The sequence below is a fragment of the Undibacterium sp. TJN25 genome (genome assembly GCF_049339885.1).
Classification (GTDB): domain Bacteria; phylum Pseudomonadota; class Gammaproteobacteria; order Burkholderiales; family Burkholderiaceae_D; genus Undibacterium.
In genome coordinates, this window is record NZ_JBMPPM010000009.1 from 57,253 (window position 1) to 114,000 (window position 56,748).

Genomic DNA, 56,748 nt, shown 5'->3' on the forward strand with positions numbered 1-56,748 from the left:
CCTTCGACCGTCTGTCATCGGTATTCATCTCCAATACTAACCATGCGGAAGACCAGCCCATCCACCTGACGCTAAAAGACCCAAGCGTGCCGGTGGGTATCAACCTGGAACAGTATGCCGGCCCGGAATCACGCTACTGCCCCGCCGGTGTGTATGAATTTGTGAAAACGGATGCAGGCGCGGACCGCCTGCAGATCAATGCACAAAACTGCGTGCACTGCAAAACCTGCGACATCAAGGACCCTACGCAGAATATCGTGTGGGTAACGCCGGAAGGCGGCGGTGGGCCAAACTATCCGAATATGTAAGCGAATAGTCGTCTTCGCTTATCCTGCACTGCATGCAAAAAAGCCGCTTCATAGCGGCTTTTTTTCGTCTTGCCATTCTGCGTAGCAATGCTAGCGGACGGCTTCACGATCGAAATGCGGGTTTTCGATCAGCCCGAGCACGTTGCCAAACGGGTCTTTGAGTTCCGCCACGCGGATATCTTCGCCTACATCCTGAACAGCCTCATGTAGCGTTGCGCCCAGCCCGACGATCCGGCTTACCTCATCGTCCAGGCTTTCCACCCCCCAGTACGCGCTGCAGCCCTGCACACCGGGTTCGCCATCCGGCACCAGCCCCAGTTCAAAACCGCCAATTACAAAACCTACATAATATGGCGCATCAAAATAAGGGGTGCAGCCGAATACCTCGCTATACCAAGCCTTGGCCTGCGCCAGGTCGGCAACTGGATACTTCACTGTACGTAGTCCGAGTATCATGAATAATTCCTTTCAATGGAAGAGTCTGTGATATTGCCAGTGTCCGGCCGTGCTGTATTGTAAAAATGGAAGGCATCAGGTGCGATCAGGTGCGGATTGACAATTCCGCAGCAAAAGCATCGGGTGAACTGCCGGAAAATGCACGGAACTCATGGATCAAGTGAGGCTGGTCGAAATATCCACGATCCAGCGCCAGCTGTGCCCAGTCAATTTTCCGTGCCGGCGCATGAGTAGCACGGATATCTTCCATCGTGCGGCGGAAGCGGCAGATGCGGGCAAAGGTCTTGGCGGGAATACCGACGCGCGCACGGAACTGTGTTGCCAGATGCTGACGCGATACGCCGACGGCATCCGCCAGCGACTCTATCTTCAGCAAGCCGCCAGCGGATTCTATCTGCGCAACGGCATGCGCCACCAACCCGCGCGCTTGCGGTTTCCCCGATATGGCGAGGCGCTGTAATAAATGGTGCTCAATGACGTCCAGTTGTTCACGGATCGTGATGGGGCGAGCCCACAGCGCATCGGCTATCTGCCGATCCAGCCCCCGGTCCCAGAGGTTGCCTATATCGGCGCGTTCATCGGTCAGCTCGCTAAGCGGGGCAAGAAAGAAATACGCCGCGCATCCTGGCTTGAAGCGAACAGCTATCGTCCTGAGTGGTGATTCCATGGTAACCACGCTGGAAGACGTCATCATACCGACTGCAAAGCCGCCCGGATTGCAGTCCTGCCACAGGATATCAATGCCGTTATCGGGCAGCACCTTGTGTGAGCAGGCTGGCATGTCTTTGCCCACACTGCATGTCCACAGACACTCGACGAAGGCACTCAAGGCCGGCCGGGGAGAATATTCCTGATACAGAATCATGGCGATTTACAGTGAGGATGTGTTGCGATACAGAGATTTTACCGCAAGCCGCTCCATGAAAAAGCATGCTTCCGCAGCGGCCTGCGCGGCGGAAAGGAACGTGAATTTTCCGAAGGGTAGGACTCTGCAGATGAGGACAGGCGCTAACAGCCTGCTACCACTTGCCGTCCAGGATTTTTTCCAGCCAGAAGCTGCCGATAACGGTTTTTACGTCGGTGATCTTGCCGCTCTTTACCCATTCCAGCAAATCGGCTACGGGTGCTTTGAAGGTTTCCAGGAATTCACCGTCGTCCAGTTCAGCCTGCCCTGCCGTCAGGCCGCGCGCCAGGAAAATATCCAGGTGCTCATCCGAATAGGCAATCGCATTATGAATGGTGCATAGATAGCGCCAGTCGGTCGCCGTGTAGCCGGTCTCCTCCAGCAGTTCACGCTTGGCGGTAGCCAATGCTTCTTCGCCCTGATCAATTTTACCGGCCGGGAATTCGATGAATACCTGGTCCAGAGGATAACGGTACTGGCGCTCCATCAACACGGTGCCGTCGTCAAACACCGGCAGGATGACGACCGCTCCGGGGTGCTTGATATATTCCCGCAGCGTGGACTTGCCATCCGGCAGTAGCACGCTGTCCTGCTGCATTTTCAGGAACTTGCCGCTATACACCAGCTTGCCGTCCTGACGCATTTCCGCCAAATGAGGATTTGCAGAAGCACTCAGGTCCAGCTTATCCATGGTGTTTTTTCAGGTAGCGGACGACAAAACCGGGGAAGGACAGCACGATGAACAGGCAGCCGGTGATTGCATAGAATTCCCAGCCCTGTTCGAAACGGTTACCCGCGCTGGCTTCCAGTGCGAACGCTATGGCCCCGACGATGAAGTACAGCACGATCAGTTCAATCAGCCTCATCCACAGTGGCTTGTCCCCGGCAAACTTGCTGACCGGGGCTAGCGCGAACAGGCGTTCATTGAAGAAAGGAAGATTGGCGGCCAGCACCGCCAACAGTATGACCAGCCAGCTGGAAAGCGAGACATCCACAGAGAATCAGGACGCCAGGGTTTTGATGATGGCTTGCGAACAAGCGGCAATCAGCGAGCCTGGCATCAGGCCCAGCACCAGTACGGCGAGGCCATTGATGCTCAGCACCACGCGCATATCGCCGTGGGCGGTGATAGGCGAGGTATCCGTCGGCTCGTCGAAGTACATCATCTTGACGACACGGATGTAGTAGAACGCGCCGATCAGCGACAACAGCACGGCCACCACCGCCAGCCATACCTGGCCGGTTGCAACCACGGCCTGCAGCACAGCGAGCTTGGCCCAGAAACCGACGAATGGCGGAATACCTGCGAGCGAGAACATCATCAGCAGCATCAGGAACGCGAACCATGGACTGCGCTTGTTCAGGCCCTTCAGGTCTTCCAGGTTCTCGGCTTCAAAACCGGAGCGAGCCAGCAGCAGGATCATGCCGAAGGTACCTAGCGTCGTGGTGACATAGCTCACCGTGTAGAACATCGATGCGCCATACGCGGCCGCGGCATGGCTGGTATCGCCATTAAACACACCCGACAGTAAGCCCAGCAGCATGAAGCCCATCTGCGAAATCGTTGAATAGGCGAGCATGCGCTTCAGATTGGTTTGCGCGATCGCCGTGATATTGCCGATGGCAATCGACAGCACCGCCAAGACGGTGAGCATCTGCTGCCATTCGATGGCCAGCGAGAACAGGCCCTCCACCAGCAGCCTGAAAGTCATCGCGAACGCCGCCAGTTTCGGCGCGCCGCCTAGCAGCAGGGTTACGGAGGTTGGCGCGCCCTGATAGACGTCAGGCACCCACATGTGAAAAGGTACCGCGCCCAGTTTAAACGCCAGGCCAGCCACCAGGAATACGACACCGAACACCAGGATGGTTTTATTCACCGCCGGCGATGCAGCCGCCCTTGCCACTTCTGTCAGGTCCAGCGAGCCGGTAGCGCCGTACAGCATGGAAATACCATACAGCAGGAAACCTGAAGCCAGCGCGCCCAGCACGAAATACTTCATCGCCGCCTCGGTCGAAACAGTGTGGTCGCGGCGCAAGGCCACCAGTGCATACAGCGCCAGCGACATCAGTTCCAGGCCAAGGTAGATCACCAGGAAATTATTGCCCGAGATCATCACCATCTGGCCGAGCAACGTGAACAGCGCCAGCGAGTAGAATTCGCCACCCAAGTGGTTATTCGTCATTTCCCTGTCCGTCACATACTGGCGGGAATACACCAGCGTGACGCCGACTGCGATATACGAAAATATCTTCAGCAGGTCGGACATGGGGTCGGCAACAAACATGTTATTCGCCAGATACACCGAATGGCCGTCATTGAAATTGACCACGGTCAGTATGCCGCAGATCGCCAGCGCGCCCAGCGACATGACATAGGTAATGTGGCGCTTGCTGTCTGCCAGGAACATGTCGATCAGCAAGATCGCGCAAATGGCAAGCAACAAGAAAATCTCAGGATAGAGTGGTATCAGGTTCATATTATTCATTTGTACTACCGTTTATCTGCATCCACGCATTCAACCAAAATGCGGCAAGCTAAAATCTTCGTGCCCCGAAATCAGTATCGATTCAAGGTGCTATTTTGGAGACTGCTACGTGCTTCAACAAATCGCTGACTGTCACCTGCATGGCATCAGTGATTGGCGCTGGGTACAGACCCATTGCCAGCACGATGACAGCGAGCAGTCCCAGCATGAAAAATTCACGCTTGTTCAGGTCTTTCAGCTTGGCGACGTGGTCGTGCGTCATCGCACCGAAAATCACGCGCTTGGTCATCCACAGCGAATATGCCGCGCCGAGGATCAGCGCCGTTGCTGCCAGCATGCCTATCCAGAAATTGAACTTGACTGCACCCAGGATCACCATGAACTCGCCGACGAAGCCGGAAGTGGCAGGCAAGCCGCAGTTAGCCATCGAAAACAGCACGAACAGCGCCGCAAACTTCGGCATCGTGTTGACGACACCGCCGTAATCGACGATCTGGCGTGAGTGCACGCGGTCGTACAGTACGCCTATGCACAGGAACATCGCGCCGGAAATGAAACCGTGCGAAATCATCTGCACGATACCGCCCTGCATCGCCATGTCGTTAAACACGAAGAAACCCAGTGTCACGAAGCCCATGTGCGCAATCGAAGAATACGCAACCAGTTTTTTCATGTCGGCCTGCACCATCGCCACCAGGCCGATGTAGATCACCGCAATCAGCGACAGCGTGATCATGAAGCCGGACAGGTAGTGGCTGGCATCCGGAGCGATAGGCAGCGAGAAGCGCAGGAAACCATAAGCACCAAGCTTCAGCATGATGGCCGCCAGCACCACGGAACCGCCGGTAGGCGCTTCCACGTGGGCATCCGGCAGCCAGGTATGTACCGGCCACATCGGCACCTTGACGGCAAACGCCATCAGGAACGCCAGGAACAGCAGGATCTGCGCATGCATCGGCAACGCCAGGTGGTGCCATGTCAGGATGTCGAAAGAATTGCCGGACTTGAAGTACAGATAGATGATCGCAACCAGCGTCAGCAGCGAACCCATCAGCGTGTACAGGAAGAACTTGAACGCCGCATACACGCGGTTCGGGCCGCCCCAGACGCCGACGATGATGTACATCGGAATCAGCGTCGCTTCAAAGAACACATAGAACAGCAAGCCGTCCATTGCGCAGAACACGCCTATCATCAGGCCAGACAGAATCAGGAAAGCACCCATGTATTGCGCAACCTGCTTTTCGATCACTTCCCATGCAGCGATCACGACGATGACGGTGATAAACGCCGTCAGCAGGATGAGCCACAGCGAAATGCCGTCTATCCCCAGCGAATAAAAGATGTTGAAGCGCTCTATCCATGCGTTTTTTTCGACGAACTGCATGCCGTGCGCGGAATTATTGAAATCCCGCAGCAGCGGCAAAGTCACGATAAAGCTGATCAGGGAACCGATCAGGGATGTCCAGCGCACCAGGCCCGGGTTGTCGTCGCGACCGAAGACCAGCACGAGAACGCCGAACGCAATAGGGCACCAGATTGCGAGGCTTAACAGGATAGAAGTTGACTGCATCATGATTACTTTTTTATGAATTGCTTATTTGGCTAAAGGGAACATGAAAGGAAACATGATATAGGCAAGGAAGCCCATTACCCCAAGAATCATTACAAACGCATAGTGATACAGATAACCGGTCTGGAACAGGCGGGTCAGGCGCGAGAACCAGCCCACTACCTTGGCGCTGCCATTGACGACCAAGCCGTCGATCAGCCCCTTGTCGCCGATATTCCACAAGCCGCCGCCCAGCAGGCGGGCACCGCCGGCGAACACGACCTCGTTGAATTTATCCATGTAATATTTATTGTCCAGCAGCGTGTAGATCGCATGCGCATGCTTCTTGATCGCGGTCGGAATAGACGGCTTGATCATGTAGAAGTAGTAAGACAGTGCCACGCCTGCAATCGCCAGCCACAATGGCGCAGTCTTCAGCGCATGGATAGACATTGCGACCGGACCTTGGAATTCATGGGTCAGTTCTTCCATCGCATGATGCGCCTCATCGACAAAAATCACGCCTTTGAAGAAATTGCCGAACAGCATAGGCTCTATCGCAAAGAAACCGATGATCACCGAGGGGATCGCCAGCAGCACCAGCGGCAGCCAGACTACCATAGGGGATTCATGCGGCTTCTGGCCAGGCGCCAGGCCGTGGTGATGCGCATCATGGTCATCACCCTCTTCTTCAGCAAGATGGTCATCATGCGCATGATCGTCATGGTGATGTGCATGGCCGAAATTCTCCTTGCCGTGGAACACCAGGAAATACATGCGGAACGAATAGAAAGCCGTAACGAACACGCCTGCCAGTACCGCAAACTGCGCAAAACCGGAACCGGGAAGATGCGATGCCTGCACTGCCTCAATAATGCTGTCCTTCGAATAAAAACCGGAGAAGAACGGCGTGCCTATCAGCGCCAGCGAACCCAGCAAGGATGTGATCCAGGTAATCGGCATGTATTTGCGCAGGCCGCCCATGTTGCGGATGTCCTGATCATGGTGCATGCCGATGATGACGGAACCGGCGCCGAGGAACAGCAGCGCTTTAAAGAATGCGTGGGTCATCAGATGGAATACTGCGACCGAGTAGGCCGAAGCACCCAGTGCGACCGTCATGTAGCCCAATTGCGACAGCGTGGAGTAAGCAACCACGCGCTTGATATCGTTCTGAATAATGCCCAGGAAACCCATGAACAGCGCAGTAATGGAACCGATGACCAGGATGAAGGACAGGGCCGTGTCGGACAGTTCAAACAGCGGCGACATGCGTGTCACCATGAAGATGCCGGCAGTCACCATCGTCGCGGCATGGATCAGCGCGGAAATAGGCGTAGGGCCTTCCATCGAATCCGGCAACCACACGTGCAGCGGGAATTGCGCCGACTTACCCATCGCGCCGATGAACAGGCAGATACAGGCCACGGTGATCAGCATCCAGTCGGTCCCCGGCAGCATCAGGTGAGCCAACTCTTCCTTCTTGGCGAATACTTCGGAATAGTTCATTGTGCCGGTGTAGGCCAGCAACAGGCCGATGCCGAGGATGAAGCCGAAGTCGCCGACGCGGTTGACCAGGAAGGCTTTCATGTTGGCGTAGATGGCAGTCGGACGTGTGTACCAGAAACCGATCAGCAGGTAAGACACCAGGCCCACGGCTTCCCAGCCGAAAAACAGCTGCAGGAAATTGTTGCTCATGACGAGCATCAGCATCGAGAAAGTAAACAGCGAGATGTAAGAGAAGAAGCGGTTATAGCCTTCGTCATCTTTCATATAGCCTATCGTGTAGATATGCACCATCAGCGACACAAAGGTCACGACGCACATCATCATCGCCGTCAGGCTGTCGATCAGGAAGCCGACTTCCAGCTTCAGGCCGCCGACATTCATCCACTGGTACAGAGTACCGTTGTAGGTCGCCCCGTCCACTACTGCCGACAGCGTCATGCAGGAGATGATGAAGGCGATCAGCACACCGCCGATGGTGACCGTATGCGATGTGGCGCGACCGACCTTGTTACCAAAAAATTTGGTTCCCAGCAAGCCCGCAATTGCGGAGCCGGCCAGTGGTGCAAGTGGTACAGCCAGTAATAGAAGTGGGTTAAGTTGCCCCGCCATGATGACCCTTGTTGTTATCTCGTTACTCTTGAGCTTGCCGTCTGCACGCAGGCGGCAAGTATCTCTTTATTCAATTTCTTGGTGCTGCCGGACTGCCAGCCTTAGCCTTTCAGCGCATCCAGGTCTTCCACATTGATCGTGTCCAGGTTACGGAACAGCACGACCAGGATAGCCAGGCCGATCGCCGATTCTGCGGCGGCTACGGTCAGGATGAAGAAGACAAAAATCTGCCCGGCGGCGTCGCCGAGATAATGCGAGAAAGCGATAAAGTTGATATTCACCGCCAGCAGCATCAATTCGATTGCCATCAGCAACAGGATGATGTTTTTGCGGTTCAGGAAAATGCCGACGATGGAAATCGCAAACAGGATTGCGCCCAGGATCAGGTAATGTGTCAGGGTCAGAATCATTTAGGCTCCCTTCTTTTCTTCTTTGCCTTCGGTAGCAGGCGTAGCTGCTGCCGACGGGTTGGCGCGCTCGGATTCCGCTTTCATGCTGACAATGCGGATACGGTCGGAGGCCTTGATCTTGACAGCTTTCGCAGGATCGAAATATTTGGTGTCCTTGCGGCGGCGCAGTGTCAATGCCACGGCAGCGACAATTGCCAGCAGCAGGATGGCGGCGGCAATCTCAAACGGGAAAGAATAATGCGTATAGATTGCCATACCCAGCGATTTGGTATTGCCGATGGTGTCGGCTGCCGCAGGCACCTTGTTGTCCGGACGCAGGAAACCGCGCCACAGCACTGCAGACATTTCCAGCACGATCACTACACCTACGGTTGCCGCCAGTGGAAAATGGTTCCAGAAACCTTCGCGCAGCTTCTCGATATCGATATCCAGCATCATCACGACAAACAGGAACAGCACCATCACCGCACCAACGTAGACCAGCACCAGCACGATAGCCAGGAATTCCGCCTTCAGCAGCAGCCAGATGCCGGCGGCAGTGAAAAAGGACAGGACCAGGAACAAGGCGGCATGCACCGGATTGCGCGCAGTAATGACCTGGGTCGCGGCGAAAATCAGGATCGCCGAGAATACATAAAATATTACTGTTATAAATTCCATATCAAGCCAAAATCCGGTTAATTAGATCAGTCATTGCAGCTTGCATTAACGATATGCAGCATCGGTTGCACGGGCTGCTGCAATTTCCGTTTCATACCGATCGCCTACTGCCAGCAACATCTCTTTGGTGAAGTACAGATCACCGCGTTTTTCGCCATGGTATTCAAGCACATGAGTCTCAACGATGGAATCGACCGGGCAGGATTCTTCGCAGAAACCGCAGAAAATGCACTTGGTCAGATCGATATCGTAGCGTGTCGTACGGCGGGTGCCATCAGCGCGCTGGTCGGACTCAATCGTAATTGCCATTGCCGGACATACTGCCTCGCACAGTTTGCAGGCGATGCAGCGCTCTTCCCCGTTGGGGTAGCGACGCAATGCATGCAGGCCGCGAAAACGCGGCGATTGCGGCGTTTTTTCTTCCGGGAACTGCACCGTAATCTTTCGGGCAAACATATAGCGACCTGTCAGGGCCAGGCCCTTGATCAGTTCGCGCAGCATCAGGCTGCTAAAGAAATCTCGTATGGCTTCCATTTTTTCAGCCTCTTACTTCCAAATATTCCACGGCGTTTGTATCCACGCAGCGACAATTACCAAATACCCCAAAGTCAGCGGGATAAACACTTTCCAGCCCAGACGCATGATCTGGTCATAGCGGTAGCGCGGGAAAGAAGCGCGGGCCCAGATAAACATCGACACTACAACAAAGGTCTTCATGCCCAGCCAGATCCAGCCCGGGATGAAATCCAGGAAACTGAAAGGTGCGAGCCAGCCGCCCAGGAACATCAGCGATGCCATGGCGGAGATAAAGATCATGTTGGCGTATTCCGCCAGGAAGAACATCGCGAACGACATGCCGGAGTATTCCACCATGTGGCCGGCAACGATCTCGGATTCGCCTTCGACCACGTCAAACGGGTGACGGTTGGTTTCGGCAATGCCGGAAATCACATACACGACGAATACGGGCAACAGCGGCAGCCAGTTCCAGGACAGGATGTTCACGCCAACGCCTGCAGCCATGCCCTTGGCCTGTCCATTGACGATTTCAGTCAGGTTCAGGCTGCCGGAAACCATCAGTACGATGACCAGCACGAAACCCATTGCGATTTCGTAAGAGATCATTTGCGCGGAAGCACGCATGGCGCCGAGGAACGCATACTTGGAATTGGACGCCCAGCCGGCGATGATGACGCCATACACTCCCATCGACGTGATTGCCATGACCAGCAGCAAGCCTGCATTCACATCGGCCAGCACGATCTCAGGACCGAACGGAAACACCGACCATGCGGCCAGCGCAGGCATGATGGTCATCACGGGAGCCAGCACAAACAAGACCTTGCTGGCCTTGGTCGGGACAACGATTTCTTTCAGCAGCAGCTTCAAGGCATCGGCGATAGGTTGCAGCAAACCTGCAGGGCCTACGCGGTTAGGTCCAAGACGGATATGCATCCAGCCTATCATCTTGCGTTCCCACAAGGTCAGATAAGCGACCAGGCCCATGACCGGCAATACGATGCAGACGATCTTGATCACGGTCCACACCAGCGGCCACACCGGCCCCAGAATACTCAGGCCGAAGTTTTCTATAGTCATCAGCACACTCATTATGCACGCTCCACTGTGACGGAACCGAACATCGCGCCCAGGGCCTTGGTTGCAGCATGGCCTGCGGCAACGCGCACAACATTGTCAGGCAGCGACTTGTCCAGTGCAGCCGGCAGCGCTACCGCGCCATTGCTTTGCACCAGCTTGACCTGATCGCCGTCGTTGATGCCGAGCCTGGCAAACTGCGCTGTGCTCAGCCATGCTTTCGGCGCTTTGGCGTCCGCTGTTTTTTGCAGCGATTCCGCCCTGCGCACGATAGCATCGGTGCTGTAGATAGGCACGTCGGACACACGTTCCAGACCGTTCGCTACGTCTGCTGCCACGGCGGCAGGCGCCGCAGGAACAGCGTCGGCGATATTGTTCAAGCTTGCAGCTAGACCGGACTTATCCAGGCCCAGCACTTCGTCGCGCACGGCTTCCGCTGTGTCGAATTCAAAATTGGACAGGCCCAGCAGGTTACCCAATACGCGCAACACCTTCCATGCCGGACGCGTATCGCCTAAAGGCTTGACTACGCCGTGGAAACTTTGCGCGCGGCCTTCGCAATTGACGAAGGTGCCGGAAGTTTCGGTAAATGGCGATACCGGCAGCAGCACGTCGGCGTAATCCGCGCCATGCTTGAATGCCGACATGACGACTACCATCTCAGCCTGTTCCAGCGCTGCTTTTGCCTGTTGCGGATTGGCGTAATCGAGCTCCGGTTCTGCATGCAGCAGTACATAGGCTTTTTTAGGCTGAGCAAACAATTGCGCAGCCGTCTCGGCGGACGCCGGCAATGCGTTTGCCAGGTAACCGCCTACAGTATTGGCCGCTTCCGTCAGGTAACCGAAACCGGCGCCTGCGTTTTGTGCAATCCATTGTGCCAGTGCGTGGATTTTGGCCGCATCCGGATGCTGGGCAGCGGTGTTGCCGATGAAGACGCCACTATTGCCGGCCAGCAGGCTGGCGGCGATTGCTTCCGCCGAAGCGGAGGCTTGTACCGCGTCAAAGCCGGCAGGCTTGGCGATTTCTTTTTTGGCGGCGACTGCGACAGCCACTTCCGCCAGGAAGCCCAGCCACGCCGATGGTGCCAGCACGGCTTTATTGGCCAGTTTGATCAGCAGTTCATCATCGGTTGCATGAAGACTGCTCAGCTTGGCACCCATTTTGACAGACTGGCGCAGGCGCGCCGCCAGCAAAGGATGGTCCTTGCGCAGGAAAGAGCCGATCACAAAAACATTTTTCAATTGGCTGAAGTCCACGATGGACATGCCCAGCCATGGCCTGACTTTGCCGCCCAGAGAAAAGTCGGACTGGCGCAGGCGGAAATCGACACTATCGGAACCGAGGCCGCGCACTACGCGCTGCAGCAATGTCAACTCTTCCAGCGTGGAGCTTGGTGTTGCCACTCCAGCGATGGATGCAGCGCCATGTTCATGCTTGATGTTTTTCAGGCCGTGCGCGATATATTCCAGCGCAGTCTGCCAGTCGGCTTCCTGCCACTGGCCGCCCTGCTTGATCATCGGCTTGGTCAGACGCTCTTCGCTGTTCACGCCTTCATAGGCGAAACGGTCCTTGTCGGAAATCCAGCATTCGTTGACTGCTTCGTTTTCCAGCGGAACAACGCGCATGACCTTGTTGTTCTTGACCTGCACGATCAGGTTGGCGCCGAGGCCGTCGTGCGCGCTGACGGATTTGCGGCGTGACAATTCCCAGGTACGGGCGGAATAGCGGAAAGGCTTGGACGTCAGGGCGCCGACCGGGCAGATATCGATCATGTTGCCGGACAGCTCGGAATCCACTGTCTTGCCGACAAAAGAAGTGATCTCGGAATGCTCGCCGCGGCCCAGCATGCCCAGCTCCATCACGCCGGCCACTTCCTGGCCGAAGCGGACGCAACGCGTGCAGTGGATGCAGCGGCTCATCTCTTCCATCGACACCAGCGGACCTACGTCCTTATGGAAGACGACGCGCTTTTCTTCTTCGTAGCGGGAACTGCCGGCACCATAGCCTACTGCCAGATCCTGCAATTGGCATTCGCCGCCCTGGTCGCAGATAGGACAATCCAGCGGATGGTTAATCAGCAGGAACTCCATCACGCCTTTTTGGGCTTTCACGGCCTTGTCGCTATTGGACCTGACTATCATGCCGGCTGTCACTGGCGTGGCGCAAGCGGGCAAAGGCTTGGGAGCCTTTTCCACTTCCACCAGACACATGCGGCAGTTTGCCGCGATGGACAATTTCTTGTGATAGCAAAAATGCGGTATGTAAGTGCCAAGCTTGTTGGCAGCATCCATTACCATACTGCCTTCTTGCACTTCGACTTTTTTGCCGTCTATTTCTATTTCAACCATGGTCTACTCTAACTGTGCGCTAACCTAAGCTGGCTTAAATGTAAGCGGGCACCAAGCAATGCTTATGCTCGATGTGATATTCAAATTCTTCGTGGAAATTCTTGACGAAAGCACGAACCGGCATCGCCGCCGCATCGCCCAGCGCACAGATCGTGCGGCCCTGGATGTTGTCGGCAACCGAGTTCAGCAGGTCCAGATCTTCAGGACGGCCCTGCCCGTTTTCTATGCGGTTCACCATACGGTACATCCAGCCCGTGCCTTCTCGGCAAGGAGTGCACTGACCGCAGGACTCTTCAAAATAGAAGTAAGACAGGCGCAGCAGGGATTTGACCATGCAGCGAGTGTCATCCATCACGATCACGGCGCCTGAACCCAGCATGGAGCCAGCCTTGGCGATCGAATCGTAATCGAGATCGGTATTCATCATGACATCGCCGACAACGACGGGAGCAGACGAACCGCCGGGGATGACAGCCTTGATCTTTTTGCCGCCGCGCATGCCGCCTGCGAGTTCCAGCAGCGTTGCAAACGGGGTGCCCAATGGAATTTCATAATTACCGGGGCGCTCAACGTCGCCGGAAATCGAGAAAATCTTGGTGCCGCCATTATTCGGCTTGCCCATTGCGGCGTAGTTCTCGCCGCCCACCGCGAAGATGAAAGGCACGGCCGCAAAAGTTTCGGTATTGTTGATCGTGGTCGGCTTGCCGTACAGGCCAAAGCTTGCAGGGAAAGGCGGCTTGAAGCGCGGCTGCCCCTTCTTGCCTTCCAGCGATTCCAGCAACGCAGTTTCTTCGCCGCAGATATAGGCACCGTAGCCGTGATGGGCGTGCAACTGGAACGAGAATTCAGAACCGGCGATGTTATTGCCCAGCATGCCGGCGGAGCGTGCTTCTTCCAGCGCTTCTTCGAAGCGGTCGTACTCCGCGAAGATCTCGCCGTGGATATAGTTGTAGCCAACAGTAATGCCCATCGCATACGCGCCGATGGCCATGCCTTCGATCAGTGCATGCGGGTTGTAGCGGATGATGTCGCGATCCTTGAACGTACCTGGTTCGCCCTCGTCCGTATTACAGACCAGATACTTCTGGCCGGGAAACTGGCGCGGCATGAAACTCCACTTCAGGCCGGTAGGAAAACCCGCGCCGCCGCGTCCGCGCAGCGAAGCGGCCTTCAGTTCAGCGATGACCTGCTCCGGCGTGATCTTGTCGTTCAGGATGCGCTTCAGCTGCTGATAGCCGCCGCGCTTGACGTAATCGTCCAGGTGCCAGTTCTTGCCGTCCAGGCCTGCCAGGATCAGCGGTTTGATATGGCGATCATGCAAGCTCGTCATTATGCCCCCGCCGGTGTGTGTGTTTGCAGCTCGCTGACGAGCTCATCAATTTTTTCATTCGACATGAAGCTGCACATGCGCTTGTTGTTAACCAGCATGACCGGCGCGTCGCCGCAGGCGCCCATGCATTCGCCTTCCACCAGTGTGAACATGCCGTCCGCGCTGGTGTCCTTGTAGTCGATGCCGAGCTTTTGCTTCAGGTGATGCGCAGCGCGTTCACCGCCAGACAAGGCGCAAGGCAGGTTGGTGCAGACCGAAATCTTGAACTTGCCGACCGGCTTGGTGTTGTACATGTTGTAGAAAGTTGCCACTTCCTGCACCGCCACCGCCGGCATGCCGATGTAATCGGCCAGCGTCTGCATGACGTCCGGCGATACCCAGCCGGTTTCGTCCTGCGCGATAGCCAGCGCAGCCATGACGGCCGACTGTCTTTGATCTGCCGGATACTTTGCCAGTTCCCGGTCAATCTTCTTGAATGCTTGCTCTGATAACACCATAGCTAATGCCTTTAAAATCGCCGCCCAATGGGCAGTCAATCATCTATCAATTTCGCCAAACACAATATCCTGCGTACCAATGATGGTCACAGCATCCGCAATCATGTGGCCCTTGGCCATTTCGTCCAGGCCCTGCAGATGCGGGAAGCCCGGCGCGCGGATTTTCAAGCGGTAAGGCTTGTTCGCGCCGTCGGAAATCAGGTAGATACCGAATTCGCCTTTCGGATGCTCAACTGCTGCGTAAGCCTCGCCTGCCGGCACGTGGAAACCTTCGGTGAACAGCTTGAAGTGATGGATCAGTTCTTCCATGTTCGACTTCATGTTCACGCGGTGCGGCGGCGCAATCTTGTGGTTGTCGGTGATGACCGGACCCTGGTTGTTGCGCAGCCATTCAATGCACTGCTTGATGATGCGGTTGGACTGACGCATTTCTTCAACCCGCACCAGATAGCGGTCATAACTATCGCCATTAACGCCGACAGGAATATCGAAATCCAGCAGGTCGTACACTTCATACGGCTGCTTCTTGCGCAGATCCCATTCAATGCCTGAACCGCGCAGCATTGCGCCGGTAAAGCCCATGGCCTTGGCACGCTCAGGCGACACCACCCCAATACCTACCAGGCGCTGTTTCCAGATACGGTTATCGGTCAGCAGCGTTTCGTATTCGTCGACGTATTTCGGGAAACGGTTAGTGAAGTCCTCAATGAAATCCAGCAGCGAACCCTGGCGATTTTCATTCAGCAGGCGCATCGCCTTTTCATTCTTCAGCGAAGACACCTTGAACTGCGGCATTTGCTCTGGCAGATCACGGTACACGCCACCCGGACGATAATAGGCAGCATGCATGCGGGCGCCGGAAACTGCTTCATAGCAGTCCATCAGATCTTCGCGTTCGCGGAATGCATACAGGAACACCGCCATCGCGCCCACGTCCAGCGCATGTGCGCCTATCCACAGCAGATGGTTCAGGATACGGGTAATTTCGTCGAACATCACGCGGATGTACTGGGCGCGCAAGGGAACTTCCAGGCCCAGCATTTTTTCGATCGCCATCACATAGGCGTGCTCATTCGACATCATCGACACATAGTCGAGCCTGTCCATGTAAGGCACGGACTGGATAAAGGTCTTTTGTTCCGCCAGCTTTTCAGTTCCGCGATGCAACAGGCCGATATGCGGATCGGCGCGTTGAATGACTTCGCCATCCAACTCAAGCACGAGACGCAAGACGCCGTGTGCAGCGGGATGCTGCGGACCAAAGTTCAGGGTGTAATTTTTAATCTCGGCCATTATTTCATCCCGTAATGTTCTTCACGAATGACGCGCGGCGTGATCTCACGCGGCTCTACAGTCACAGGCTGATAAATGACGCGCTTCTGCTCCGGGTCGTAACGCATTTCCACATAGCCGGAAATCGGAAAATCCTTGCGGAAAGGATGGCCGATGAAGCCATAGTCGGTCAGGATGCGGCGCAAGTCATTGTGGCCGTCAAACAGGATGCCGAAGAAGTCAAAAGCTTCGCGCTCATACCAGTTGGCAGTGCTCCAGATATCGATCAGCGAAGGCAGTACCGGCATGTCGTCGTCGCTGGCGAACACGCGCACGCGCAGACGCCAGTTATGCTTGATGGACAGCAGGTGGGACACCGCTGCGAAGCGGGCGCCATCCCAGGCGCCGTCACCGTAAGTGGAATAGTCCACGCCGCACAGGTCGATCAATTCTTCAAATTGGGTATCGGCATGGTCGCGCAAATCGCGCATGGCGCCAAAGTAGGCCGTCGGACTGACAACGATCGTCAATTCGCCGAGCGCCGCAGTGAACTTCAGGAGTCTATCGCCCAAGACATTTTTTACTGCCGTCTCAAGGATTTCCAGTTTGGTAGTCATAATTTAAAAAGCCGCTCTAAGAGTCGCCGGATGCACGCACAAGCTGCGCGCGCGATTTACGCAAGCACCAGTATCAGCGCGCTATTGTATTGGTACGCTTAATCTTGTTTTGCAACTGGATAATGCCGTACAACAAAGCTTCCGCAGTCGGCGGGCAGCCAGGAACATAAATATCGACAGGTACGATGCGGTCGCATCCACGTACCACGGAATACGAATAGTGGTAGTAGCCGCCGCCGTTGGCGCATGAACCCATGGAAATCACCCAGCGTGGCTCCGCCATCTGGTCATATACCTTGCGCAAGGCCGGAGCCATTTTATTGCACAGCGTGCCGGCCACGATCATCACATCCGACTGGCGGGGCGATGGGCGAAACACCACGCCAAAACGATCCAGATCGTAACGCGACGCACCTGCATGCATCATCTCCACCGCGCAGCATGCCAGACCGAACGTCATGGGCCACATCGAACCCGTGCGTGTCCAGTTGATCAGCTTGTCTGCCGTTGTGGTGACAAAACCTTCGTTTAATACGCCTTCAATTGCCATAATAGTTTCCTTCGATCACTCCCAATCCAGGGCGCCTTTTTTCCAGATATACCAGAAGCCAACCGCGAATTCGGCAATGAAACCGAGCATGATCAGAAAACCGTACCATCCCAGGTCGCGCATTGCGACGCCCCACGGGAAGAAAAAAGCGGTTTCCAGGTCAAACAAGATAAACAGGATTGCCACCAGATAATAACGAACGTCAAACTTCATGCGCGCGTCTTCGAAAGCTTCGAAGCCGCACTCATAAGGAGACAATTTTTGGTCATCAGGCTTAAAGGGCGCAAGAACGCGACCCAGCACCTGCGGCACGACGCCAACGCCGATACCGACCAGAATAAATAAGAGAACAGGGAAATAATTTTCGAGGTTCACGTTAGGCTACCTGTAATTGAACGATACGTTGAGGGTGTTCCGCAAATCGGCTGCTTGATGCAGCCTTAAGAACACCCTTTGAATGATTCGATGAATCAAAACGACCACTTCCTCGACTATGCCAGTTGAAGAACACTGGCCATACTTTTTTATTGGTGCCGACGACGAGACTCGAACTCGTACAGCTTTCGCCACTACCCCCTCAAGATAGCGTGTCTACCAATTTCACCACGTCGGCCTAAGCCCCGTATTCTACTATGAGCAGCGTCATTGTTCAACGCACAATTGCACCAACTCAATGCTTTTTACAGAGCGAAACAAAACTATTTAGGGATCTGGTTTGCCTGGCCCGCAGCACTGGAAGGCGCAGCAACTGCAGGAGCAGCAGGCGCACTTGCGGCAGCGGCGGAAGCACCGGCAGCAGTCACCGCTTTAACGGCAGGCAGATTATCCATCACACCGGCGGAAGGTGCTGTATTGCGGTTTGCACCCATGTATGCCAGCGCCAGGGTTGCTGCGAAAAAAACTGCAGCGGCAACGCCGGTAGATTTGGACAGGAAGTTCGACGAACCGGTAGCGCCGAACAGGCTGCCGGATGCACCCGAGCCGAATGAGGCACCCATATCAGCACCCTTACCGTGCTGCAAGAGAACCAGACCGATAATCGTCAGCGCCGCCAGAACCTGAACAATCACTACCAAAGTGAACATAGTTTGCATTCAATACACCCAATTAAAATTAATCATTACCACACCACAAAAACAAAACGAATCCCTGCCTCGCACCGCTTTCCGACGCGGATCAGGCTGCCGCCACAATCGCCAGGAAGTCTGCCGATTTCAACGCTGCGCCGCCTATCAGACCGCCATCTATATCCGCCATTGCCAGCAACTCCTTGGCATTATCAGGCTTCATGCTGCCACCGTACAAAATCTGCACGCGCTGCGCGGCATCCGCATCCTTAGCGGCGATCAGGCTGCGCAATACTGCGTGCACGTCCTGCGCCATCTGCGGCGTTGCAGTCTTGCCGGTACCAATTGCCCATACCGGCTCATACGCCACCACAATACTATCCAGCGCGGCGACATCCAGCATGTCGAGCACCGCCTGCAATTGCGCAGTGACCACATTATCGGTCTGCCCCAGTTCGCGTTGCTGCAGGGTCTCGCCGACACAGACAATCGGCGTCAATCCCGCTTGCAGCGCCTGCAAGGCTTTTTGCGCTACCAGGGCATCGCTTTCAAGATGATACGCCCGGCGCTCGGAATGCCCTACGATCACATACTGGCAAGCACAATCCGCCAGCATTGCCGCCGACATCTCTCCAGTGTAGGCACCCGCAACATGCGCAGATACATCCTGAGCGCCCCACGCCACTGCACTGCCGGCCAGTACATCAGCACATTGCAGCAAATAGGGCGCAGGCGGACAAACCAGTACATCGCATCCCGCACCGGCTTTTAGTCCAGCCTTGATTTCGGCCAGCAATGCAGCATTGGCAGCAGAGCTGCCATTCATCTTCCAGTTACCGGCTATCAGAGTACGTCGCATGGCCACCCAAAATTCAATTAACCCTCTATTGTAGCCCGTGCGCTATAAGGGGTCAAACAAGCGGCCCCATAAAACTTGGCAAACCAACACAAAAAAGGCAAAAATCAGGAAAGCTGGGGCAAGCAGTGGGAAACCTCACAGGCAAAGCCCCGAACCAAAACAACAAAACGTCAGGCCACTTGCAGCACAATCTTGCCAATGTGATTACTGCTTTCCATCAACGCATGGGCTTGCGCCGCCTGCTCCAGCGGAAATACCTGATGGATGACGGGCTTGATCCTGCCGGATTCCAGCAAAGGCCACACCCTGGCCTGCAATTGTTGCGCAATCGCCGCCTTGAAAGCCATCGGCCGCGGCCGCAGCGTGGAGCCGGATATGCTAAGCCGGCGGCGCAGCACCTGCGACAGATCGATGGTCGCGCTGGCCCCGCCCAGCAGGGCAATCAGCGCCAGCCGGCCGTCATCGGCCAGACAATCGATCTCGCGCGGCACGTAGTCGCCCGCCACCATGTCCAAGATCACATCCACGCCCTTGCCGCCGGTCAGCGACTTGACGACTTCCCTGAAGTCCTCGGTTTTATAGTTGATGCCGCGCTCCGCGCCCAGGCGCTCCGCGGCCCGGCATTTGTCGTCGGAACCTGCGGTGGCAAACACCCTGTGACCCATCGCGGTAGCGATCTGGATAGCGGTGACGCCTATGCCGGAGGTACCGCCCTGCACCATCAGCGTCTCGCCTGCGGAGAGCCGCGAACGGTCAAACACGTTCGTCCACACGGTAAAGAAAGTCTCAGGCAGCGAAGCCGCCTCCACTGCCGATAAACCCGCAGGCACAGGCAGGCACTGCCCCACCGGCGCGGCGCAGTATTCCGCATAACCGCCACCCTGCACCAATGCACAGACCAGGTCGCCTTTTTTAAAGCCGCTGCCAGCCAGGTCGCCATCAACAATTTCGCCCGCTACTTCCAGTCCCGGCAGATCGGATGCGCCAGGCGGTACGGGGTAATGACCCATGCGCTGCAATACGTCAGGCCGGTTGATGCCGGCCGCCAATACACGGATCAATACTTCGCCAGCCTTCAGCTGGGGAATATCGCGCTCGCACAATTTCAACACTTCCGGCTTGCCGTACTGGGAAATTTCTATCGCCCGCATCATGTCCACATCTTTCATGTCCGCATCCTTTAGGAAAAAACCGATTCTATCCGATAAAAAAAACGCCCGTTGAACACGGGCGTTTTCAGAGATCGGAACGGCTTGCGCCGCCCGGAAATTACTCCGGCTGTTGCTGCGGAGCCGATTGCTGCTGTTGCTGCTGAGGCTCAGCTTCCGCTGCAGCCTTCATCGACAGCTTGAAGCGGCCACGGTCGTCTGTTTCCAGCACTTTTACGCGTACTTGCTGGCCTTCTTTCAGGTAGTCGGCAACTGCGTTCACGCGCTCATTGGCGATCTGGCTGATGTGCAGCAAACCGTCTTTGCCCGGCATGATCTGTACGATCGCGCCGAAGTCCAGCAGTTTCAGCACTGTGCCGTCGTAGGTTTTACCCACTTCGACTTCAGCAGTCAGCTCTTCAATACGGCGCTTGGCTTCCTGGCCTGCGGCTGCATCAACGGAAGCGATAGTCACGATACCTTCATCACTGATATCGATCTGCGTGCCGGTTTCTTCCGTCAGCGCGCGGATGACTGCGCCGCCCTTGCCGATCACATCACGGATTTTTTCCGGATTGATCTTGACAGTGATCAGGCGCGGAGCGAAGTCAGACAGTTCAGCTTTACCGTGAGGTACGGCTTCCTGCATTTTTGCCAGGATGTGCACGCGGCCTTCTTTGGCTTGCGCCAGTGCGACTTGCATGATTTCCTTGGTAATGCCCTGGATCTTGATATCCATTTGCAGCGCAGTGATGCCTTCTGCAGTGCCGGCCACTTTAAAGTCCATGTCGCCCAGGTGATCTTCATCACCCAGGATGTCGGTCAGCACGGCAAACTTGTTGCCGTCCTTGATCAGGCCCATTGCGATACCGGCGACGTGCGCCTTCATCGGAACGCCTGCATCCATCAAGGCCAGGCAGCCGCCGCAGACGGAAGCCATCGACGACGAACCATTGGATTCAGTGATTTCGGAAACCAGACGTACCGAGTAGCTGAAATCCTCAGGAGATGGCAATGCAGCCTGCAATGCACGCTTGGCCAAACGGCCATGGCCGATTTCGCGGCGCTTAGGCGTGCCTACACGGCCTGTTTCGCCGGTTGCAAACGGAGGCATGTTGTAATGCAGCATGAAGCGGTCTGAGTATTCGCCCATCAGTGCATCGATTTTTTGCTCGTCACGGGCTGTGCCCAGAGTAGCAATTACCAGTGCCTGTGTTTCACCACGGGTGAACAGCGCCGTGCCATGCGTACGCGGCAATACGCCGGTGCGGATGGAAATAGGACGCACAGTGCGTGTGTCGCGGCCGTCGATACGTGGCTCGCCGTCCAGGATCTGGGAACGAACGATTTTCGCTTCCAGGTCAAACAGGATATTGCCCACTTCAGAGGAATCCGGAGCGGATTCGCCTTTTGCAGCAGCCTGCTCGGCCAGTGCAGCACCAACCTTGGAAGTCGCATCTTTCAGCAACTGGGTACGGGCTTGTTTTTCTTTAGTCTGGTAAGCGGCACGCAGCAGCGGTTCCGCTACTGCCGTGACAGCAGAAATCAGCACTTCATTCTTCGGCGCTGGCGCCCATTGCACTTCAGGCTTGCCGCCATCGCGCACCAGGTCGTGAATCGCATTGATGACTGCTTTCATCTGGTCATGGCCGAACACCACTGCGCCCAGCATGACTTCTTCAGACAACTGCTGCGCTTCAGATTCAACCATCAGCACCGCCTGCTCAGTACCGGCAACCACCAGATCCATCGCTGAAGTTTTCAGCTGGGTGGAAGTCGGGTTCAGTACATACTGGCCATCGATGTAGCCAACGCGCGCGGCGCCAACCGGGCCGCTGAAAGGAACGCCGGAAACGCACAGTGCAGCGGAAGCGCCGATCATTGCGGCGATATCCGGATCGATTTCAGGATTAACCGACAATACGTGCACGATGACCTGCACTTCGTTCATGTAACCTTCCGGGAACAATGGACGGATAGGACGGTCGATCAGACGGGAAGTCAGGGTTTCTTTTTCGGAAGGCCGGCCTTCGCGCTTGAAGAAACCGCCAGGGATACGCCCGGCAGCATAGGTTTTTTCAAGGTAATCAACAGTCAGGGGAAAGAAATCCTGGCCTGGCTTGGCATCCTTGCGCGCAACGACGGTTGCCAGTACCACGGTATCCTCGATGGAAACCAGGACTGCGCCGGAGGCTTGGCGAGCGATCTCACCGGTTTCCAGGGTAACTTGATGTTGACCGTACTGGAAGGTTTTAGTAACTTTATTAAACATAATGCGTCCTTTCTATTTTGCCGACAGATTTTCAGGCGCTGTCGTTCACCTCACCACGGACGATTCCAGGAATAAGGGTCGTCTTACTGCACACTACAAAACTTCATAAAACCGATGCTGCATGCTGCACCAACGACAAAAAGCCCGCGACAGTGAACTGACGCAGGCTTTTTGCTATAAAACTTTTGCTGTAAAAAGCAATGAATTACTTACGCAGACCGAGTTTTTCGATCAGGGAACGATAACGGTTCAAGTCTTTGTTTTTCAGGTAAGACAACAAGCTCTTACGACGATTGACCATCATGATCAGACCGCGACGGGAATGGTGATCTTTAGCGTGAGCCTTGAAGTGACCATTCAGGTCGTTGATACGTGCAGTCAGCAAAGCGACTTGCACTTCCGGAGAACCTGTGTCGTTCTGACCACGGGCATTGTCCGCAACGATGGCGGCTTTAGCGTTTTTTTCAATAGACATAATATTCCTTAACATGCGATAAAAAGAGTAAGAACCAGGACCTGAGCCCCGCAACCCTTCACTTTATCGTGATTAAACAAGCATTAACACGTCCTGCCGGGATGGCAAGACGCGTGAATATAGCACAAATGCGATGGCGAATCAAATATCTGCCCGCGCATTACCCCGTGCGTGCGGCGTTAGATCTGCGGATTGAGCTTTTCTATCTTGGAATGCAATTTATTCAATGCCGACAGATAAGCTTTCGCTGAGGCAACAACAATATCCGGGTCTGCGCCTACCCCATTGACGATGCGCCCTGCCTTGGACAGGCGCATCGTCACTTCGCCTTGCGACTGGGTGCCGGTCGTGATTGCATTGACGGAGAACAGCAGCAGTTCCGAGCCGCTTTGCGTGCGGGATTCAATCGCATTGACGATGGCATCGACGGGACCATTACCATGGCCGTCGCAGGTCACTTCCTTGGAATCGATGACAAAGACGATTTTTGCGGCCGGCCGCTCGCCGGTTTCCGAATGCTGCGCCAGCGACACAAAGCGATAGTATTCATTCTCGTGCGCATGCTCTTCGTCCGACACCAGCGCCATGATGTCTTCATCGAAGATTTCGGACTTGCGGTCCGCCAGCTCTTTAAAACGGGCAAACGCAGCATTGACATCGGCTTCGGATTCCAGCTTGATGCCCAGCTCTTCCAGCCGCTGCTTGAAGGCGTTGCGGCCCGACAGTTTGCCCAGCACGATCTTGTTGGCGCTCCAGCCCACGTCTTCCGCACGCATGATCTCGTAGGTATCACGCGCCTTCAGGATACCGTCCTGGTGAATGCCGGACGCATGGGCAAATGCATTGGCGCCTACCACTGCCTTGTTAGGCTGCACGGCAAACCCCGTAATCTGCGACACCAGCTTGGATGTCGCGACGATCTGCGTCGTGTCAATGTTGAAATCCAGGTTGAAATGGTCCTTGCGGGTGCGTACGGCCATCACGATTTCTTCCAGTGCAGTATTGCCGGCACGCTCGCCCAGGCCGTTGATTGTGCATTCCACCTGGCGCGCGCCGCCTATCATGACGCCGGCCAGCGAGTTCGCAACCGCCATGCCGAGATCGTTGTGGCAATGCACGGACCAGACAGCCTTATCGGAATTGGGAATACGCTCACGCAACGTCCTCAGCATATTGCCGTACAGTTCAGGCACGCCGTAGCCTACGGTGTCTGCAAAGTTGATCGTGGTGGCGCCCTCGGCGATCACTGCCTCAATCACGCGGCACAGGAAATCCATATCGGAGCGGCTGCCGTCTTCCGGGCTGAACTCCACATCATCGGTAAATTTGCGGGCAAAGCGCACCGCCTGCCTGGCCTGTTCAAACACCTGGTCCGGCGTCATGCGCAGCTTTTTCTCCATGTGCAGCGGAGAAGTGGCGATAAAGGTGTGGATGCGTTTTCTTTCCGCCGATTCCAGCGCTTCGGCGGCGCGTGAAATATCCCTGTCATTGGCACGCGACAGCGAGCAGATAATGGATTCCCTGACCGTCGATGAAATGGCCTTGATGGCCTCGAAATCGCCCGGCGAAGCAGCGGCAAACCCAGCCTCGATCACGTCCACCTTCAGGCGTTCCAGCTGGCGTGCAATACGGATTTTTTCATCCTTGGTCATTGAAGCGCCGGGCGATTGTTCGCCGTCGCGCAAGGTCGTGTCGAATATGATGAGTTTTTCTGCCATGATCTGCTCTCCTGATGAGTAAGCCTGCGTGTCTGATTCAAAAAATTTTGATGCCCTTCCGCCTATCCTTGCAAATCACACATGGATGGGGAGACGGCTCAAATTGTGGGAATGGGGGGATTTAGCGCGTTTACCGCACTAGATGGGTTGCCGGTAGCGGCAATAGCAAGCCTCGTAGGCCTGCTGTGGCGTATATTGCGAAGGATGTGAGCGCAAAATTCATGCAAAGACTATAAGCGCGATCAGCGGAAAGTGCAAGAATTTATAGCAGGTTTCCTCAACAAATAAGCGTCAAAAACAAAAAAGCCACGCCGCATTCGCATGGCGTGGCCCCGAGGATTTGATATCGCGGCAAGACTCACTTTTCGTCGTGGGTTTCCACCGTGGTCTGCACGATGCTGATAGGACGGCCATTGCGCCACCGCCATAACAAGACTACGTAACCGGAAAGCCCATACAGCACGAACAGGCCGAACAGCACCTTGGGAGGATCGCTAACCACCGCCACATACGCCAGCACGATCAGGAAAGGTGCAATGAAGGGCACAGAACGCTTCAGGTTGACATCCTTGAAGCTGTAAAAAGGCACATTGGTCACCATGGTCAAGCCTGCATACAGCGTAATGAACCAGGCGATCCAGCTGAGGCTGGCGCCGATAAAGTGCAGGTCTTCCATCAGCAGCACAAAGCCGGCGACCAGCGCTGCCGCTGCAGGACTGGGCAAACCCTGGAAATAACGTTTATCGACGACGGCAATATTGGTATTGAAACGCGCCAACCGCAGCGCGGCGCCGGCGCAATAGACGAACGCCGCCAGCCAGCCCAGCTTGCCCATGCCTTTCAGCGACCATTCATATACCACCAGCGCAGGCGCCGCGCCAAAGGAAATCATGTCCGACAGGCTGTCGTACTGCGCACCGAATTCGCTCTGGGTATTGGTCATGCGGGCCACGCGCCCATCCAGGCTATCCAGCACCATTGCCACGAATATCGCCAGCGCCGCCTGGTCAAACAGCTTGTTCATGCCCATGACAATGGCATAGAAGCCGCAAAACAATGCGGCGGTAGTGAATGCGTTCGGCAGCAGGTAAATGCCGCGCCGCCTCTTGACCGGACGCCCCCGCTCCTGCGCAACGGCATCAGCCGCAAATTGACCTTTGCGGGCCCGCTTGGGGAAAAGCTTGAAACTGCCTTTGGGTTTGCGGCTTGGGGGAGATGTCATGCGAATTTTCAGCGTTTATATTATTGGAGTGTAAATATACTTGATCGGGCGACGGGTCACCATGATTTAATCCATCTCGGCGCCCGGGGAGCGTTCCAGATTATTTTATTTTGAAATTTTCCTGGAAGAAGCCTGAGTGCCGCTGAAGTATACCCCCTATTTCCTCGCAGGAAAACTATTGCTGCGGGCATGCAGGGTAATACATGCCCGCAGCGTCAGCAGTAAGGCTTACTTGAGCCTGATCTTACCCACAACCCGGGCATTCAGCGTGGTGATGCCGGGCTCAAAACTGGGCTCCGCCACGTCCGCATCCATGCGCGAGGATTTCGCCATCATCATTGGCGCGGCCCGAAAAACAGGTTCGGCATTGTCATTGCCGTCAAAGTTGACAGATTCGATGACCGCATCCACCGGCTTGCGCCCCATTGCAGCAGCAATGACGCCGACCTTTTCAAGCAGGTTCTTGTAGCTGGCTTCCAGGCGCTCAGCTTCCAATTTTTTGGCAGCTGCATCGGACAAGCCGAAAGACAGGCCATTCAGCGCCAGCACCTTTTGCACGACAGCTGTCGTCGCAGGCAGCTGCTTCAGGTTCTGCGTCTTCACTTCCAGGTATTGGCCCACGCGCCAACCGGTCTGGGTGCGCTTGCGCGGCTGACTGGAGGCGGATGCCACCTCGTCGGCATATACCGGGTAGGTGTAATAACCGCGCGTGGTCAGCAAGGCTTGCGGGTCTTCCTTCTTGATGATGTCCGTGCCGGTCTTCATCTTCTGGTTGACGCGGGAAGCAGCCTTGTCCTTTTCCTTGTCCTGCTCTTCAATAAAGAACGTGGCGACGGCCTGGTCGTTATCGGCCTTGATGTCGGCACTCCCGGACACAGTGACAAGGGCGCCACTCACCTGCTGGGCGTGGGCAGGTAAAGCAGCAGGCAGAGCAATAACAGCGATTACACTTGCGGCGGCGACAGCGATGACAGGTTTCATAGTTTTCTCCAAAAAAAGCGTTCAGGCGACGAAGCTTGCCATGAAGCTTCAGAAATTGCCAATTCATTCACAATCACTAACAATTGCGTGCGGCAATATCCGGGATGAGCTTGAAGATGGGGGATGGGAGATGGACCTGCCAGCTCCGGCAACAGCTATGCTGAAGCCTTTTCCAGAATCAACTGGTCCAGCCAGACTTTGGCCGCGGCATAGTCGTCGAAGAATTCGCAGGCGCAGACATCTTCATACAGGCGGTGAAATGCAGATTCCACCACGCCCCTGCCGGCAACATCCCTGGCCGCGACCACCAACTGGGCGATGCATCCATAGTGCGCGACCGCATAGGATGAGGCTGCGCCTATGGCCGTCATTGCTTCGGGCGTGCACAGCATGGATTCATGGATGATGGCAATGCCGCCCCAGGGGCCGCCATTCTGCATCTGCTCCGCATAGGGATTGACTTCCCTGGCCCAGTCCTTCACCAGTTCCAGATTCCACGGTCCCGTCACCTCGGACACGATCACGCGGTCATCGATATGCAGGCTGAACCGGCCATGCGGCGTAAAGACTTCACTCATATCAACGGGCGCACTTTCAAAAGAGCTGTAATCCGGGGACATAGAATCAAACTGCGAATCAGCTTGAAGAGCGGTAAGTATATTACCGAAATGCAAGCTCTGGCTGGTTTACTCAAAACCCGGCAACGGCCATTTATTTTCTATTGACGCTCTGCTTATTTTCAGATGAAAAAAAAGCTGCACCTGCGTGCAGCTTTTCGACTTCAAGCTGTGTGCGCTTGCAAGCGCACACTGGATGATGCCCAGCGAATTAATTGAATTAGTTTTTCGATTGATCGACCAGTTTGTTTTTGACGATCCATGCGCACTTGAAGGCGAAAAAAAAGCTGCACCTGCGTGCAGCTTTTCGGCTTCAAGCCGTGTGCGCTTGCAAGCGCACACTGGGTGATGCTTGGCGAACGAATTGAATTAGTTTTTCGATTGATCTACCAGTTTGTTTTTAGCGATCCATGCGCACTTGAAGGCGAAAAAAAAGCTGCACATGCGTGCAGCTTTTCGGCTTCAAGCCGTGTGCGCTTGCAAGCGCACACTGGGTGATGCTTGGCGAACGAATTGAATTAGTTTTTCGATTGATCTACCAGTTTGTTTTTAGCGATCCATGGCATCATGGCCCGCAGCTTGCCGCCCACTTCTTCAATCTGATGTTCGGCAGTCAAACGGCGACGCGAGATTAGCGTCGGAGCGCCTGCCTTGTTTTCCAGAATGAAGCTCTTCGCATATTCGCCGGTCTGGATATCCTTCAGGCATTGGCGCATCGCGTTCTTGGTATCTTCGGTCACGATGCGAGGGCCGGTGACGTATTCGCCGTACTCTGCATTGTTGGAGATCGAATAATTCATGTTGGCGATACCGCCTTCATAGATCAGGTCAACGATCAGCTTCAGTTCGTGCAGGCACTCGAAGTAGGCCATTTCAGGCGCATAGCCGGCTTCCACCAGCGTTTCGAAACCTGCCTTGATCAGTTCAACCGCGCCGCCGCACAATACTGCCTGTTCGCCGAACAGATCGGTTTCGGTTTCTTCGCGGAAGTTGGTTTCGATGATGCCGGCACGGCCGCCGCCGTTGGCCATCGCATAGGACAAAGCGATGTCGCGCGCGGAACCGGATTTGTCCTGGTACACGGCGATCAGGTGAGGCACGCCGCCGCCCTGGCTGTAAGTGCCGCGCACGGTGTGGCCCGGCGCTTTCGGCGCGATCATGATGACGTCCAGATCGGCACGCGGTACAACCTGGCCATAATGGACGTTGAAGCCGTGTGCAAATGCCAGTACCGCGGCTTGTTTGGCGTAAGGAGCGACGTTTTCGTTGTAGACCTGGGCGATGTTTTCGTCCGGCAGCAAGATCATGATAACGTCGGCCGCTTTAACGGCTTCATTGACTTCAGCTACGTTCAGGCCGGCATTTTTTGCCTTGTTCCAGGACGCGCCGTCCTTACGCAATGCGACAGTCACTTTGCAGCCGGAATCGTTCAGGTTTTGTGCGTGCGCATGGCCCTGGGAACCGTAGCCGATGATGGTTACGTTTTTGTCTTTGATCAGGGACAGGTCACAATCTTTATCGTAGAAAACTTTCATTTTTAATCCTAGTAATTTAATTGAATTGAATGGGTAGCGGGCTCAGCAGAAACCCGGTTCAGACCTTGAGGATACGCTCGCCGCGGCCAATGCCGGAACCGCCGGTGCGGACTGTTTCCAGGATCGCCGTTCGGTCGATGGAATCAATAAAGGCGTCCAGCTTGCCCTTGTTGCCGGTCAGTTCTATCGTGTAAGTCTTTTCGGTCACATCGATGATACGGCCACGGAAAATGTCCGCGGTGCGTTTCATCTCTTCGCGTTCCTTGCCGACCGCGCGCACCTTGATCAGCATCAGCTCGCGCTCGATATGCGCACCCTCAGTCAGATCCACCACCTTGACGACCTCAATCAGCCGGTTCAGGTGCTTGGTGATCTGTTCGATGATGTCGTCCGAGCCGGAAGTGACGATGGTCATCCGCGACAGGGTGGCATCTTCGGTAGGCGCAACAGTCAGCGTTTCAATGTTGTAGCCGCGCGCGGAGAACAGGCCGACCACGCGCGATAAGGCACCCGCTTCATTTTCCAGCAAAACAGAAATGATATGTCTCATGTTACAGATCCTCCGAACCGAGCAGCATTTCAGTCAGGCCCTTGCCTGCCTTGACCATGGGCCAGACATTCTCGGTTTGATCCGTAATGAAGTTCATGAACACCAGCCTGTCCTTCATCGCAAACGCTTCCCTCATCGCGCCATCGACGTCGCCCGGCTTTTCTATCTTCATGCCGACGTGGCCATAGGCCTCCACCAGCTTGTTAAAGTCCGGCAGAGAGTCCATGTAGGATTCGGAATAGCGTGAACCATAATCGATCTGCTGCCACTGCCTGACCATTCCAAGGAAGCGGTTGTTCAGCAAGACGATTTTCGGTGTCAGGTGGTATTGCTTGCAGGTTGCCAGCTCCTGAATGCACATCTGTATCGAGGCTTCGCCGGTCACACAGGCGACCGTCGCATCCGGGTTTGCCATCTGCACGCCCATGGCGTACGGCAGGCCCACACCCATCGTGCCCAGGCCGCCGGAATTGATCCAGCGGCGCGGCTTGTCGAAACCGTAGTACTGCGCGGCCCACATCTGGTGCTGCCCCACGTCGGAAGTGATGAAGGCGTCGCCCTTGGTCACTTCCCACAGTTTTTGCACTACCGCCTGCGGCTTGATCACTTCGCTGGAAGTCGGGAACTTCAGGCAATCGCGGCTGCGCCATTCGGCGATCTGCTTCCACCATGCAGCCAGCGCCTTGGTATCGGGCCGAGTTTCAGCCACATTCAGCTGCGACAGGAATTCCTGCAGCACGTCCTTGACGTTGCCGACGATGGGGATATCAACCTTGACACGCTTGGAGATCGATGACGGATCGATGTCGATATGGATGATCTTGCGCGGCACCGAGGCAAAATTCTTAGGGTTGCCGATCACGCGGTCATCAAAACGCGCACCAATCGCAATCAGCACGTCGCAGTGCTGCATTGCCATATTGGCTTCGTAGGTGCCGTGCATGCCGGGCATACCGACGAATTTTTCGTCGGAAGACCGGTAAGCGCCGAGTCCCATCAGCGTATTGGTGACAGGAAAACCCAGTTTGTCGACCAGCTTGTTCAGTTCCGGCGCTGCATTAGCCAGTATGACGCCGCCGCCAGTGTAGATCATCGGACGTTCGGCCTGCAGCAGCAGTTGCACAGCCTTGCGGATCTGGCCTGAATGGCCCTTGTCCACAGGCTTGTAGGAGCGCATCTCTATCTCTTTCGGATAGGAATAGGTCGTTTTATGCATGGAGATATCCTTGGGGATATCCACCAGCACGGGACCCGGCCTGCCTGTAGATGCAATATAGAAAGCTTTTTTGATCGTTGTCGCCAGATCCCTGACGTCCTTGACCAGGAAGTTATGTTTGACGCAGGGACGGGTAATGCCGACCGTGTCGCATTCCTGGAAAGCATCCTGGCCGATCGCATGGCTGGGCACCTGGCCGGAAATGATGACCATGGGAATGGAATCCATGTAGGCCGTTGCCAGGCCTGTCACCGCATTGGTCACGCCCGGGCCGGAAGTCACCAGTGCTACGCCGACTTTCTGGGAGGAACGGGAATAAGCATCTGCAGCGTGAATCGCCGCCTGCTCATGGCGAACAAGGATATGTTGAAACTTGTCCTGGTTGAAGATTGCGTCGTAAATATACAGTACTGCACCGCCTGGATAGCCGAAAACGTGCTCTACGCCCTCTTCCGCCAAACATCGTACCAATATTTCTGCGCCTGTTATTTCTGTATTCATGGTGTTGTCCTTTCAAGGTCCATAGGAGATTGATAGGATGTTCTTTCCTGGCGAAATCGCTTCGCGCGGCTGCTAGCTGCCATTCCTTTTTGTGCTGTCACGCCACCCTTTATATGTCCGTTGGACATAGTTCCAGGCACCGCTTAAGGCACTCGTTCAGTCAGTGTTTAAGCCTTGCAACTACAAATTTCTCACGCTTGTGGCATGGGTTAGAACAAACAGCTTCAAGTAAAGCGCACCTGTCGTGAACGGCATTGTGGGCCGACACATCAGGCATTTGTTGCCCCGAGATCTCAGGGCGGACTAGTACGGTACTGCGTTGCACCAATCTGGTCAAGACAATTTCTTTGTTTTGGTGCAAAATTCTTGCAGAAATGCCCGTAAAATCGTCTATCAGGGTAAAAACTTGGGGACATCAGCCGGCATTTTTGCTAGCATTAGCGCGATTAAAATCCTATCCGCTGGTCAAAGTATTATTCCTGTCTATTTTCCCCAGGTTTTTCATGGAATTTGCACGCTGATGAACGCATTCCGGCAAAAAGAATAGAATTCAACCCTGTTTCAACAAAAAATGCCCGGAAGACGCATCTTTGAACCAATGATTACGAACGCCGCTCATGGCCACAGATAAAGAATTATCCAATTTCCTGGAAGGTGTGGAACGCCGCGCCTTCAAACACGCAGCCTACACAGTGCGTAATGACGAGTCTGCACTGGATATTGTCCAGGAAGCAATGATCAAGCTGTCCGAAAAGTATGGCGACAAACCGGCGGCAGAGCTGCCGATGCTGTTCCAGCGCATCCTGCAAAACACCATTCTTGATTTTTTCAGGCGCGAAAAAGTCCGTAATACCTGGGTCAGCCTGTTTTCCAATATGGCGCCGGCCAGCCAGGAAGACGATAATTTTGATTTATTGGAAAGTTATTCAGCCGAGGAAGGCACGCAAGCCTCGGAATCCAGCGCCGACAAGATAGAAAGAGAACAAGTCCTCACTATCATCGACCAGGAAATACAAAAACTGCCGGCACGTCAACGGGAAGCCTTCCTCATGCGTTACTGGGAGGACATGGATGTGGCCGAAACGGCCGCCGCGATGGGCTGCTCTGAAGGGAGCGTAAAAACGCATTGCTCACGCGCAACACACGCTCTTGCAGCATCGCTCAAGGCTAAAGGGATACGCTTATGAACTACTCAAAAGAAACTATGGATATTGATTTCGCCTATAAAGTGCGCCACGCACTGAACCAGTCTGCGGAAAAGATACCGGCTCAGACCCTTGATCGCCTTGCCAATGCCCGAAAGATTGCAATGTCGCGCAAAAAGGCGGACACGCCTAGTGCTGCCCTCGCCATCCGTGGCGTACTGGCCGGTAATGCGGGTTTTTCCTTCCAGGGCCCCGGTTCATGGATGGGCAAGCTCGGCGTAGTGCTGCCTTTGCTGGTGCTGATAGTCGGCCTGTTCGGCATCTACCACTATGAAGAACAACGCCGCATCAGGGACCTGGCCGATATCGATGCCGCCGTCCTCGTGGACGAATTGCCTCCCGACGCTTACCTGGATACCGGCTTTACCGCCTATTTGAACAATGCGGGGGAGTAGGCGTGCGCTTTCCCGTTTTATCGGTAACCGGATTGGCCAATTTGGCTGACACCTATAAATTTGCAGCGTGCTTCTTTGCCGCAACGCTCTGCCTGCCGCTGGCCTACGCCGCCGGCAGCGGTGGTGCGCATGCCGCCTCCGCATCCAAACCAGTGGCAACTGCTGCCAGCAGCGGCCCCTCATGGGCAGAGTTGTCGGCGACGCAGAAAACCGTGCTGGCTCCATTGGCAGCCGACTGGCCGAAGATGGAAGAAATCCAGAAAAGAAAATGGATGGAAATCGCCAACAAGTATGTTGCGCTGAAGCCGGACGAGCAGGCCCGCGTAGTGGAACGCATGCGTGCCTGGGTCAAGCTGACGCCGGAACAGCGCATGGCGGCGCGTGAAAACTTTGCCCGCACGACGCAGGTAAAGCCTGAACAGAAGTCGGCGCAATGGCAGCAATACCAGCAGCTCAGCGATGAGCAGAAGAAACAACTGGCGGAACAGGCAAGCAAAAAGAAATCGGTGACCAACCTGCCGCCTGAGACGCAAAGAAAAGCCCAGCCACTGGCGCCGATCAAGGCCATACCGCCCACGCGCTTCGTCAACCCGGTACCGGCTTCGCACGCTGCTGCGGCATCGGCGTCTTTGCCTGCGCCTGCAACGCTGCCTCCGGCTCCCGTCCCTACTCCCGCCGCGGCGTCCCAACCTGTCTTAAAGTAAGCACGTGTCAACATCCACAATAAAAGCCCCGCGGCTGAAACGCCGCCTGGTTTGCATGGTCTACGAGGCGGTATTGGTATTTGGCGTTGCGGTTGTCGCTGCCTGCATCTTTTATGGCGTGATGGCCCTGTTTGGCATCAAATTCGTCGCCTATGCCCAGACAAATAGCCCTACACTGGTACACCACGCGCTGCAGGTATGGACTATCTTTATTCTTGGCCTGTATTTTGTCTATTGCTGGCGGAAGAGCGGACAAACACTGGCAATGAAGACCTGGCGTATCCGGGCGGTAGATCTGGATGGCAGCCGCGTGCCGGTCGTCAAGGCAATCGTGCGTTACTGCCTGGCATGGATGTGGTTTCTGCCGGCGATCATCCTTGTGTATCGCTTTGGGCTTAAAAGCTGGGGCCAAATGGGCATGCTGTTCGGCGCCAACATCGTGCTATGGGCCATGACCGCCTCTTTGGATAAAGACGGCCAGTTCCTGCACGACAAACTGGCAAAAACACGCCTGATGCATGTAGAGCTTGATCCTAACGTCGACCACAAATACATCCGGTAAATACTACATAAAAAATTGCAGTAATAAACACCAATTAGCCGAACTTGCTGCCAATAAGCTACCGATACCAACAAAAATAGGCTTCCCCCGAGGCTGCTACCCCGTACACAGCCATGTTGTATTGCCTTACGGTTTTTGTGTCTGGCTTGTTCAATGTTATTCTATTGAAAAATCATAGAGAAATAGCATGCAACACAAAGCTCCTCGCCGTACCAGAGAACGTATTCTGGAATTGTCACTCAGGTTATTCAATGAATTCGGCGAACCGAATATCACGACGACCGTGATCGCCGAAGAGATGAATATTTCCCCGGGCAACTTGTATTACCATTTTCGCAACAAAGACGATATCGTCAATTCCATCTTTGCCCAGTTTGAAGAAGAGATCAATAAAAAGCTGGCCTTCCCGCATGGCCGCAAGGCCAATATCCAGGATATCTGGACCTATCTGCACCTGACCTTTGAACTGGTCTGGCGCTATCGCTTCTTTTACCGTGACCAGAACGACCTGCTGTCCAGGAACCGTAAGCTGGAACTGAACTTCAAGCAGATCCTGACGCACAAGATCACGGTTGCCACTGAGCTGTGCACCGGCCTGCGCGCCGACGGCGCCTTTGAAGCCACCGACATGGATATCGACGCGCTGGCCACCAATATGGTCATCGTCGCCACCTATTGGCTGTCGTATGAATATGTACGCAATCCGCGCAAATATACCGAGCAGCAGGCCATGTCCGATTCGCTGACCCGCGGCTGCTATCAGGTGATTGTGCTGATCAGCCCCTACCTGCGCGGTGAAACGAAAGAAGTATTCGAAAAGCTGTCGCAGGAATACCTGCGCAAGATGAACGTCAAAGAAACCGGCCCCACCCCATGAAATCCATTTGCGTCTATTGCGGCTCCTCCGCAGGCTCTTCCGCCGTGTACACCGAAGGGGCGCAAGCCCTAGCCAAACAATTCGTCGACCACGATATCGCGCTGGTCTACGGCGGCGGCAAGGTGGGCCTGATGGGAGTGATCGCCGACGAAGTGTTGCGTCTGGGCGGCAAAGCCACGGGCGTGATCCCCAAGGCGCTGATGGACAAGGAAGTCGGCCACACCGGCCTGACAAAACTGCATGTCGTCAAGGACATGCATGAACGCAAGGCCATGATGGCTGACCTGTCCGACGGTTTTATCGCCATGCCAGGCGGGGTCGGCACGCTGGAAGAACTGTTTGAGGTATTCACCTGGGCCCAGCTGGGTTTCCACACCAAGCCGATAGGCCTGCTGAACGTCGCGGGCTTTTACGACAGCCTGGTGGCTTTCCTCAACCACACGGTGCAGTCCAAATTCCTGAAGGCCGAGCATCTGGCGATGTTGTTCAACGAAGCCGATCCGGCGAAGCTGGTGCAGGATTTCAGGCAATATCAGCCGGTGCTGGTGGATAAATGGCTTAAAAAGCAAGACCTGTAAATAACAAAACCACACCCAGCGCCCGATAGCCGGCCCGATAGCCGCTATTCCGCAGTTACCCCGATTAGCGAGTCATAACAGGGTAAAATGCTGGCATCCAGAGTTTTCAACCGTTTCTATAGCGACATCATGATATTTTCCAAGCAATTTGCGCGTTACGAGTCCGAAGCGACCCAGTTCATCCAGGGCCTGAAAAAAGCCAATCCGGAACTGGAGCAAAGCCAGCGCGACGGCCGCGCACTGTTGTGGGACAAGGCCCCTGTTGACCTGGATACCCAGAAGCGCGCCAAAGAATCCCGCATCAACCAACAAGCTTACGTGTACCAGAACAAAGGTTAAACGTGAGTGTTGCATCCAGCATGCCGGCAACGGAACTGCCTCTGGTAGGCTCCACTGACAGCACGCCCGACGTCGTTGACGGCCTTGCCTTTGCCAAACTGTACGGCGAGCCTCTGTTCAAGCTGCCGAACGACCTGTATATCCCCCCCGATGCACTGGAGATTTTCCTGGAGGCCTTTGAAGGCCCCCTGGATCTTTTGCTGTACCTGATCCGCAAGCAGAATTTCAATATTCTCGATATTCCAATGGCGCAGGTCACCCTGCAATACCTGGAATATGTGGAGCAGATACGCAAGCACAACCTAGAGCTGGCGGCAGAATACCTGCTGATGGCAGCGATGCTGATCGAGATCAAATCGCGCATGCTGCTGCCGGTCAACAAGCACGACTCCACTGAAGAAGCCGAAGATCCACGCGCCGAGCTGGTGCGGCGGCTGCTGGAGTACGAGCAGATGAAGCTGGCCGCCTACGACCTGAACGCAGTGCCGCAACTGGGCCGGGATTTCCTGCATGCCCAGGTCTTCATTGAAACCAATACCGTGCTGCACTGGCCGCATGTGGACGTGGTGGACCTGCAGGCCGCCTGGGCCGATGTGCTCAAGCGCGCCACGCTCGTTGCCCACCACAAGATCAGCCGCGAGGAACTGTCGGTGCGCGAGCACATGACCGGCATTCTGCGGCGCCTGCAATCGGCCAAGTTCGTCGAGTTTTCCGAACTGTTCGATCCGTCCAGGGGCGCACCCGTCCTCGTGGTCAATTTTGTCGCGCTGCTGGAACTGGCGAAGGAAACACTGATAGAAATCACCCAGGCCGAAGCATTCGCACCTATCTATGTGCGCCTGTCATATTCACCGGCGTAACGCTTTATTCGGGCATGCCGCCGGCACGCCCCATCCCTGACAAGAATTCCCTATTTTGAAAACAGAGACATGAAAATAATCTCCTCCATAGAAGAACTGCGCGACCAGTTGCGCGGCCAGTTGCGTACTGCCTTCGTTCCCACCATGGGCAACCTGCATGAAGGCCACCTGTCGCTGATGCGGCTGGCAAAAAAACATGGCGACCCGGTGGTCGCATCGATCTTTGTCAATCGCCTGCAGTTCGGCCCTAACGAAGACTTCGACAAATATCCGCGCACCTTCCAGGCCGACGTGGAAAAGCTGGAAAAAGAAGGCGTGTATGTGCTGTTTGCCCCTACTGAAAAAGACCTGTATCCGGAACCGCAGGAATACCGCGTGCGCCCGCCGGATGACCTGGGCAATATCCTGGAAGGTGAATTCCGTCCCGGCTTTTTTACCGGTGTGACAACCGTGGTCCTCAAACTGTTTTCCTGTGTACAGCCCAAGGTGGCCGTATTCGGCAAGAAGGATTACCAGCAATTGATGATCATCCGCAATATGTCCAAGCAGTTTGCACTGCCAACTGAAATCATCGCTGCCGAAACCTGGCGCGCCGAAGACGGCCTGGCACTGTCTTCCCGCAACGGCTATCTGAACGAAGCCGAGCGCGCTGAAGCCCCCGCGCTGTACCAGACCCTGAACGAAGTAGCACAGGAAATCCGCGACGGCCACCTGGACATCTTCGAGCTGGAAAAGAAGGCCATGGCAAAACTGGCCGCGCGCCAGTGGAACCCGGACTACATTGCCGTGCGCAAGCAGGCAGATCTGCAACCGCCTTCCGCCGGCGACCTGGCGCAAAAGGCGCCGCTGGTCGTGGTGGCCGCCGCCAAGCTCGGCAAAACCCGCCTGATCGACAACCTGGAAGTGTGATGGCGAGCAGTACGTTGCGGTGGCTCTCAGCCCCTGCTTTGCTTGCAGCCTGGCTGGCCGCTTGTCTGCCGGCGTCACGGGCAATAGCTGCCATCAGCGTGCAAGACGATGCGCAACGTTCGGTAAGCCTGGATAAACCGGCGCAGCGCATCATCAGCCTGGCGCCGCACACGACCGAGATCCTGTTCGCCGCCGGCGCCGGGGCGCAGCTGGTCGGTGTCAGCGAATACAGCGACTTTCCCGAGCAGGCGAAAAAAATTGCCTCCGTGGGCAACGTATTTGCACTGGATATAGAACGCGTGCTGGCGTTGAAGCCCGACCTGGTGGTCGTGTGGGGCACCGGCAACGGCGCTGCCCTCGCCGACAAGCTGCGCGGCCTGCACCTGAATGTATACCAGAGTGATCCGCATGACTACGAAGGCATCGCCTCTTCCATAGAACGCATGGCTGCACTGGCCGGCACATCGGCCACCGGCAACAAGGCCGCCGGCGCCTTCCGCCACCGGCTGGAAGCCTTGCGAAACACCTACCGGCAACCAGCAGGCGTCAAGCCCGTTACCGTGTTTTACCAGATCTGGCGCAGCCCGCTGATGACGCTGAACGACACCCACATGGTGTCGTCGGCGATCAGGCTATGCGGCGGCGAGAATATTTTCGGCAAACTGCGGGAAGTCAGCCCTACCGTCAATGTAGAAGCAGTATTGAAAGCCAACCCCGAAGCGATCATGACGACGGACGGCGAGAAGCAGGAATCACTGGCCGACTGGCTGCGCTTCGACAAGCTGGCAGCCGTGGAACACTCCAATCTGTATGTCGTAAAAGGCGACTGGATCAATCGTTCCGGGCCGCGGATACTGGATGGCACGGAAGCAGTATGCAAATTCCTCGATACGGCGCGCAAGAGGCGCCGCTAGCTTCCGGCAAACAGCAAATCAACCCTCGCCCTAATGCCACTCCCTAGGGTCGACGCGGTAATATTCACTGAGTTCGGCAAACAGCTCAGGATGCAGCTCTGCCATCGGCCAGGATTTTTCAAAAAAGGTTTCGGTCGCCACGGCAAAAAATTCTGCCGGATTCGTCGCGCCGTAATAGTCCAGCACGCTTTCCAGTTGATACGCTGCGGCCTGCTGTAGCTTCTGGTACTCGCGCATCATCACGGCAGACCAGCGCTGATACCTGGCTTTGCTCATCAGCAGCGGTGCGCCGTTGGTAGAGCCTGTCTCGCTGTCAAGCTGGTGTGCAAATTCATGCAGCACAACATTGTGTCCGTCGATAGCATCTTCGCCTTTTTGCTGTACATGGTCCCACGCCAGGATCACCCTGCCGTCGCTCCAGGATTCACCGGACAAGGTCTGGTTCGCATGCGTGACGATACCGCCCACACCAAGCTCGGTGCGCGGCGCGATGAAGGCGGAAGGATACACAAGAACCAGTTTCAGATCGGGAAAAACGCGCGCGGGCCGGTTGAGCAGCAGCATGCATGCCTTGCCGGCAATCGTCATGCGCACTTCGTCATTCATGCGGAAGCCGTCGCAGCCTATGAATTTTTTCTCGTGCAGAAACTGCTTGATCAGCCGTTTCAGCTGCAATTGCAGATGGGCCGGCATCCTTGCATAAGCAGGGATATTCCTGCGCAAGATACGTGAATAATTGCCGGGAAAAGGTGCACGGATCGCGCGCTGCAAGCGGTAGCGCGGCAGCCAGAAAACCAGCCCCATCACGGTCAGTGAAAATATCAACAGATACAGCAACGGCATTACGCTCCCCCCTGCTACCAATGGATCGATTCCAGCCCTCTCATTGAAAGCTAGTCCATAGATGGGACAAGTACAAGGAAAAGCAATGGCCGTGAAGTACAGTTTTTTCTCGAAAGAAAAAAACTGTACCTGTGGAGTTGCCGATTTGCTGCGATAATGTAAAACAAATAACAGCAGATGCCGTTTGCACTATTCAGGCCCGCACGTCCTCTTCCTTCTTTTTTTCTGATTGTCCACAATGCGCAAAGGCATATTGTTCGCGTCCACGTCTTATATTCTATGGGGCTTGTTTCCGCTGTATTTCAGGGCTTTACACGAATTTGCGCCAATAGAAATATTACTGCACCGGATGCTGTGGTCGCTGCTGTTTTTGTCCATCGTACTGCTGCTGCGCAGGCAATGGTCGTGGCTGCGCGATGTGATACGCCAGCCAAAGCTGGTGGCCGGCTTTGCGGTCAGCGCGCTGCTGCTGTCGGGCAACTGGTTCATTTATATCTGGTCCATCAACAACGGTCATGTCATCGACGCCAGCCTCGGTTATTTCATGACACCGCTGGTCAACGTGCTGCTCGGCTTCCTGCTGCTGCATGAAAGACTGCGGCCCGGCCAGTGGCTGTCCGTTGCCATGGCTGCCTGCGGGGTACTGTGGCTGGCAGTGCAGGCAGGCCATGTGCCGTGGATAGGCCTGGCGCTGGCGTTGACTTTCGGCAGCTACGGCCTGCTGCGCAAGACCGCCAAACTGGGAGCCCTGGAAGGGTTGTCGCTGGAGACCCTGCTGCTGTTTCCGCTGGCGGCAGCCTATCTGTCCATTTTGTCGAACCAGGGGCAAAGCCATTTTGGCGATGCGGCAACGACATCGCAGATCATGCTGCTTGCCGCAGGGCCGATCACGGCGATCCCGCTGCTGATGTTTGCCGCCGGCGCCAGACTGATTCCGATGGCAACGCTGGGCCTGCTGCAATACATCTCCCCTTCGCTGCAGCTGATACTGGGCGTGTGGCTGTTCAAGGAAAGCTTCGACGGCGAAAGGCTCATCGGCTTCGTCGCCATCTGGGCGGCGCTGGCGGTATATTCGGTCGAAGGCCTGCGCAACAATTACCTGTCCAGGCAGCAAGTAGGCAATACGGAAAAAGCGTAAATATTTTTAACTATTTTGTACGCATACTTTGTATGCGCGCAACGGCATACCCGGTATTACAGCGCCAATAACAAGGCCGCTGCCGTTTCATGGTAAAGTACGGCTCTCGCTAGGGGTCCTGGGAACTGCTGTTTCCGGGTGAGAAATACCCTCCGAACCTGATCTGGATAATGCCAGCGCAGGGAAGCGCAAAGCTCCTCCCCTTTCTTTGTCTGCTCTCCCGCGCCGGTTCCAGCACAACCGCATACCGGAACGCATAGAGCCACCATGTCTGACAAATTAACATCGATCCACCTTCCCTCCGCCATTGCGCTGGCCGTTGCCCAACTGCTCGCAACGCCCGCCTTTGCCCAGAGCGCACTGCCTGAAGTCGTTATCAGCGCAGCCAAGCAGGACAGCAACAAGGCAGACCGCGCCAGCGTAGGCGGCTTTTCCGACGCGCCGCTACTGGAGACGCCGGCCTCCATCACCGTATTCACGCAAAGCCTGATGCAGGACCTGCAGGTGCGGCAGACGACCGATGCAGTGAAATTCGATGCCAGCGTCAACGATTCCTATAATGCCGTCGGCTATGCCGAGCAATTTTCGATACGCGGCTTTGCGCTGGACAATACCAGCAGCTACCGCAAGGACGGGCTGGCCATTCCCGGCGACGCTTCGATCCCGCTGGAAAACAAGGAACGCATAGAAATATTGAAAGGCCTGGCCGGCTTCCAGGCCGGTTTTGCCACGCCGGGCGGCATCATCAACTATGTGACCAAGCGGCCCACCGACACGCCACTGCGTACGGTCACGCTGGGCGCCAGCGAACGCGGCACGCTGTACGGCGCGGTGGACCTGGGCGGCCTCTTCAGCGACCCGCATTTCGGCTACCGCATCAATGCCGCCGACGAAAGGCTACGCTCCTATATCAAGGGTGCAGACGGCCAGCGGCAATTTTTCTCCTTCGCTTTCGACTGGCGGATTTCGCCGCAGGCGCTGCTGCAACTGGACATGGACTACCAGCACAAATCGCAGCTGACGGCGCCCGGCTTCCAACTGGTCAACGGCACCGACCTGCCGAGGAATATCAACCCCGATACCATGCTGAACAACCAGCCCTGGGCGCGGCCGGTGGATACGCGCGATACCGACTTCGGCCTGCGTTTTGAATACAAGTTCAACGAAGACTGGAAGGCCACGCTATCGGCCAACAAGCATGAATTCCGCCGCAACGATTTCACCGCCTTCCCCTACGGCTGCTCATCTGCCGGCCTGTTCCCCGGCTATTGCGCCAACGGCGATTACGATGTGTACGATTACCAAAGCACCGGCGAATCCAAATCCCCACTGGCAACGCAGGCGCTGCTGCAGGGTAATCTGAAGACCGGCAACATCCAGCATGCGCTGACGCTGGGCTTTTCCAGCTTCCGCCGGCGCGACTGGTTCGGTGATTGCGTCTATGGCAAAGTGGATTGCGCAGGCTCGAAACCGAACGGCACCAGCAATATCTATGTTCCCGTCGTCGTGCCGCCGTCCACCATCGTTACCGGCCCTGTCACCTTGCGCCGCAGCGAGGACGAATGGTCGGTATTTGCGCAGGATATCCTGAGCCTGACGGACCAGCTAAAACTGCATCTCGGCGCGCGCCATGTGCACATCAAACGCGACCAGTTCATCGACGATGAAACGCCGAACGCCAAATACGAGCGCAGCTACCTGCTGCCGAATATCGCGCTGGTATTCAGCCCGCAGAACAACTGGTCCGTCTATGGATCATTCACCGAAGGCCTGGAGCATGGCGGCATTGCGCCGCTGGGCACCAACAACGTCAATGCGCTGCTAAACCCCAGCAAGTCCAGGCAATATGAATTCGGCGTGAAAGCCGACCTGCTGCGCGACTTCAGCGTCAGCGCCGCCGTGTTCCAGATCAAGCAGTCGCTGGAATATACAAACGCCGACAATGACTATGTTGCCAACGGCAAGGAAAAGCACACCGGCATAGAACTGTCTGCACAAGGCCGCCTGAGCAATGAACTGACACTGGGGGCAAGCATCGCCGGCCTGCGCACGCGCCAGAGCGACACCGGCGACATCACGCTGGACGGCAAGCGCGTCACCAACGTGCCCTCCATAAAAGCCAGCGTCTATGCAGATTACGCCGTGCGGCAGGTGCAGGGCCTGAAGCTGAATGCGGAAGTGCTGTATTCAGGCGACAAGGCTTTCAGCCCCGATAACAGCGTCACCGTGCCCGGCTATTCGGTCATGAATCTTGGCGCGCGCTATGCAACGCATATCGCCGGCACCGCGACGACCCTGCGCTTCAATGTGGATAATGTGTTTGATAAATTCTACTGGCGCGATGTGACACAATCCCTGGGCGGCTACCTGTTCCCGGGCGCTCCGCGCCTCTACAAGGTATCGGCGCAGTTCGATTTCTAGGAAACGTCCAGCGCCGCCAGCGCGGCCTGGACCTGGGACATGCGATGCGGCATGTCCCCGTCCACCAGCAGGTAGGGAATGGCGCGTTGCTGCAATTCCCGCAGCAGTTCTTCATGCACCCTCTGCCGCATCTCTTCCGACTCCCTTTGCAAACCGTCCGGCGTCCAAGGCAGGTCCGGCGCCGTCACGATCGTAAAATCATAAGTGCGCGCCCGCGTCATCGCCTTCAGCGGCGCGTCTGCCTGCACAAAATAGAAATGGCTATAGATCGCCGTCATCAGCGGCGTGGTGTCGCAAAAAAGGAAACCGCGGGCCAGCGGCGCGGCAGCGTCTTCACGCGCTACCTGGGTGCTGGCAATGTGGAACTGGTCGCCTTCTACAGGTACGCGCTTGTGCGTTTCCACAAACTCGCGCAGGTATTCAGGCACCCATAGAGTCTGATAACGGGCAGCCAGCGCTTCGGCCAATGAAGACTTGCCGGAAGATTCTGCTCCCAGGATGGCAATCCGCCGGGGTCCCGGCGTCATCAGCTGAGCCGGCATCTAGCTGGCCGCAGCTACGGGAGCGGCCGAGCTGTTCCAGGCGCGCAAACCCAGCGCCGCCATGATCACGAACAGCGCATACAGGATGGCCGTCAGCGTCAGGTGCTTGTACATGTACAAGCTGACGTACAGGATGTCCACCAGTATCCATACATGCCAGTTTTCCAGCTTCTTGCGCGACAGCAGCAACTGCCCCAGCAGGCTGCCCGCCGTCAGGAAACCGTCCATATAGGGCACATCGGTATCGGTATACGACTTCAGGAATAGCGACAGCACGCCGAAGCCGACCAGCCACATCAGCCCCGACTTCAACCAGCCGGCCGCAGACAAGCGCGTTACCTGCAAGGCGCCATGCGCTTGGCCGCCGCGCAGCCACTGGTACCAGCCCCACACGGAAACCGCGATGAACACCAGCTGCAAGCCGGCATCGCCATACAGGCGGGATTCCACAAACACCAGCGCATATAGTGCCGACGACAGGATGGAAAACAGCCAGGCCCAGTGTGTTTGCCGTATGTTCAGCGCCACGGTGATGACGGACAGCACAAAGGAAATCAGCTCCAGCGGAGTTGTCGTAAAACCGAACAGTGGGACAATATCATTCATGCAATGCCAGCCGCTTCAATAAGATGGTACGGCAGCATTATCGTTGATTAGGCGGACGCTGTCATGCAGCCGGCAGCAAATGGAACAATGAGGAAATCGTAGCCCGGATGCAGCAAGCGAAATCCGGGACGCGTTCCACAGGCCGCCGGTCTCCCGAATGAGATACGCCTGACGAATGAGATACGCCTGACATATGCCTCGACCCAGCCCGCCTGTTCCAGTGCCTTAAAACTTCTGCTCCAGCATTGCCCGTATCACGGTACTGGTCGGTGTCACCGTATTCTGGCGGAGCGAACCGGTGGCGTCGGCGTAAATGCTCGCGCCGACATTATCCTGATGCAGCATATTCGCCATGGAAATGCGAAGCTGGGTTTTTGCATCAAATTTCCACAGGCCGTACATGTCCAGCACACGCTTGGGCGCGGAATAGGCGCTTTGCGTCTCGGACAGGCGCACCGGGCCGCCGTCCTGGAAGCTGAGGTTGCCGCCCAGCGTCAGCGGCATCTGGCTATGCTTGTAGTCCACGCCCAGGTTGGCGCTGACCGGCGTCTGCGAATCCAGCCGGTTATTCGGGCCGGGAACCGTAGACAGCGTGGACCAGTTGAAATTGACATTGGCGCGCACGTCGATGGCCGGCGCGGCTTTGTAGATGGACCGCAGCGGCAGCTTGGCCTCCAGTTCCAGGCCGCGCGTGGTGGCCTGGCCATCGTTGACGGGCATCGTGACCCAGGCGCCGTCTATCAGCGACAACCGCTGGCGCATGATGTCGTCTATACGTCGCACAAACACGCTGGCGCTCATCAGCCCGCCCTCCGGCAGGTAGTGCTCATAGGCTGCGTCCAGGCCCCAGGCCAGCTCGGGCCGCAGATTGGGGTTGCCCTGGCTGTCCGGATTCAGCTGGCTGTTATTGTCGGAGATATAGTGGCGCGGGATCAGGCTGCTGGTGGAGGGCGCCTTGTAGGTCCTAGTCAGCGCCAGGCGCACCTGATCGTTCTTGCTGTCCGGCAGTTTCCATAGTGTCTGCATCACCGGACTCCACACGGCGGAACGGTTTTCGACGGCGCTGAACAAGCGCCCCTCGCTACGCGTATTCAGCGCCTCCCAGCGCAGGCCCAGGTACATCGACCAGCGCTGCGTAATATTCCATTCATCCTGCGCAAACAGCGCCAGGCGGGTAACGGACGCATCGAAGCTTTCATCAAGGTCGATGGGGACATTGCCGGTAAAGGTGGTGTCGTTTTGCAGGCGGTTTTCACCGCGCTTGCTGTAGGCGCCATCCCAGCCGGCCACCAGAGAATGGTCGGTAATGAAAGGTGTCGAATATTTGCCGCTTGCAGTCACGCCCTTGTCGGTCGCTTCGCTGGCAGTTTTACGGTCCAGCGCAAAAACGCCGTCGCTATCGTAACCCTGGTAGGCAAGGCTGGAATTGCGCTTGTTATAGTTGGCGCCGAACTTCATGTCCAGCTTGGCGCCCTCTTCCAGCTTGTGTATCCAATTGATATCGGTGCGGAACATGTTGAAGCGGGACTGGTACAGCGCACTGTTTTCGGCATACAGGGGCGCATCTTCTTTTGATGACAGTATTGTCTCACCGGTATTGCCGTGCGATTCGCTATGGCTGACAAAATTTTGCGAGACGAGGTTGTCGCCGTTCGGCAGCACCCAATTCAGGCGCGGCGACAGGTTGATGTTTTCGTACTGCCCGTGGTTGCCGTCTATATAGTGGCGGACGAGGTCCTGATTGCCCGAGGCATCCGTGCCGGTTTCTTCTGTTGTCGAAGGACGGTCCCAGCGGCCTCGGGAAAAGGCGCCGGCCAGCGAATAAGACAGCTTGCCGACACGGTCGGACAATTGCAGGTTGGCGCTGCCGGACCACACGCCGTGCTCATTGCCGGCTCCAAGCTTGATCTCGCGCTGCGCGGTCTGTATCGCTTTCTTCAGCACGATGTTGATCGTGCCGGCGATTGCCTGCGTGCTGTATTCCGCGCTGGCGGCGCGGATGATTTCTATGCGTTCTATCAATTCCGGCGCAATGGAGTCCAGAGAAAACCCCGGTGGGCTCGGTTCGCCGTTCAGCAGTATCTGCGTATAACCGGAGCCCAGCCCCCGCATGCGGATTTCACCGCCGCGCCCCTGCACGCCGCCTATGGTAATGCCCGGCAGACGCTTTAATACATCGCCTATCGTGCTGTCGCCGTATTTGACGATTTCTTCCTGTGTCACCACCAGCTTGGTAGCCGTATCTTCGCGGCGCTCGTCATAATTGCGCGTGCCGGTAATTTCCACTGTCCTGACTGGTTCAGTTTTTTGCGGAGTCACCGCCGGTGCAGGCGCAGTATCCGCCTGCGGAGATGCCTCTGCATATGCCTGTGAATACGCTGCACCGCTGAAAACGAGCAGCAATGCAGCAGCAACGGCGGTCATACGGAAGTCGGGGCTAATTGTCGGCATAAGTCTGCAAAACGGGCAATAAATGAGTAATAAGCGGTTTAAATAGGACAAGAATGCTGCAGTATCCTCGAAGGGCATGCCTTCGACTGTACCCAGTTTGGCAAAGTTCCATGACGCCCGTATTTCTCCATGATGCCGGACGTCGGAAAATAGCCCGTTGGAAGATGTGAAATCGGAAAGAATTTTGCCGCTGCCTGATTTACACTACTGTAAACCATTCTTCATTTATACCCGCATATCCACATAAACGGCCAGATAGACAAATGACAAACGCGCCCAAGGGCTTTACCCTGCTGGAAATGATGGTTGTCGTGGCGGTGATCGCCATTCTCGCTGCAATGGCGCTGCCGTCCTACCAGTACAAGATTGTCCGCGAGCAGATCGAGTCTGGGCTGCCGCTGGCCGATATCGCCAAGAAGCCGATCGCCGCCGCATGGGCCGCCACACAGACCTTACCGGCGGATAACACAGCGGCAGGCCTGCCTGCCTCCGACAAGATCGTCAACAACTATGTCAGCGCCGTCAGCGTGCAGGACGGCGTGATCAACATCACCTTCGGCAACCGCGCGCAAGGCGTCATCAGGAACAAAGTGTTGACGCTGCGCCCGGCCATCGTCGAGGGCGCGCCCGTGGTGCCAGTGACCTGGGTTTGCGGTAATGCAGACGCGCCGGGCAAGATGACGCTCAAGGGCAATAACCAGACCACGGTTCCGGCAGGCTACCTGCCGCTGGCGTGCAGGAAGATCGCCCAATAATGCCTTGCCCATACACCTACAGCAGATGCTTAAGATGGACGGACTTAAGGCTGATCTAAGGCTGATTAAGGCTGAGGTCGTCCCTCAAGGCCCTCCCGCACATCGGCAATCATCTTCTCGATGATTGCTGCATCGCCGATCTGCAGCATCGCCAGCAGTGCAAAACGGGCCAGCAGCAGCGGCGAGCGTTCTGCGCCAATGTCAGTCATGGCAGTGCACAGCGCCGTGTAGAGCCGGTCGATATCCTGTTCATTCATGAGTGATCTCCTTCTGCGGCCAGTGCCGGGAATGCGCGGCGGACAGCCGACAGCACCTGTGCCGGATTGAACTGCCTCCAGCGCGCCATCACATGCCCGTCCGGGCGCACCAGGTACAGCGTGCCAACGGCAGCGCCGAACAGCGGGAAAAGCCTGCCCGTATGATCCCACGCCGTGTAGCCTTCGCCGGCCGGCCTTGTTTGCGCTACCGGAATGAACCGGGCCTGGATGCCCGTGCGTACAAGCTCATTCGTCAGGGCTGTCGCTGCTGCCGGCAACGTGCCGTCGCGGTCAAAATACAGGAGCGTGATCCACGGCCCCAGCAGACGGGTGACGTAAGTCTCCTCCTGCATATCGCCGTCGACAACGCTTAGCGGCGCTTCCGGCAGCGTCGCTCCCGGTGGCGGCCCGGCATCGAAACCAGCCTCATCCGCGACATCCACATTCAGCGCAGAATCCAGGTAGCGGATGGCGCTGGTCTGGCGCGGGTTGATCAGCGGCCGGACAGCGGGATGCCGCTCCGCCAAACCCAGCACGGCAGTGCGCATCAGTTCAAACGCAAACGAAGGCGGCGCCATGAACTCGGTGCTTTTGATGCCCTGCCTCAGGTTTTCATGCGCAGCCTGTACACGCTCCTGGGAATACGTGTCCAGCAAATCATCGGCCGCCAGCCCTTTCACTGCAGAGGCCAGCTTCCAGGCCAGGTTATCGGCATCGTCTATGCCCGAATTGGCGCCGCGCACGCCAAAGATGGGCACCAGATGCGCAGCATCTCCCGCAAACAGCACGCGGCCATGCCGGTATTGATCCAGTGTCAGCGCATGCGCCTTATAGACGGTGATCCACACCGGCGACCAATCGCTGCTCTCGCCCATCATCTCCAGCAGGCTCTGCACCCGCGGGATGACGTTTTCCGGCCGTACTGCCTGCTCGGCATCTTCATCTTCTTGCAACTGGTAGTCGATACGCCAGACATTGTCCGGCTGCTTATGCACCAGCACCGTGGAACCGGGATTGGAGGGTGGATCGAAGTAGGCCAGGCGCTCTGCCGGCCTGCTGCTGTTCAGCAGGATATCGACGATCACATAGCGTCCTTCATAGCTGGTGCCTTTCAGTGCAAGCCCCAGCGCTTCCCGGACAAAGCTGCGGCCGCCGTCGGCGGCAACCAGCCAACCGGCTTCCATCACATAGTCACCATCAGGGGTAGCAACAGACAAGGTGGCGCCGTTGCCATGCTGCTGCACGCCGGTCAAGCTGTTTTGCCAGCGGATTTCTATCAGCCCGGCCTGCTTTTCCGCCGCCTCCAGCAAGAATTGCTCGATGTGATATTGGGCAAGATTGACCATGGGCGGATACTGCTGGTCCTGGTCATGTGGCATGGTGAAATGCAGCACCTCGGCATCGCGGTAAAAGCTGCGCCCCCCGGTCCACGGCAGGCCTTTTTCCAGGAAGCCGTCCACCGCGCCCAGCCGCGCGATGATCTCCAGGCTGCGGCGGGAAATACATATCGCCCGGCTGCCTGTGCAGACGCCGTCGTCAGCCTCCAGCACAATGGAACGCACGCCGTGGCGAGCCAGGCCCAGCGCAATCGCCAAGCCTACCGGACCGCCGCCGGCGATGATCACCGGGTGCCTCTCTATCTGCGCCGCCGCCTCAGCCGCGGGAACCCATGCGGCATATTTTTTGGCCTCATGCGGATATGGTTTGAAATCGTAGTTCATTGTTTCTCCTTACTGCCCGTAACGTAAACACTACTTCGCCGCTCTGCCCTTCACTGCCCGCCTGCCTGCGCTGCGCGGGGCGGCGCGGGCAAGGCCAGGATCACAGCCGCCCCGACCACTAGCAGCACGCTGGCATACAGCAACCCGGCGGAAAAACTCTGCGTTGCATCTTTCAGCCAGCCGACCACGACCGGATTTAGCGCGGAACCGATATTGCCGACCGCATTGATGGCCGCAATGCCGATTGCCCTGGCCTTGAAGCTGAGCGCGTAATCCGGCATCGTCCAGAAAATGGACATGGCGGTGTAGGAGCCCGTCGACGCCAGGCAGACGCCCAGCATTTGAACGGCCGGACTTGTTGAATAAGCGGACAGCATCCAGCCCACGGCGGCCAGCAGCATGGGCAGCACGATATGCCACTTGCGCTCCTGGCGCAGATCGGAATGCCTGCCCCATAAAATCATGCCGGCAATCGTGCATAGCTGTGGAATGGCCGCCAGCAAACCCACCTGCGCATTGCTGGTGCCGGCATTGAAGCTGCGTACGATCAGCGGCGTCCATACCGCCACCATAGCCAGCGTATTCACCAGGCACAAGTAGGCAAGGCCGAATTTCACCACCACCGGTGAGAACAGCTCGCGCAGCAGCGGCTTTTTCTCCATGCCCCCGCCCACACTGGGCCGCTCATCCGGCTTTGCAGCGGTAATCATTTTTGATAAGGTAAGCTTTTCGTCCGGCGTCAGCCAGCTCGCCTGCTGCGGCGTATCGTTCAGATAAAAATACACGACCACACCCAATATCGCGGAAGGCAGCCCTTCCAGCAGGAACAGCCATTGCCATCCCTTGATGCCGAACATGCCGTCCAACCCCAGGATATAGCCTGACACGGCGGAGCCCAGCGCCGCCGTCACCGGCATCGCAATCATGAACAGCGCGTTTGCACGGGCGCGGTAAGCCGGCGGGAACCAGTAGGTCATATACAGCAGCATGCCGGGCAGAAAGCCTGCTTCGGTCACGCCGACGATAATGCGCAACACGTACAGGCTGGCGGGGCTGCTTGCAAACATCGTTGCCGTGGAGGCGAGGCCCCAGGCAATCATGATGCTGCCTATCCATCTGGCGGCGCCGATGCGTGCCAGCGCGATATTGCTGGGAATGCCGAAGATGATATAGGCGACGTAAAACAGCGTCGTCGCCAAGCCGAACTGCGTACTGCTGAGCCCCAGGTCCTTGATCATCGTCAGGCCGGCAAAGCCGATATTGATCCTGTCCAGGAAAGAAAACACAAACAGCAGGAACAGGAACCACAGCAGGCGTGCGGATACTTTTTGCATCACGCGCCGTTCACGCCGGGGTCCCTCTTCCATTGCCGCATCGCTGGGATAATCAGGCTTGAGCGCCTTGGTCAGATTCATGTCTCGTCTCCGTCTGTATTGTTGTATCAGGCCGTGCCTTCGGTAAAAACCGGGCACTTGGCGATACCAGTATGGATCAGCGGGAAACGGGCTTTGTCCCCAATTTGGGGACATCGGCATGAAAGGAAAATGAAGGGATGGGAGGATGGGACAGGTGGAAAACGGCTTCTGCTCAGCGGGACAGGCACAGCGCAAACAGCTGGCGCTGGCTGGAGATGCCCAGCCGCCGGTAGGCGCGCTTCTGGTAGGTCTGGACGCTGGATACGCGTATGCCCATCAGTTCGGCAATTTCCTGCGCAGTGCGGCCTTCCAGCACGCCGCGCACCACATCCAGCTCCCGTTTGGAAAGATCGTCGCAGGCCTCGCGCACGCGCGCCAGCATTTGTTCGGCAATGCTCAGCTGCCCCTGGCCGCAGGTGGCGTAATGGTTGCGCGCGGCATGCGCAAAAAGCGGTGTCAGCACCTCGATCTTTTGAATTTCATCCGGGGTAAACTGGCCCTGGTCCAGATCGCGATACAGGTTGATTGCCAGCCAGACATTCTTTGCCGGTTGCGACAATAGCGACAGCCGGTCGGATACGTGCGGACGCCCGTAGCAGGCTTCGCGGTAGGCGGCATGGCCTATGTCGGCCGTACTCTGATGATGCAGAAAGACTGCAGGATCGCGCCGCTGCGTATCGGCGGACGACACGATGGTCTGGTTGCCGTCAAAGGAATAAAAGAAGCGCGAGTAGGTATCCGCAATATCCTTCAGGAACTTGCCGCCGCGATGGTCCGCCACCGACACGGTGCGTGGACGGTTGCTGTTCTCATACGCAAATATCGTGCATTGCGACACAGGCGCCAGCGCATCCAGCGTTCGTACTATCTCTGCCGCCATCGCATTGCTGTCTTCATGCGCGATGGCCGCCATGATGCCAGTCGCGCGGCTTATGTCCAGGCTGCCGCTGCGAGCCTGGTTAAGGTTCCAATAACGCATCTCTACTCCTCGGCAATTCTCTACGAGCAACAGCTTTCATTCAAAGGTGGTATTGACAATCATACGGCTTAACTACCATACCTGCATCATTGCACAAATTAGTTGCGCGCACAACCAGTTTGACCTAGACTAGTTGCACCCACAACCAATTCAGGACCATCGCCATGATCAGCTTCCCCGAACATATCCAAAAAACCATGCCCTACCAGGCCGGCAAACCCATTGCAGAACTGGCGCGCGAAACCGGCATTGAAGAATCCGCCATCATCAAGCTGGCCTCGAACGAAAATCCGCTAGGCATGAGCCCCCGCGCAAAACAGCTGGCCATGCACGCGCTGGACGATGTGTCGCGCTATCCAGATGCGCACGGTTTCAACCTGAAACTGGAATTATCAAAACGCTTCTCCGTGCCCGACCAGTGGATCACGCTCGGCAACGGTTCCAATGACATCCTGGAAATGGTCGCCAGCACCTTTCTGCAGCCGGGAACCGCCGCAGTGTTTTCGCAATACGGTTTCATCGTGTACGGGCAGGCCACCCAGAGGGTGGGCGCCGAAGCGATTGTCGTTCCGGCCAAGGACTATGGAAACGACTTGGAAGCAATCCTGGCCGCAGTAACGCCACATACGCGCGTGATCTTCCTGGCCAACCCTAACAACCCCACGGGAACCTTCCTGCCTGCGGCTGAGGTAGAACAGTTCCTGGCGGCTGTGCCAGCGCATGTCGTCGTCGTGCTGGACGAGGCCTACAATGAATACCTGCCGCAGGAGCTACGTTTCGACAGTGCCGAATGGGTAAGAAAATATCCTAACCTCGTCGTGTCGCGCACGCTGTCGAAGGCCTATGGCCTGGCGGGCCTGCGGGTAGGCTATGCCATTGCGCAGCCGCACATCACCGACTATATGAATCGCATCAGGCAGGCTTTCAATGTCAGCAATGTGGCGCAGGCAGCAGCGATAGGCGCGCTGCAGGATGAGGAGTTCCTGCAGCAAACCTATGCATCTAACAGGAAGGGGCTGGAACAGCTGATCCGCGCTGTCAGCGCGCTGGGCATAGAATATATTCCTTCCTATGCCAACTTCGTGCTGATCCGCATACCGCAGGCGAACGCGGTTTATCAGGCACTGCTGTCGCGCGGCATCATCGTGCGGCCGGTAGGCGTGTACGGCCTTGCGGAATGGCTGCGTATCTCGGTCGGCACGGAAGCCGAAAATGAGGCTTTCGCGCGTGCGCTGGAGCACGCCCTGCAAACCCTGAAGGAAAATGGCAATGGATAAGTTGAATAAATTACCCGCGCTGCCGGCGTCGGTCGCCGGCAAGCCTGCATGGTGCAGCGACAGCGAATGGCAGCTGCGCACCGAACTGGCCGCGACTTATCGCGTGTTCCATGCGCTGGGCTGGAGCGAACTGATATTCAACCACATCACCGTGCGCGTTCCCGGGCCGGAAAAGCATTTCCTGATCAACCCCTTCGGTCTGGCCTACGATGAGGTCAGGGCCTCCAACCTGGTGAAAGTGGACCTGGACGGAAACATCATCGGCAGCGATGAATTTCCTATCAACCCGGCCGGCTATGTGGTGCACAGGGCAATCCACGCGGCACTGGAAGATGCACACTGCGTGATGCACACCCACACCACTGCAGGGCTCGCAGTCGCATGCATGGAAGGCGGCGTGCAGCCCACCAATTTCTACGCCGCGCAATTGCACGATATGATTGCCTACCATGACTTTGAAGGCATTACCGTGCATGACGATGAAGGGCCGCGCCTGCTGCAGGCGCTGGGCAGCAAACGGCTGCTGGTGCTGCGCAACCACGGGCTGCTGGCGCATGGGGTATCGATCTCCCATGCCTTCTCTTTATTATGGACGCTGAACAGGGCCTGCGAGATCCAGCTGACGACCGATTCCATGCGCGGCAATGCCATCAGGATTCCACCCGATGTCTGCATGAAGTCCACCAGGGACGCCTTGCAGTTCCGCCCTGACCATGAAGCCGGCGCCGGCATACTGGCCGCGCTGATACGCAAGGCGGAACGCACAGACAACAGCTACGCAACTTAGGAGCAATAATGAAAGACCTCAAAATCACGATAGTAGGCGCGGGCGCCATCGGCGGCCTGATTGCCGTCAAGCTGGAGCAGGCCGGCATCAAGGCCTCGGTGCTGGCGCGCGGCAAGCATCTTGAAGCGATCCAGGCCACCGGGTTGAAACTGGTGGAGCAGGAGGTGGAAACGGTAACGCATCCCGTCGCCACCGCATCGGCGGAAGAACTGGGGCCACAGGACATCATCTTCCTGTGCCTGAAGGCGCCCGCGCTTTTCGAGTCGGCGTACGAACTGCAGAAACTGATCTCCAAGGATACCGTCATCGTGCCGGCGATGAATGGCATTCCATGGTGGTTCATGGCCGGCCTCAAAGGCGAATACGACAACACCTGGCTGCGCACGGCAGACCCTTCGCATAACCTGGCGGACTACCTGCCGCCCGCGCAGGTGGTCGGCTGCGTCATCTATTTCGGCTCATCCATCGCCGAACCGGGGACGATACGCCGCGGCCTGGGAAACCAGCTGACCGTGGGCGAGCCCGGCAGCAGCGGCACGGCGCGCCTGGAGCTGGTCGCGGGCCTGCTGTCCAAAGCCGGGTTCGACGTCAAGGTCACCAATGACATCCGCCAGGAAATATGGACCAAGCTGTGGGGCAATATGACGATGAATCCAATCAGCGCGCTGACCTCTTCCACAATGGACGTGATCCTCGATGATCCGTTGACCAACCAGCTGGTGCTGTCCATCATGGAGGAATCAAAAAGCATCGCCGCCAAATTGGGCATCATCCTGCCCGTGGATGCGCGCGAACGCATGGTAATGACCCGCAAGTTAGGCGCCTTCAAGACATCCATGCTGCAAGACCTGGAAGCCGGCCGCCAGATGGAGATAGACGCGATACTGGGTGTGGGGCATGAACTGGGCAAGGTGGTCGGCGTGGAGACGCCGTTCATCAATGCCGTGCTGGGGCTGGTGCGGCAGCGCGCGCGCAATGCGGGGCTGTATAGTTATGAATTAGATGCCTGATGTATGTTTTTAGTCCTATCTTCCGCGCGTGGGAGATAGGACATTCATCCTGTCTTGCAAGTCAAGCCTGATGGACGCCAAATGCGTAACATCGTACTCAGCGCCTTCCCCAAAAAAGAGAAAAGTAGCCTGGATGCAGCGCAGCGAAATCCGGGAGCAAACCTGAATGCTGGAACAAATCCCTGCACGTGCACAGCATACCCAATGATCGGACGCCGAAAGGCTCGCTAGCGAGCCATGCCCCGGGTTGCGCTACGCTCCACCCAGGCTACCGCTGCTGCATAGCTGCATAGGCTGGCGAACCGTCATCCCGAACCACAGAGACCAAACTATCTGACATTGCCAATCTCAATCATCCGCCGTTGCATTCAAGCGCTGCGCCTGCTGAATGATTTTCTCCAGCGCACCGGCAAACACGTTCTTCTCTTCCTCATCCAGCACCGACAGCAATTCCTCGTTGCGGCGGCTGGCAATGGCCATGCCTTTGCGGTACACGGCTGCACCTTCACCGGAAAGGGAGATGATCACGCCCCTGCCGTCCTGCTGGTTGGGCTCCTTGACCAACAGCCCCTTTTTGATCAGCGCTTCGGTGGAACGGCTGGCCTGGCTTTTGTCGAGATTGGCGCGGGCGGCAAGGTCTTTGACGGAGACCGGGCTGAAAAAGCCCACCGTCAGCAGCACGCGGCCTTCGCTCAGGCTCAGGCCGAAGCTGTCCTGGTAGGCGGCGTCGGTGCCGCGGTCGGCCAGTTTGGTCAGGATATGCAGCCTGTAGGTGAACAGGCGGTCAAGATGGTCTTTGCTCATTCCACGCATCGGCTTCGGTAGTCATTCTGACACCTAGTATAACGCGGAGCGGCACGCAAAACGCAGGTATTCAGTGCACGCCGCATGCTGCTGCGGCATGCGCTTATTTTTTTGCCGGCTTTTCGATATAGCAGTTTTCGCGCAGGAAGCGCATGGCGCCGTTGTAGGTGCTGTCCCAGTCGTCCAGCAGGTAGTTGTTGGCTTCCTCGACAAATTCTTCCCAGTCCGCCAGCAGGCTTTCCTGCTTCTCATGTGGCGCCGCTGCACGGATGAACTCGCTGGCCGTATCCGGGTGGAAGCCCTCGTCGCGCAATTTCTTTACCAGCTTCTTCGCAGCCCCTTCTGTCAGGCTGGTCTTCGGCGGCAGGTCAGCCGCCAGGCACAGGAACAGCGTCAGCAGCGCATCGATGTCGGTCTTGCCCTTGGTAACCCTGGTCCATTCCTTCGACACCAGCGCATCGTATTCCGACGTATCTTCCACTTCGTAATCGCGCAGGTAGTAGCGGTCCTTCAACTCATAGACCAGCTTGTCCAGCGAGGTTTCCATGTCCAGGATGCGCGGCAAGTCGCGCTCTTCCACTTCCTTGCGGATACGCTCGGCGATGGCCTGGAATTTTTCGGGTATCTCTTCTGCCTTGGCCTTGGCGGCCTTTTTCGGCTTGATGCCTTTGGCGCGGATGGTATCCAGCAGACCGGCAAACTCCACCTGGTTTATCAGGCTGCCGGCAGGCTTGCCGGCCAGGCGCAGCAGCATCGCCGTGCGGATCACCGATTCGGCGTCGGCATCCTGTTCGCGTAAATCCTCGCGCTCCAGTTCCAGCTGTTCGCCGAACCACAAGCCGGCTTCTATCTCCAGCATATTGGCTTTGCGCTGCGCCAGCGCTTTCTGGTAATCGATCTGGCTTTCCTTGCGCGACCAGTACTCAAGAAAATCCTCGACACGGCCTTTTTCCTCGCGGCCCAGCAACGCATATTCCGGCATTGCAAACAAGGCCTTGATCATGCCGGAACCGCCGCGCGACAACGACAAAAAGCTATTATCGCGGATCAGCTTGGCAGCCACATCCAGGTCGCCATTGGCAGTTTCAGACAGATACAGGCTGACCAGATTGACGATGCGCTTGCGCGCCGTCT

General features: G+C 56.5%; 57 protein-coding genes, 1 tRNA gene and 1 riboswitch (2 of these 59 cut by a window edge). Of the genes, 17 read left to right on the forward strand and 41 right to left on the reverse strand.

Annotation, left to right across the window (positions count from 1 at the left end; all coding sequences use genetic code 11):
- Positions 1-308: the 3' end of an electron transfer flavoprotein-ubiquinone oxidoreductase gene (locus ACO0LO_RS21240; protein ID WP_422967482.1), read on the forward strand. 1,315 nt of this gene lie to the left of the window's left edge; 308 of the gene's 1,623 nt are visible here — the last part of the coding sequence; its start codon lies beyond the left edge, outside the window; the stop codon is at positions 306-308.
- 90 nt (positions 309-398) lie between these two features.
- On the opposite strand, the gene ACO0LO_RS21245 is transcribed toward ACO0LO_RS21240, so the two are convergent.
- The 31 genes from ACO0LO_RS21245 to ACO0LO_RS21395 form a co-directional block, all read right to left on the reverse strand.
- Positions 399-764 (reverse strand): VOC family protein, encoded by a 366-nt coding sequence (locus tag ACO0LO_RS21245; protein WP_422967138.1) that lies wholly within the window; start codon positions 762-764, stop codon positions 399-401.
- Between the two features lie 85 nt (positions 765-849).
- On the reverse strand, positions 850-1,629 hold the full coding sequence (locus tag ACO0LO_RS21250; RefSeq protein ID WP_422967140.1) for a DUF6597 domain-containing transcriptional factor: 780 nt from the start codon (positions 1,627-1,629) through the stop codon (positions 850-852).
- Positions 1,630-1,783: 154 nt separating this feature from the next.
- Positions 1,784-2,359 (reverse strand): NUDIX domain-containing protein, encoded by a 576-nt coding sequence (locus tag ACO0LO_RS21255; RefSeq protein ID WP_422967142.1) that lies wholly within the window; start codon positions 2,357-2,359, stop codon positions 1,784-1,786.
- Positions 2,352-2,663, reverse strand: coding sequence for a DUF2818 family protein (locus ACO0LO_RS21260; RefSeq protein WP_422967144.1), 312 nt, complete (start codon positions 2,661-2,663; stop codon positions 2,352-2,354). Before ACO0LO_RS21260 ends, ACO0LO_RS21255 begins: the two co-directional genes overlap by 8 nt.
- Before the next feature lie 6 nt (positions 2,664-2,669).
- On the reverse strand, positions 2,670-4,154 hold the full coding sequence (gene nuoN / locus ACO0LO_RS21265) for an NADH-quinone oxidoreductase subunit NuoN (protein ID WP_422967146.1): 1,485 nt from the start codon (positions 4,152-4,154) through the stop codon (positions 2,670-2,672).
- An 82-nt stretch (positions 4,155-4,236) separates the two neighbouring features.
- Positions 4,237-5,730: an NADH-quinone oxidoreductase subunit M gene (locus tag ACO0LO_RS21270; RefSeq protein ID WP_422967148.1), complete on the reverse strand. Its 1,494-nt coding sequence runs from the start codon at positions 5,728-5,730 to the stop codon at positions 4,237-4,239.
- A 21-nt stretch (positions 5,731-5,751) separates the two neighbouring features.
- Positions 5,752-7,824: an NADH-quinone oxidoreductase subunit L gene (gene nuoL, locus ACO0LO_RS21275; protein WP_422967150.1), complete on the reverse strand. Its 2,073-nt coding sequence runs from the start codon at positions 7,822-7,824 to the stop codon at positions 5,752-5,754.
- 101 nt (positions 7,825-7,925) lie between these two features.
- A complete protein-coding gene (nuoK, locus tag ACO0LO_RS21280) occupies positions 7,926-8,231 on the reverse strand; it encodes an NADH-quinone oxidoreductase subunit NuoK (protein ID WP_394778195.1) in 306 nt (101 codons plus the stop codon).
- A gap of 3 nt (positions 8,232-8,234) precedes the next feature.
- A complete protein-coding gene (locus ACO0LO_RS21285; RefSeq protein ID WP_422967152.1) occupies positions 8,235-8,894 on the reverse strand; it encodes an NADH-quinone oxidoreductase subunit J in 660 nt (219 codons plus the stop codon).
- Positions 8,895-8,939: 45 nt separating this feature from the next.
- Positions 8,940-9,428: an NADH-quinone oxidoreductase subunit NuoI gene (nuoI, locus tag ACO0LO_RS21290; protein WP_422967154.1), complete on the reverse strand. Its 489-nt coding sequence runs from the start codon at positions 9,426-9,428 to the stop codon at positions 8,940-8,942.
- A 12-nt stretch (positions 9,429-9,440) separates the two neighbouring features.
- Positions 9,441-10,493 (reverse strand): NADH-quinone oxidoreductase subunit NuoH, encoded by a 1,053-nt coding sequence (gene nuoH, locus ACO0LO_RS21295; RefSeq protein WP_422967156.1) that lies wholly within the window; start codon positions 10,491-10,493, stop codon positions 9,441-9,443.
- A gap of 11 nt (positions 10,494-10,504) precedes the next feature.
- Positions 10,505-12,838 carry an NADH-quinone oxidoreductase subunit NuoG gene (gene nuoG / locus ACO0LO_RS21300; RefSeq protein ID WP_422967158.1) on the reverse strand — a complete coding sequence of 778 codons (2,334 nt, stop codon included), beginning with the start codon at positions 12,836-12,838 and terminating at the stop codon, positions 10,505-10,507.
- 34 nt (positions 12,839-12,872) lie between these two features.
- Entirely contained in the window at positions 12,873-14,168 is a 1,296-nt protein-coding gene (nuoF, locus tag ACO0LO_RS21305) for an NADH-quinone oxidoreductase subunit NuoF (protein ID WP_422967160.1), read from the reverse strand.
- Positions 14,168-14,665, reverse strand: a complete 498-nt coding sequence (gene nuoE / locus ACO0LO_RS21310) for an NADH-quinone oxidoreductase subunit NuoE (RefSeq protein WP_422967162.1) — start codon at positions 14,663-14,665, stop codon at positions 14,168-14,170. Before nuoE ends, nuoF begins: the two co-directional genes overlap by 1 nt.
- 39 nt (positions 14,666-14,704) lie before the next feature.
- Positions 14,705-15,958: an NADH-quinone oxidoreductase subunit D gene (locus ACO0LO_RS21315; protein ID WP_422967163.1), complete on the reverse strand. Its 1,254-nt coding sequence runs from the start codon at positions 15,956-15,958 to the stop codon at positions 14,705-14,707.
- A complete protein-coding gene (locus ACO0LO_RS21320; RefSeq protein WP_422967164.1) occupies positions 15,958-16,554 on the reverse strand; it encodes an NADH-quinone oxidoreductase subunit C in 597 nt (198 codons plus the stop codon). The genes ACO0LO_RS21315 and ACO0LO_RS21320 overlap by 1 nt, the downstream gene beginning before the upstream one ends.
- A 73-nt stretch (positions 16,555-16,627) precedes the next feature.
- On the reverse strand, positions 16,628-17,104 hold the full coding sequence (locus ACO0LO_RS21325; protein WP_188565832.1) for a NuoB/complex I 20 kDa subunit family protein: 477 nt from the start codon (positions 17,102-17,104) through the stop codon (positions 16,628-16,630).
- Positions 17,105-17,119: 15 nt separating this feature from the next.
- On the reverse strand, positions 17,120-17,479 hold the full coding sequence (locus ACO0LO_RS21330; RefSeq protein WP_422967166.1) for an NADH-quinone oxidoreductase subunit A: 360 nt from the start codon (positions 17,477-17,479) through the stop codon (positions 17,120-17,122).
- 153 nt (positions 17,480-17,632) lie between these two features.
- Positions 17,633-17,717, reverse strand: a tRNA-Leu gene (locus tag ACO0LO_RS21335).
- Between the two features lie 85 nt (positions 17,718-17,802).
- Positions 17,803-18,198 carry a preprotein translocase subunit SecG gene (gene secG, locus ACO0LO_RS21340; protein WP_422967168.1) on the reverse strand — a complete coding sequence of 132 codons (396 nt, stop codon included), beginning with the start codon at positions 18,196-18,198 and terminating at the stop codon, positions 17,803-17,805.
- An 82-nt stretch (positions 18,199-18,280) separates the two neighbouring features.
- Positions 18,281-19,030: a triose-phosphate isomerase gene (gene tpiA / locus ACO0LO_RS21345; RefSeq protein ID WP_422967170.1), complete on the reverse strand. Its 750-nt coding sequence runs from the start codon at positions 19,028-19,030 to the stop codon at positions 18,281-18,283.
- Between the two features lie 170 nt (positions 19,031-19,200).
- A complete protein-coding gene (locus tag ACO0LO_RS21350) occupies positions 19,201-20,181 on the reverse strand; it encodes an NAD(P)H-quinone oxidoreductase (RefSeq protein WP_422967484.1) in 981 nt (326 codons plus the stop codon).
- A 118-nt stretch (positions 20,182-20,299) separates the two neighbouring features.
- Entirely contained in the window at positions 20,300-22,450 is a 2,151-nt protein-coding gene (gene pnp, locus ACO0LO_RS21355; RefSeq protein WP_422967172.1) for a polyribonucleotide nucleotidyltransferase, read from the reverse strand.
- Between the two features lie 205 nt (positions 22,451-22,655).
- A complete protein-coding gene (rpsO, locus tag ACO0LO_RS21360; protein ID WP_188565838.1) occupies positions 22,656-22,925 on the reverse strand; it encodes a 30S ribosomal protein S15 in 270 nt (89 codons plus the stop codon).
- Positions 22,926-23,104: 179 nt separating this feature from the next.
- Positions 23,105-24,643 (reverse strand): 2-isopropylmalate synthase, encoded by a 1,539-nt coding sequence (locus tag ACO0LO_RS21365; protein ID WP_422967175.1) that lies wholly within the window; start codon positions 24,641-24,643, stop codon positions 23,105-23,107.
- Between the two features lie 358 nt (positions 24,644-25,001).
- Positions 25,002-25,865, reverse strand: coding sequence for a CDP-diacylglycerol--serine O-phosphatidyltransferase (gene pssA / locus ACO0LO_RS21370; RefSeq protein WP_422967177.1), 864 nt, complete (start codon positions 25,863-25,865; stop codon positions 25,002-25,004).
- Between the two features lie 228 nt (positions 25,866-26,093).
- Entirely contained in the window at positions 26,094-26,846 is a 753-nt protein-coding gene (locus ACO0LO_RS21375) for an SIMPL domain-containing protein (RefSeq protein ID WP_422967179.1), read from the reverse strand.
- Between the two features lie 155 nt (positions 26,847-27,001).
- Positions 27,002-27,424 carry a hypothetical protein gene (locus tag ACO0LO_RS21380; RefSeq protein WP_422967180.1) on the reverse strand — a complete coding sequence of 141 codons (423 nt, stop codon included), beginning with the start codon at positions 27,422-27,424 and terminating at the stop codon, positions 27,002-27,004.
- A gap of 557 nt (positions 27,425-27,981) precedes the next feature.
- Positions 27,982-28,998: a ketol-acid reductoisomerase gene (gene ilvC, locus ACO0LO_RS21385; RefSeq protein ID WP_422967182.1), complete on the reverse strand. Its 1,017-nt coding sequence runs from the start codon at positions 28,996-28,998 to the stop codon at positions 27,982-27,984.
- Between the two features lie 58 nt (positions 28,999-29,056).
- Positions 29,057-29,548 carry an acetolactate synthase small subunit gene (gene ilvN / locus ACO0LO_RS21390; protein WP_188565843.1) on the reverse strand — a complete coding sequence of 164 codons (492 nt, stop codon included), beginning with the start codon at positions 29,546-29,548 and terminating at the stop codon, positions 29,057-29,059.
- Position 29,549: 1 nt separating this feature from the next.
- Positions 29,550-31,265 (reverse strand): acetolactate synthase 3 catalytic subunit, encoded by a 1,716-nt coding sequence (locus ACO0LO_RS21395; protein WP_422967184.1) that lies wholly within the window; start codon positions 31,263-31,265, stop codon positions 29,550-29,552.
- Positions 31,266-31,882: 617 nt separating this feature from the next.
- Between ACO0LO_RS21395 and ACO0LO_RS21400 the strand changes: the two genes are divergently transcribed.
- The 10 genes from ACO0LO_RS21400 to ACO0LO_RS21445 all read left to right on the forward strand — a co-directional run bounded on the left by ACO0LO_RS21400 (position 31,883) and on the right by ACO0LO_RS21445 (position 38,608).
- Positions 31,883-32,452, forward strand: a complete 570-nt coding sequence (locus ACO0LO_RS21400; RefSeq protein WP_422967186.1) for an RNA polymerase sigma factor — start codon at positions 31,883-31,885, stop codon at positions 32,450-32,452.
- The gene (locus ACO0LO_RS21405; protein WP_422967188.1) at positions 32,449-32,865 is read left to right on the forward strand and encodes a DUF3619 family protein; all 417 of its coding nucleotides are present in this window, start codon (positions 32,449-32,451) and stop codon (positions 32,863-32,865) included. Before ACO0LO_RS21400 ends, ACO0LO_RS21405 begins: the two co-directional genes overlap by 4 nt.
- 32 nt (positions 32,866-32,897) lie before the next feature.
- A complete protein-coding gene (locus ACO0LO_RS21410) occupies positions 32,898-33,569 on the forward strand; it encodes a DUF3106 domain-containing protein (protein ID WP_422967190.1) in 672 nt (223 codons plus the stop codon).
- Positions 33,570-33,573: 4 nt separating this feature from the next.
- Positions 33,574-34,131, forward strand: coding sequence for an RDD family protein (locus ACO0LO_RS21415; RefSeq protein WP_422967192.1), 558 nt, complete (start codon positions 33,574-33,576; stop codon positions 34,129-34,131).
- 187 nt (positions 34,132-34,318) lie between these two features.
- Positions 34,319-35,008, forward strand: a complete 690-nt coding sequence (locus tag ACO0LO_RS21420; RefSeq protein WP_422967194.1) for a TetR/AcrR family transcriptional regulator — start codon at positions 34,319-34,321, stop codon at positions 35,006-35,008.
- Positions 35,005-35,586, forward strand: coding sequence for a TIGR00730 family Rossman fold protein (locus ACO0LO_RS21425; RefSeq protein ID WP_422967196.1), 582 nt, complete (start codon positions 35,005-35,007; stop codon positions 35,584-35,586). Before ACO0LO_RS21420 ends, ACO0LO_RS21425 begins: the two co-directional genes overlap by 4 nt.
- A gap of 87 nt (positions 35,587-35,673) precedes the next feature.
- Positions 35,674-35,925 (forward strand): DUF3460 family protein, encoded by a 252-nt coding sequence (locus ACO0LO_RS21430; RefSeq protein WP_422967198.1) that lies wholly within the window; start codon positions 35,674-35,676, stop codon positions 35,923-35,925.
- Positions 35,926-35,945: 20 nt separating this feature from the next.
- Positions 35,946-36,785 carry a segregation and condensation protein A gene (locus tag ACO0LO_RS21435; RefSeq protein WP_422967486.1) on the forward strand — a complete coding sequence of 280 codons (840 nt, stop codon included), beginning with the start codon at positions 35,946-35,948 and terminating at the stop codon, positions 36,783-36,785.
- Between the two features lie 69 nt (positions 36,786-36,854).
- Entirely contained in the window at positions 36,855-37,694 is an 840-nt protein-coding gene (gene panC / locus ACO0LO_RS21440; protein ID WP_422967200.1) for a pantoate--beta-alanine ligase, read from the forward strand.
- The gene (locus tag ACO0LO_RS21445) at positions 37,694-38,608 is read left to right on the forward strand and encodes a cobalamin-binding protein (protein ID WP_422967202.1); all 915 of its coding nucleotides are present in this window, start codon (positions 37,694-37,696) and stop codon (positions 38,606-38,608) included. Before panC ends, ACO0LO_RS21445 begins: the two co-directional genes overlap by 1 nt.
- A 30-nt stretch (positions 38,609-38,638) precedes the next feature.
- Here ACO0LO_RS21445 and ACO0LO_RS21450 read toward each other — a convergent pair whose 3' ends face one another.
- A complete protein-coding gene (locus ACO0LO_RS21450) occupies positions 38,639-39,451 on the reverse strand; it encodes a zinc-dependent peptidase (RefSeq protein ID WP_422967204.1) in 813 nt (270 codons plus the stop codon).
- 238 nt (positions 39,452-39,689) lie between these two features.
- Between ACO0LO_RS21450 and rarD the strand changes: the two genes are divergently transcribed.
- Together rarD and ACO0LO_RS21460 are read left to right on the forward strand one after the other, a co-directional pair.
- Entirely contained in the window at positions 39,690-40,589 is a 900-nt protein-coding gene (gene rarD, locus ACO0LO_RS21455) for an EamA family transporter RarD (RefSeq protein WP_422967206.1), read from the forward strand.
- A gap of 101 nt (positions 40,590-40,690) precedes the next feature.
- Positions 40,691-40,791: riboswitch (TPP riboswitch) on the forward strand.
- A gap of 65 nt (positions 40,792-40,856) precedes the next feature.
- Positions 40,857-43,010: a TonB-dependent siderophore receptor gene (locus ACO0LO_RS21460; protein WP_422967208.1), complete on the forward strand. Its 2,154-nt coding sequence runs from the start codon at positions 40,857-40,859 to the stop codon at positions 43,008-43,010.
- Here ACO0LO_RS21460 and ACO0LO_RS21465 read toward each other — a convergent pair.
- From ACO0LO_RS21465 to ACO0LO_RS21475, 3 genes are all read right to left on the reverse strand, one after another.
- Positions 43,007-43,552, reverse strand: a complete 546-nt coding sequence (locus tag ACO0LO_RS21465) for an AAA family ATPase (protein ID WP_422967210.1) — start codon at positions 43,550-43,552, stop codon at positions 43,007-43,009. The two genes, ACO0LO_RS21460 and ACO0LO_RS21465, sit on opposite strands and share 4 nt — an antisense overlap.
- Positions 43,553-44,158: a nicotinamide riboside transporter PnuC gene (gene pnuC / locus ACO0LO_RS21470; protein ID WP_422967212.1), complete on the reverse strand. Its 606-nt coding sequence runs from the start codon at positions 44,156-44,158 to the stop codon at positions 43,553-43,555.
- Between the two features lie 225 nt (positions 44,159-44,383).
- Positions 44,384-46,609, reverse strand: coding sequence for a TonB-dependent receptor plug domain-containing protein (locus ACO0LO_RS21475; RefSeq protein ID WP_422967213.1), 2,226 nt, complete (start codon positions 46,607-46,609; stop codon positions 44,384-44,386).
- A 263-nt stretch (positions 46,610-46,872) separates the two neighbouring features.
- Between ACO0LO_RS21475 and ACO0LO_RS21480 the strand changes: the two genes are divergently transcribed.
- On the forward strand, positions 46,873-47,364 hold the full coding sequence (locus ACO0LO_RS21480) for a pilin (protein ID WP_422967215.1): 492 nt from the start codon (positions 46,873-46,875) through the stop codon (positions 47,362-47,364).
- Positions 47,365-47,429: 65 nt separating this feature from the next.
- On the opposite strand, the gene ACO0LO_RS21485 is transcribed toward ACO0LO_RS21480, so the two are convergent.
- From ACO0LO_RS21485 to ACO0LO_RS21500, 4 genes are all read right to left on the reverse strand, one after another.
- Positions 47,430-47,621: a DUF2783 domain-containing protein gene (locus ACO0LO_RS21485; RefSeq protein WP_422967217.1), complete on the reverse strand. Its 192-nt coding sequence runs from the start codon at positions 47,619-47,621 to the stop codon at positions 47,430-47,432.
- Positions 47,618-49,342 carry an FAD-dependent oxidoreductase gene (locus ACO0LO_RS21490; RefSeq protein WP_422967219.1) on the reverse strand — a complete coding sequence of 575 codons (1,725 nt, stop codon included), beginning with the start codon at positions 49,340-49,342 and terminating at the stop codon, positions 47,618-47,620. Before ACO0LO_RS21490 ends, ACO0LO_RS21485 begins: the two co-directional genes overlap by 4 nt.
- Before the next feature lie 50 nt (positions 49,343-49,392).
- Positions 49,393-50,709, reverse strand: coding sequence for an MFS transporter (locus ACO0LO_RS21495; protein ID WP_422967489.1), 1,317 nt, complete (start codon positions 50,707-50,709; stop codon positions 49,393-49,395).
- A 220-nt stretch (positions 50,710-50,929) separates the two neighbouring features.
- Positions 50,930-51,736, reverse strand: coding sequence for a helix-turn-helix transcriptional regulator (locus ACO0LO_RS21500; RefSeq protein ID WP_422967221.1), 807 nt, complete (start codon positions 51,734-51,736; stop codon positions 50,930-50,932).
- Between the two features lie 164 nt (positions 51,737-51,900).
- On the opposite strand from ACO0LO_RS21500, the gene hisC reads away from it, so the two are divergent.
- Genes hisC through ACO0LO_RS21515 form a run of 3 tightly spaced genes read left to right on the forward strand, consistent with a single transcriptional unit; the run spans position 51,901 to position 54,810 of the window.
- The gene (hisC, locus tag ACO0LO_RS21505) at positions 51,901-53,013 is read left to right on the forward strand and encodes a histidinol-phosphate transaminase (RefSeq protein WP_422967223.1); all 1,113 of its coding nucleotides are present in this window, start codon (positions 51,901-51,903) and stop codon (positions 53,011-53,013) included.
- The gene (locus ACO0LO_RS21510) at positions 53,006-53,800 is read left to right on the forward strand and encodes a class II aldolase/adducin family protein (protein ID WP_422967225.1); all 795 of its coding nucleotides are present in this window, start codon (positions 53,006-53,008) and stop codon (positions 53,798-53,800) included. The genes hisC and ACO0LO_RS21510 overlap by 8 nt, the downstream gene beginning before the upstream one ends.
- A gap of 8 nt (positions 53,801-53,808) precedes the next feature.
- Positions 53,809-54,810, forward strand: a complete 1,002-nt coding sequence (locus ACO0LO_RS21515) for a 2-dehydropantoate 2-reductase (RefSeq protein WP_422967227.1) — start codon at positions 53,809-53,811, stop codon at positions 54,808-54,810.
- Between the two features lie 348 nt (positions 54,811-55,158).
- Here ACO0LO_RS21515 and ACO0LO_RS21520 read toward each other — a convergent pair whose 3' ends face one another.
- Entirely contained in the window at positions 55,159-55,614 is a 456-nt protein-coding gene (locus ACO0LO_RS21520) for a MarR family winged helix-turn-helix transcriptional regulator (protein ID WP_422967229.1), read from the reverse strand.
- Positions 55,615-55,717: 103 nt separating this feature from the next.
- On the reverse strand, positions 55,718-56,748 hold the 3' portion of the coding sequence (locus ACO0LO_RS21525; protein WP_422967231.1) for a hypothetical protein. The gene runs 187 nt beyond the window's last position; the window shows 1,031 of its 1,218 coding nt (coding positions 188-1,218); its start codon lies beyond the right edge, outside the window; it ends in the stop codon at positions 55,718-55,720.

What these genes read in the sequence shown, in the direction of transcription:
- pnuC (WP_422967212.1), bottom strand. Translation starts at nt 44,158, where the DNA reads ATGAATGATATTGTCCCACTGTTCGGTTTTACGACAACTCCGCTGGAG.
- ACO0LO_RS21500 (WP_422967221.1), bottom strand. Translation starts at nt 51,736, where the DNA reads ATGCGTTATTGGAACCTTAACCAGGCTCGCAGCGGCAGCCTGGACATA.
- ACO0LO_RS21475 (WP_422967213.1), bottom strand. Translation starts at nt 46,609, where the DNA reads ATGCCGACAATTAGCCCCGACTTCCGTATGACCGCCGTTGCTGCTGCA.
- panC (WP_422967200.1), top strand. Translation starts at nt 36,855, where the DNA reads ATGAAAATAATCTCCTCCATAGAAGAACTGCGCGACCAGTTGCGCGGC.
- pnp (WP_422967172.1), bottom strand. Translation starts at nt 22,450, where the DNA reads ATGTTTAATAAAGTTACTAAAACCTTCCAGTACGGTCAACATCAAGTT.
- nuoL (WP_422967150.1), bottom strand. Translation starts at nt 7,824, where the DNA reads ATGGCGGGGCAACTTAACCCACTTCTATTACTGGCTGTACCACTTGCA.
- ilvC (WP_422967182.1), bottom strand. Translation starts at nt 28,998, where the DNA reads ATGAAAGTTTTCTACGATAAAGATTGTGACCTGTCCCTGATCAAAGAC.
- ACO0LO_RS21510 (WP_422967225.1), top strand. Translation starts at nt 53,006, where the DNA reads ATGGATAAGTTGAATAAATTACCCGCGCTGCCGGCGTCGGTCGCCGGC.
- ACO0LO_RS21325 (WP_188565832.1), bottom strand. Translation starts at nt 17,104, where the DNA reads ATGGCAATTGAAGGCGTATTAAACGAAGGTTTTGTCACCACAACGGCA.
- ACO0LO_RS21365 (WP_422967175.1), bottom strand. Translation starts at nt 24,643, where the DNA reads ATGGCAGAAAAACTCATCATATTCGACACGACCTTGCGCGACGGCGAA.
- nuoG (WP_422967158.1), bottom strand. Translation starts at nt 12,838, where the DNA reads ATGGTTGAAATAGAAATAGACGGCAAAAAAGTCGAAGTGCAAGAAGGC.
- ACO0LO_RS21485 (WP_422967217.1), bottom strand. Translation starts at nt 47,621, where the DNA reads ATGAATGAACAGGATATCGACCGGCTCTACACGGCGCTGTGCACTGCC.
- ACO0LO_RS21460 (WP_422967208.1), top strand. Translation starts at nt 40,857, where the DNA reads ATGTCTGACAAATTAACATCGATCCACCTTCCCTCCGCCATTGCGCTG.
- ACO0LO_RS21405 (WP_422967188.1), top strand. Translation starts at nt 32,449, where the DNA reads ATGAACTACTCAAAAGAAACTATGGATATTGATTTCGCCTATAAAGTG.
- nuoI (WP_422967154.1), bottom strand. Translation starts at nt 9,428, where the DNA reads ATGGAAGCCATACGAGATTTCTTTAGCAGCCTGATGCTGCGCGAACTG.
- ilvN (WP_188565843.1), bottom strand. Translation starts at nt 29,548, where the DNA reads ATGAGACATATCATTTCTGTTTTGCTGGAAAATGAAGCGGGTGCCTTA.
- ACO0LO_RS21250 (WP_422967140.1), bottom strand. Translation starts at nt 1,629, where the DNA reads ATGATTCTGTATCAGGAATATTCTCCCCGGCCGGCCTTGAGTGCCTTC.
- ACO0LO_RS21380 (WP_422967180.1), bottom strand. Translation starts at nt 27,424, where the DNA reads ATGAGTGAAGTCTTTACGCCGCATGGCCGGTTCAGCCTGCATATCGAT.
- ACO0LO_RS21435 (WP_422967486.1), top strand. Translation starts at nt 35,946, where the DNA reads ATGCCGGCAACGGAACTGCCTCTGGTAGGCTCCACTGACAGCACGCCC.
- ACO0LO_RS21285 (WP_422967152.1), bottom strand. Translation starts at nt 8,894, where the DNA reads ATGGAATTTATAACAGTAATATTTTATGTATTCTCGGCGATCCTGATT.
- ACO0LO_RS21320 (WP_422967164.1), bottom strand. Translation starts at nt 16,554, where the DNA reads ATGACTACCAAACTGGAAATCCTTGAGACGGCAGTAAAAAATGTCTTG.
- ACO0LO_RS21375 (WP_422967179.1), bottom strand. Translation starts at nt 26,846, where the DNA reads ATGAAACCTGTCATCGCTGTCGCCGCCGCAAGTGTAATCGCTGTTATT.
- ACO0LO_RS21445 (WP_422967202.1), top strand. Translation starts at nt 37,694, where the DNA reads ATGGCGAGCAGTACGTTGCGGTGGCTCTCAGCCCCTGCTTTGCTTGCA.
- ACO0LO_RS21395 (WP_422967184.1), bottom strand. Translation starts at nt 31,265, where the DNA reads ATGAATACAGAAATAACAGGCGCAGAAATATTGGTACGATGTTTGGCG.
- ACO0LO_RS21315 (WP_422967163.1), bottom strand. Translation starts at nt 15,958, where the DNA reads ATGGCCGAGATTAAAAATTACACCCTGAACTTTGGTCCGCAGCATCCC.
- ACO0LO_RS21480 (WP_422967215.1), top strand. Translation starts at nt 46,873, where the DNA reads ATGACAAACGCGCCCAAGGGCTTTACCCTGCTGGAAATGATGGTTGTC.
- ACO0LO_RS21255 (WP_422967142.1), bottom strand. Translation starts at nt 2,359, where the DNA reads ATGGATAAGCTGGACCTGAGTGCTTCTGCAAATCCTCATTTGGCGGAA.
- ACO0LO_RS21450 (WP_422967204.1), bottom strand. Translation starts at nt 39,451, where the DNA reads ATGCCGTTGCTGTATCTGTTGATATTTTCACTGACCGTGATGGGGCTG.
- ACO0LO_RS21420 (WP_422967194.1), top strand. Translation starts at nt 34,319, where the DNA reads ATGCAACACAAAGCTCCTCGCCGTACCAGAGAACGTATTCTGGAATTG.
- ACO0LO_RS21245 (WP_422967138.1), bottom strand. Translation starts at nt 764, where the DNA reads ATGATACTCGGACTACGTACAGTGAAGTATCCAGTTGCCGACCTGGCG.
- nuoH (WP_422967156.1), bottom strand. Translation starts at nt 10,493, where the DNA reads ATGACTATAGAAAACTTCGGCCTGAGTATTCTGGGGCCGGTGTGGCCG.
- ACO0LO_RS21400 (WP_422967186.1), top strand. Translation starts at nt 31,883, where the DNA reads ATGGCCACAGATAAAGAATTATCCAATTTCCTGGAAGGTGTGGAACGC.
- hisC (WP_422967223.1), top strand. Translation starts at nt 51,901, where the DNA reads ATGATCAGCTTCCCCGAACATATCCAAAAAACCATGCCCTACCAGGCC.
- nuoE (WP_422967162.1), bottom strand. Translation starts at nt 14,665, where the DNA reads ATGGTGTTATCAGAGCAAGCATTCAAGAAGATTGACCGGGAACTGGCA.
- ACO0LO_RS21520 (WP_422967229.1), bottom strand. Translation starts at nt 55,614, where the DNA reads ATGAGCAAAGACCATCTTGACCGCCTGTTCACCTACAGGCTGCATATC.
- ACO0LO_RS21270 (WP_422967148.1), bottom strand. Translation starts at nt 5,730, where the DNA reads ATGATGCAGTCAACTTCTATCCTGTTAAGCCTCGCAATCTGGTGCCCT.
- ACO0LO_RS21490 (WP_422967219.1), bottom strand. Translation starts at nt 49,342, where the DNA reads ATGAACTACGATTTCAAACCATATCCGCATGAGGCCAAAAAATATGCC.
- ACO0LO_RS21425 (WP_422967196.1), top strand. Translation starts at nt 35,005, where the DNA reads ATGAAATCCATTTGCGTCTATTGCGGCTCCTCCGCAGGCTCTTCCGCC.
- ACO0LO_RS21495 (WP_422967489.1), bottom strand. Translation starts at nt 50,709, where the DNA reads ATGGAAGAGGGACCCCGGCGTGAACGGCGCGTGATGCAAAAAGTATCC.
- tpiA (WP_422967170.1), bottom strand. Translation starts at nt 19,030, where the DNA reads ATGCGACGTACTCTGATAGCCGGTAACTGGAAGATGAATGGCAGCTCT.
- pssA (WP_422967177.1), bottom strand. Translation starts at nt 25,865, where the DNA reads ATGACATCTCCCCCAAGCCGCAAACCCAAAGGCAGTTTCAAGCTTTTC.
- secG (WP_422967168.1), bottom strand. Translation starts at nt 18,198, where the DNA reads ATGCAAACTATGTTCACTTTGGTAGTGATTGTTCAGGTTCTGGCGGCG.
- nuoN (WP_422967146.1), bottom strand. Translation starts at nt 4,154, where the DNA reads ATGAATAATATGAACCTGATACCACTCTATCCTGAGATTTTCTTGTTG.
- ACO0LO_RS21430 (WP_422967198.1), top strand. Translation starts at nt 35,674, where the DNA reads ATGCTGGCATCCAGAGTTTTCAACCGTTTCTATAGCGACATCATGATA.
- rpsO (WP_188565838.1), bottom strand. Translation starts at nt 22,925, where the DNA reads ATGTCTATTGAAAAAAACGCTAAAGCCGCCATCGTTGCGGACAATGCC.
- ACO0LO_RS21515 (WP_422967227.1), top strand. Translation starts at nt 53,809, where the DNA reads ATGAAAGACCTCAAAATCACGATAGTAGGCGCGGGCGCCATCGGCGGC.
- nuoF (WP_422967160.1), bottom strand. Translation starts at nt 14,168, where the DNA reads ATGACGAGCTTGCATGATCGCCATATCAAACCGCTGATCCTGGCAGGC.
- rarD (WP_422967206.1), top strand. Translation starts at nt 39,690, where the DNA reads ATGCGCAAAGGCATATTGTTCGCGTCCACGTCTTATATTCTATGGGGC.
- ACO0LO_RS21350 (WP_422967484.1), bottom strand. Translation starts at nt 20,181, where the DNA reads ATGCGGGCGATAGAAATTTCCCAGTACGGCAAGCCGGAAGTGTTGAAA.
- ACO0LO_RS21465 (WP_422967210.1), bottom strand. Translation starts at nt 43,552, where the DNA reads ATGCCGGCTCAGCTGATGACGCCGGGACCCCGGCGGATTGCCATCCTG.